Source organism: Streptomyces sp. NPDC020742 (genome assembly GCF_040641675.1).
Taxonomy (GTDB): Bacteria; Actinomycetota; Actinomycetes; order Streptomycetales; family Streptomycetaceae; genus Streptomyces.
In genome coordinates, this window is sequence record NZ_JBFAEA010000038.1 from 1 (window position 1) to 56,150 (window position 56,150).

Annotated in this window: 25 protein-coding genes; 19 read left to right on the forward strand and 6 right to left on the reverse strand. The window is 73.9% G+C overall.

Going from position 1 to position 56,150, the window contains the following annotated elements; all coding sequences use genetic code 11:
* The 7 genes from AB0G84_RS34375 to AB0G84_RS34405 all read left to right on the forward strand — a co-directional run.
* The coding region (locus AB0G84_RS34375; RefSeq protein ID WP_361329971.1) for a type I polyketide synthase at positions 1-12,228 on the forward strand (12,228 nt) is incomplete at its 5' end.
* 100 nt (positions 12,229-12,328) lie between these two features.
* On the forward strand, positions 12,329-23,404 hold the full coding sequence (locus tag AB0G84_RS34380) for a type I polyketide synthase (protein WP_361329974.1): 11,076 nt from the start codon (positions 12,329-12,331) through the stop codon (positions 23,402-23,404).
* A 662-nt stretch (positions 23,405-24,066) separates the two neighbouring features.
* Positions 24,067-25,314, forward strand: a complete 1,248-nt coding sequence (locus AB0G84_RS34385; protein WP_361329977.1) for an activator-dependent family glycosyltransferase — start codon at positions 24,067-24,069, stop codon at positions 25,312-25,314.
* Positions 25,315-25,380: 66 nt separating this feature from the next.
* Entirely contained in the window at positions 25,381-26,448 is a 1,068-nt protein-coding gene (locus tag AB0G84_RS34390; RefSeq protein ID WP_361329980.1) for a glucose-1-phosphate thymidylyltransferase, read from the forward strand.
* A 106-nt stretch (positions 26,449-26,554) separates the two neighbouring features.
* On the forward strand, positions 26,555-27,556 hold the full coding sequence (gene rfbB / locus AB0G84_RS34395; protein ID WP_361329983.1) for a dTDP-glucose 4,6-dehydratase: 1,002 nt from the start codon (positions 26,555-26,557) through the stop codon (positions 27,554-27,556).
* A 56-nt stretch (positions 27,557-27,612) separates the two neighbouring features.
* Complete coding sequence (locus AB0G84_RS34400; protein WP_361329986.1) at positions 27,613-28,671, forward strand: NAD(P)-dependent oxidoreductase; 1,059 nt, start codon at positions 27,613-27,615, stop codon at positions 28,669-28,671.
* Between the two features lie 10 nt (positions 28,672-28,681).
* Entirely contained in the window at positions 28,682-29,908 is a 1,227-nt protein-coding gene (locus tag AB0G84_RS34405) for a macrolide family glycosyltransferase (protein ID WP_361329989.1), read from the forward strand.
* 72 nt (positions 29,909-29,980) lie between these two features.
* On the opposite strand, the gene rfbH is transcribed toward AB0G84_RS34405, so the two are convergent.
* Positions 29,981-31,282: a lipopolysaccharide biosynthesis protein RfbH gene (rfbH, locus tag AB0G84_RS34410; RefSeq protein WP_361329992.1), complete on the reverse strand. Its 1,302-nt coding sequence runs from the start codon at positions 31,280-31,282 to the stop codon at positions 29,981-29,983.
* 519 nt (positions 31,283-31,801) lie between these two features.
* Between rfbH and AB0G84_RS34415 the strand changes: the two genes are divergently transcribed.
* From AB0G84_RS34415 to AB0G84_RS34440, 6 genes are all read left to right on the forward strand, one after another.
* On the forward strand, positions 31,802-38,992 hold the full coding sequence (locus AB0G84_RS34415) for a type I polyketide synthase (RefSeq protein WP_361329995.1): 7,191 nt from the start codon (positions 31,802-31,804) through the stop codon (positions 38,990-38,992).
* A gap of 38 nt (positions 38,993-39,030) precedes the next feature.
* Positions 39,031-40,068 carry a ketoacyl-ACP synthase III family protein gene (locus AB0G84_RS34420; RefSeq protein ID WP_361329998.1) on the forward strand — a complete coding sequence of 346 codons (1,038 nt, stop codon included), beginning with the start codon at positions 39,031-39,033 and terminating at the stop codon, positions 40,066-40,068.
* Positions 40,069-40,184: 116 nt separating this feature from the next.
* Positions 40,185-40,604, forward strand: a complete 420-nt coding sequence (locus AB0G84_RS34425) for a cold shock domain-containing protein (RefSeq protein WP_361330001.1) — start codon at positions 40,185-40,187, stop codon at positions 40,602-40,604.
* A gap of 312 nt (positions 40,605-40,916) precedes the next feature.
* On the forward strand, positions 40,917-42,125 hold the full coding sequence (locus AB0G84_RS34430; RefSeq protein ID WP_361330004.1) for a macrolide family glycosyltransferase: 1,209 nt from the start codon (positions 40,917-40,919) through the stop codon (positions 42,123-42,125).
* A gap of 333 nt (positions 42,126-42,458) precedes the next feature.
* Positions 42,459-43,496 carry a methyltransferase gene (locus AB0G84_RS34435; protein WP_361330007.1) on the forward strand — a complete coding sequence of 346 codons (1,038 nt, stop codon included), beginning with the start codon at positions 42,459-42,461 and terminating at the stop codon, positions 43,494-43,496.
* 236 nt (positions 43,497-43,732) lie between these two features.
* Positions 43,733-44,989 carry an MFS transporter gene (locus AB0G84_RS34440; RefSeq protein WP_361330010.1) on the forward strand — a complete coding sequence of 419 codons (1,257 nt, stop codon included), beginning with the start codon at positions 43,733-43,735 and terminating at the stop codon, positions 44,987-44,989.
* Between the two features lie 92 nt (positions 44,990-45,081).
* Here the strand turns inward: AB0G84_RS34440 and AB0G84_RS34445 are convergent, their stop codons facing one another.
* The 3 genes from AB0G84_RS34445 to AB0G84_RS34455 form a co-directional block, all read right to left on the reverse strand.
* Positions 45,082-46,041, reverse strand: a complete 960-nt coding sequence (locus tag AB0G84_RS34445; RefSeq protein WP_361330013.1) for an NAD(P)-dependent oxidoreductase — start codon at positions 46,039-46,041, stop codon at positions 45,082-45,084.
* 3 nt (positions 46,042-46,044) lie between these two features.
* Positions 46,045-46,689 carry a dTDP-4-dehydrorhamnose 3,5-epimerase gene (gene rfbC / locus AB0G84_RS34450; RefSeq protein ID WP_361330016.1) on the reverse strand — a complete coding sequence of 215 codons (645 nt, stop codon included), beginning with the start codon at positions 46,687-46,689 and terminating at the stop codon, positions 46,045-46,047.
* 241 nt (positions 46,690-46,930) lie between these two features.
* Entirely contained in the window at positions 46,931-48,163 is a 1,233-nt protein-coding gene (locus tag AB0G84_RS34455; protein ID WP_361330019.1) for a class I SAM-dependent methyltransferase, read from the reverse strand.
* A 347-nt stretch (positions 48,164-48,510) separates the two neighbouring features.
* Here AB0G84_RS34455 and AB0G84_RS34460 point away from each other — a divergent pair, with 347 nt between their 5' ends.
* The 3 genes from AB0G84_RS34460 (at position 48,511) to AB0G84_RS34470 (ending at position 51,201) form a co-directional block, all read left to right on the forward strand.
* Entirely contained in the window at positions 48,511-49,224 is a 714-nt protein-coding gene (locus AB0G84_RS34460; protein ID WP_361330022.1) for a VC0807 family protein, read from the forward strand.
* Between the two features lie 82 nt (positions 49,225-49,306).
* Positions 49,307-50,599, forward strand: a complete 1,293-nt coding sequence (locus tag AB0G84_RS34465; RefSeq protein WP_361330025.1) for a sulfotransferase — start codon at positions 49,307-49,309, stop codon at positions 50,597-50,599.
* Positions 50,596-51,201 (forward strand): adenylyl-sulfate kinase, encoded by a 606-nt coding sequence (locus AB0G84_RS34470; RefSeq protein ID WP_361330028.1) that lies wholly within the window; start codon positions 50,596-50,598, stop codon positions 51,199-51,201. Before AB0G84_RS34465 ends, AB0G84_RS34470 begins: the two co-directional genes overlap by 4 nt.
* 69 nt (positions 51,202-51,270) lie before the next feature.
* Here the strand turns inward: AB0G84_RS34470 and AB0G84_RS34475 are convergent, their stop codons facing one another.
* On the reverse strand, positions 51,271-52,275 hold the full coding sequence (locus AB0G84_RS34475; protein WP_361330031.1) for an ACP S-malonyltransferase: 1,005 nt from the start codon (positions 52,273-52,275) through the stop codon (positions 51,271-51,273).
* 308 nt (positions 52,276-52,583) lie between these two features.
* Between AB0G84_RS34475 and AB0G84_RS34480 the strand changes: the two genes are divergently transcribed.
* From AB0G84_RS34480 to mqnC, 3 genes are read left to right on the forward strand one after another with little or no spacing between them, the layout of a single operon-like run.
* The gene (locus tag AB0G84_RS34480; RefSeq protein ID WP_361330034.1) at positions 52,584-53,354 is read left to right on the forward strand and encodes an alpha/beta fold hydrolase; all 771 of its coding nucleotides are present in this window, start codon (positions 52,584-52,586) and stop codon (positions 53,352-53,354) included.
* 47 nt (positions 53,355-53,401) lie between these two features.
* Entirely contained in the window at positions 53,402-54,304 is a 903-nt protein-coding gene (locus AB0G84_RS34485) for a menaquinone biosynthesis protein (RefSeq protein WP_361330037.1), read from the forward strand.
* 45 nt (positions 54,305-54,349) lie between these two features.
* Positions 54,350-55,582, forward strand: coding sequence for a cyclic dehypoxanthinyl futalosine synthase (gene mqnC / locus AB0G84_RS34490; protein WP_361330040.1), 1,233 nt, complete (start codon positions 54,350-54,352; stop codon positions 55,580-55,582).
* Positions 55,583-55,671: 89 nt separating this feature from the next.
* Here mqnC and AB0G84_RS34495 read toward each other — a convergent pair whose 3' ends face one another.
* Positions 55,672-55,980, reverse strand: a complete 309-nt coding sequence (locus AB0G84_RS34495; protein ID WP_361330042.1) for a ferredoxin — start codon at positions 55,978-55,980, stop codon at positions 55,672-55,674.
* Positions 55,981-56,150: the final 170 nt, after the last annotated feature.

The window sequence follows — 56,150 nt, forward strand, 5'->3', positions numbered from 1 at the left end:
GCGGCGTTGGAGGGGGTGGTGGCGAATCGTCGGGCGCGGGGGTTGGTGGGGAGTGTGGTGGCGTGGGGTCCGTGGGCTGGTGGGGGGATGGTGGAGGCTGACGGTTCTGAGGAGCATCTGCGGCGTCGTGGTCTGAGGCCGATGGATCCGGCCTTGGCGGTTCAGGCGCTGGGCGCGGCCGTGGGTGGTGGTGAGGCCGGGGTTGTGGTGGCGGATATGGACTGGGGGCGGTTCGTTCCGGCGTTCACTAGTGGCCGGCCCAGCCCACTGCTGGAGGACCTCCCGGAGGTGCGGGAGGTTTTGCGGGCGGGGCGTGGTGAGGTTGCTGGTTTGGGTGTGGTGCGGGAGCGGCTGGCCGGGCTGTCGGTTGCTGAGCGGGATCGGGCGTTGTTGGACCTGGTGCGTCGGCATGCCGCAACCGTCCTCGGCTATGACAAGCCCGAATCGGTGGAGGCGCGTTCCGCATTCCGGGACGTGGGCTTCGACTCGCTGACCGCCGTGGAACTGCGCGGCCGTTTGAACACGGAGACGGGCCTGCGGCTTCCCGCCACAGTCGTCTTCGACTACCCGAGCCCGGTGGAGCTGGCTCGCTTCCTTGGCGATGAGCTGTTCGGCGCCGACGCTGGGGCTGATGCTGTCGCGGCGTTGGGGTCGGGTCTGTCGGCGGCGGTGTCTTCGTCGGACGATCCGGTGGTGATCGTCGGGATGAGCTGCCGTCTGCCGGGTGGAGTGGCAGGCCCCGAGGACCTGTGGCGCTTGGTCGCCGGGGCCGAGGACGCCATCTCCGAACTCCCCACGGACCGGGGCTGGGACCTCGATGCGCTCTATGACCCGACCCCCGGGCAGCCGGGCAAGAGCTACTCGCGGCACGGCGGATTCCTCAGCGGTGTCGACCAGTTCGACCCGGAGTTCTTCGGCATCAGTCCGCGTGAGGCCGTGGCGATCGACCCGCAGCAGCGGCTGTTGCTGGAAACGTCGTGGGAAGCCCTGGAACGTTCCGGCATCGATCCCCAGACATTGCGGGGTACCCGCACCGGGGTCTTCGTCGGATCCAACGGCCAGGACTACCCCGCCCTGCTCCTGAGCACCCCGGAGGGCCAGGACGGCTACCTCGGCACCGGAAATGCGGCGGCCGTGGTGTCCGGTCGGGTGGCGTATGCGCTGGGCCTTGAGGGGCCCGCGGTGACGGTGGACACGGCGTGCTCGTCGTCGCTGGTCGCCCTGCACCTGGCCGTGCAGTCCTTGCGCTCGGGCGAGTGCGACCTCGCCCTCGCCGGCGGCGTAACGGTGATGTCGACGCCCGGTGCGTTCATTGAGTTCAGCCGCCAACGCGGGTTGGCCGCCGACGGCCGGTGCAAGGCGTTTTCGGATGCTGCTGATGGCACCGGCTGGGCCGAGGGCGTCGGCGTGCTGGCGGTGGAGCGGCTCTCGGATGCCCGGCGGAATGGCCACCGGGTGCTGGCGGTGGTGCGTGGCAGCGCCGTGAACCAGGACGGTGCGTCGAATGGTTTGACGGCGCCGAATGGTCCGTCGCAGCAGCGGGTGATCCGTCAGGCGTTGGCGAGTGCGGGCCTGTCGGCGTCGGACGTCGACGTGGTGGAGGCTCATGGCACCGGTACGTCCCTCGGTGACCCGATCGAGGCGCAGGCGCTGCTCGCCACGTACGGTCAGGACCGGGCGGTGGACCGTCCGTTGTGGCTGGGTTCGGTGAAGTCCAACATTGGACACACCCAGGCCGCGGCCGGCGTGGCGGGCGTCATCAAGATGGTGCTGGCGCTGGAGCATGGTGTGCTGCCGCAGACCCTGCACGTGGACCAGCCGTCGACGCACGTGGACTGGTCGGCGGGGCACGTCCAGCTGCTGACCCAGGCGGTGCAGTGGCCGGAGACGGAGCGGCTGCGCAGGGCGGCTGTCTCGGCGTTCGGCGTGAGCGGCACCAATGCGCATGTGGTGATTGAGCAGGCCCCGGCTGAGGACCAGCAGGCTCCGGTCGAGGAGTGGCAGGGCCCGGCAGAGGAAGGGCTGGCCGGGGCGGTTGAGGGTGGGGCTGAGGTGGCTCCGCCTGGGCCCGTGGGGCTGGTGCCGTGGGTGGTGTCGGCGCGGAGCCGGGCCGGGTTGCGCGACCAGGCGCAGCGGCTGCTCACCTTCATGGCGGAGCGCCCTCAACTTCCCGTACAGAGCGTGGGGTTGGCGCTGGCGACCACGCGGTCGCAGTTCGAGCATCGGGCTGTCGTACTGGCCGCCGACCGCAGCGGGCTGATGGACGGGCTCGCGGCCCTGGCCGAGGAGCGCGACGCTGCCTCGGTCGTGACCGGGGTGGCTGACCCCGAGGCGCGACTGGCGGTTCTGCTGACGGGGCAGGGGGCGCAGCGGCTGGGGATGGGCCGGGAGCTGTACGAGGCGTTCCCGGTGTTCGCGGAGGCGTTCGACGCGGTGTGTGGCCGCTTCGATGAGGAGGGCGTGGGGGGAGGCGACTGCGCCCTGCGGGATGTGGTGTTCGGTGACGACGCCGAGTTGCTGAACCGGACGGGCTACACCCAGCCGGCGCTGTTTGCGCTGGAGGTGGCGCTGTTCCGGTTGGTGGAGTCGTTCGGTGTTCGACCGGACTTCCTGATCGGGCACTCGATCGGTGAGTTGGTGGCCGCGCACGTGGCGGGGGTGCTGTCGCTGGAGGACGCCTGCCGGCTGGTGGCGGCGCGGGGCCGGCTGATGCAGGCCCTGCCGCCCGGTGGGGCGATGGTCTCGCTCCAGGCGTCGGAGGACGAGGTGTTGCCGCTGCTGGTGGGGCTGGAGCAGCGGGTGAGCATCGCTGCGGTGAACGGTCCGTCGGCGACCGTCATCGCGGGCGAGGAGTCGGCCGTCACCGACATCGCCGAACGGATGGCGTCCGAGGGTCGGAAGGTCAAGCGGCTCCCGGTCAGCCATGCCTTCCACTCGCCGCTGATGGAGCCGATGCTGGCCGAGTTCCGTGCCGTCGCCGAGGGCGTGGCGTATGCGGAGCCGCGTATCCCGGTGGTCTCCAACCTCAGCGGTGCACTCGCCTCGGCCGAGGAGTTGATGTCTGCGGAGTACTGGGTGCGGCATGTGCGTGAGGCGGTCCGGTTCGCCGACGGCGTCCGGTGGCTGGCGGAGCGCGAGGTCTCTCGGTTCGTCGAGATCGGCCCGGACGGAACACTCACCGCATTGGCGCAGGGCTGCCTGGACGGCGACGCCGGCCACCTGCTCGCCCCCACTCTGCGCAAGGGACGTCCGGAGGCCGCGGCCCTGCTGACCGCACTGGCTCAGGCCCATGCGCACGGCGTCCCGGTCGACTGGGCCGTGCTCTTCTCCGGTAGCGAGGGCGATGCGGGTATGCGTACCGACGGTGCCGGTACCGGTGACGGTGCCCGTCGCGTCGATCTCCCCACCTACGCCTTCCAACACCAGCGCTACTGGCCGAGGTTCACGGGGCTGCCGGCCGGTGATCTCGGGTCCGCCGGACTGATGTCGGCGCACCATCCCCTGCTAGGCGCGGCCGTTGCCCTGGCCGACGGCCCCGAACGAGCCGCCGGTGACGGCACGCCCGGTGGGGCCGGCGACGGCGCCCTGGTGCTCACCGGGCGGGTTTCCGCGGCAACCCACCCCTGGCTCGCCGAACACGTCGTATCGGGTGCGGTCCTGTTCCCCGGTACGGCCTTCCTGGAGCTGGCCGTTCGCGCCGGGGACCAGGTCGGGTGTGGGCAGGTCGAGGAGCTGACGCTGCAGGCACCGCTGGTGCTGCCGGAACGGGGCGCCGTCCAGCTTCAGGTCGCGGTCGGAGCGGCGGACGGGACCGGACACCGCACCCTGAGCGTCCATGCCCGGCCCCAGGACGCACCGCCCGAGCAGCCGTGGACGTGCCACGCCGTCGGCGTCCTCGGCGTGGACGCCGCGCCGCCCGTCGCCGATCTGTCGCAGTGGCCGCCCGCCGGGGCGCAGCCCGTCGCGACCGAGGGGTTGTACGACGGTCTCGCGGCGGCGGGGTTCGCCTACGGTCCCGTCTTCCGCGGCCTGCGCGACGTCTGGACCCGCGGTGACGAACTCTTCGCCGCGGTCCGGCTCCCGGAGAGCGCCGTCCCTGATGCGGGCGGCTTCGGGCTGCATCCGGCGCTGCTCGATGCGGCCCTGCACGCGCTCGGGCTCGCTCCGGCGGATCGGGCGACGGCGGACGGCCCGGACGGTCCGGGCAGGTTGCCCTTCTCCTGGTCAGGGGTGACCCTGCATGCGGCCGGGGCCTCGGTGCTGCGGGTCCGCCTGTCGAGGAACGGCAAGAACGACGCCGCGGGCGACAACCCCGACAGCGGAGACCACTCCGCCCACGGCGAGGGCACGGCGTACGGCGCCGACGTCGCGCAGGGAAGTGACACGGTCACCCTGGAGCTGGCCGACGCCTCTGGCGGGCCGGTCGCCACGATCGACTCCCTGGTACTCCGCCCCGTGTCGGCCGACGGCATCGCCGGTGCCTCCGCCGGCCACCAGGACAGCGCGCTGCACACGATCGACTGGATACCGCTGCCGGATCCGACTGGCCTCGCCAATCTCACTGGCCCGGTCAGCCCCGCCAGCCCGGCTGGCCTCACCGGTCCAGCCAACCTCCCTGGCGTATCCACCCCGGCGCCCCTTGACGCGCTTCATGACACGCCGCTTGACACGCCCCTTGACGCGCTCATAGACCTCTCCACCGGCCCCGACCGGCTCGACCCCGGCACGCTCGGCGCCGTCGGCTACCCGGACCTGGCCTCCCTGCCGCACGACCTGGTGCCCTCCCATGTCCTGCTGCGGCCGGACATTCCCGAGGGTGACCCGGCCGCCGCCGCGCACACCGCTACCCACCAGGTACTGGCGTTCCTGCACGCCTGGCTGGACGACGAACGCTTCGCTGCCGCCCGTCTGGTGGTGCTCACCCACGGTGCGGTCGCCGTGGACGATGACCGGCGACCGGACCCGGCGGCGGCCGCGGTGTGGGGACTCGTCCGGTCGGCGCGCTCGGAGCACCCGGACCGGTTCACCCTGGCCGACGTCGACGGCACGGCCGAGTCGCTCGCCGCGCTCCCGGGCGCGCTTGCCTCCGCCCTTGCCTCCGCGGAGCCCGAACTGGCCCTGCGCGCAGGCCGGGCCCGCGTACCGCGACTGACCAGGTACCTGTCCGGTGGCGCACTGCCGCTGCCCGAGCGCGCCGAGGCGTCCGCCTGGTCCCTGGACATCGTGGAGAAGGGCACCCTGGAGAACCTGCGGCTGGCGGAACGCCCCGAAGCGCACGCCGAGTTGGGCGCGGGCGAGGTGCGGATCGCGGTACGCGCGGCGGGTGTCAACTTCCGTGATGTCCTCAACGCCCTCGGCATGTACCCGGGGGAGGCCGGAGCGCTGGGCATCGAGGGCGCCGGCATCGTCACCGAAGTGGGCCCCGGGGTGGTGGACCTCGCGCCGGGCGACCGGGTGATGGGCCTGTTCACCCGGTCCTTCGGGCCGGTAGCGGTGGCCGATGCGCGCACGCTCGTCCGTGTCCCGGAGGGGTGGTCGTTCGCGGAGGCGGCGTCGGTGCCGGTGGTGTTCTTGACGGCGTACTACGCGCTGGTGGAACTGGGGAGCCTGCGGGCCGGGGAGTCGGTCTTGATCCATGCCGCTGCGGGCGGTGTGGGGATGGCGGCGGTGCAACTGGCGCAGCACCTGGGAGCGGAGGTCTACGGCACCGCCAGCCCCGGCAAGTGGGACACCCTGCTGCACAACGGTCTGCCCCGGACCCGTATCGCCTCGTCCCGCGAGCTGGACTTCGAAGCCACCTTCCGCGAGGAGACCGGCGGCCGGGGGGTCGACCTGGTGCTGGATTCCCTGGCGGGGGAGTTCGTGGACGCGTCGCTGCGGTTGTTGCCGCGGGGTGGGCGGTTCCTGGAGATGGGCAAGACCGACGTCCGGGATCCGGACCAGGTCGCCGCCGCCCATGACGGCGTGCGGTACCGGGCCTTCGACCTCTTCGACGCCGGTCCGGAGCGGATCGGGGAGATGCTGCGGGCGCTGGTCGAGCTCTTCGGACGGGGCGTGCTGCGGCCGTTGCCGCTCACCGCCTGGGACGTGCGCAAGGCCCCGGAGGCCTTCCGGCACCTCAGCCAGGCCCGGCACATCGGCAAGGTCGTGCTGACCATGCCGGTCCCGCTCGACCCGGACGGGACGGTGCTGATCACGGGCGGTACGGGTGGTCTCGGTGCGGTGATGGCCCGTCACCTGGTGGCGGAGCACGGCGTACGGCATCTGCTGCTGGCCAGCCGTCGCGGTCCGGAGGCGCCCGGTGCCGACGCGCTCCGGGACGAGCTGGCCGCCCTGGGCGCCACCACCGTCACCCTCGCCGCCAGCGATGTCAGCGACCGCGAGGAGGTCCGCGACCTCCTCGACACGGTGCCCGCTCCGCACCCGCTGACCGCCGTCGTCCACACCGCCGGAGTCCTGGACGACTCCGTCCTCACCTCCCTCACGCCCCAGCGGCTGGATTCCGTGCTCCGGCCGAAGGCCGACGCCGTGACGCACCTGCACGAGCTGACCCGGGGCGCGGACCTGGCCGCGTTCGTGGTCTTCTCGTCCGTCGCCGGTGCCCTCGGGGGATCGGGGCAGGGCAACTACGCGGCGGCCAACGCCTACCTGGACGCGTTCGCCCAGAGCAGGAGGGGCGCCGGGCTGCCGGCCACCTCGCTCGTATGGGGCCCCTGGGCCCCCGGTGCGGGGATGACCGGTGAACTGGCGGAGGCCGATCTGCGGCGGATGGCGCGCGGCGGGATGCTGCCGTTCACGGCCGCCCAGGGCACTACCGCGTTCGATGCCGCGGTCCGCGCGGCCGAGCCGGTGCTGGTGCCCGTACGGCTGGAGCGTGCGGCGTTGCGTGCCCAGCAGGCCGGGCTGCCCGCGCTGCTCCGGGGCCTGGTGACCGGGGCGGGGCGCCGCTCGGCCGCTGCCGCGGGCACCGGCGACGCCGTACAGGGCCTGCTCGGCCGGCTGCGCGCGCTGCCGCCCGCCGAGCGGGAGTCCGCCGTGGGCGACCTCGTCCGCGCCCAGGCCGCGATCGTGCTGGGGCACTCCGGCCCCGAAGCCATCGCGCCCGAAAGGGAGTTCCGAGGACTGGGCATCGATTCGCTCACCGCCGTGGAACTGCGCAACCGGATCGGGGCCGCGACCGGACTGCGGCTGCCGGCGACCCTCGTCTTCGACTACCCGTCGCCGCAGGCCCTGGCCCGCCATGTGCACGGTGAGCTGTTCGGCGCGGACGTGGCGCCGCTGGCCCCGACCACCCCGTCGGGAGCGGCTGCGGACGGTACGGAGCAGCTCGCCGTCGTCGCCATGAGCTGCCGGTTCCCCGGTGGGGCGAGCACCCCGGAGGAGTTCTGGGCGCTGCTGTCCGGGGGTGTGGACGCGCTGTCGGCGGTGCCGGACGACCGGGGCTGGCCGACGGACGGCGCCATGGGCCGGATCGAGGGTGGATTCCTCTACGACAGCGGTGACTTCGACGCCGACTTCTTCGGCATCTCGCCGCGCGAAGCGGTCACCATGGACCCGCAGCAGCGGCTGCTGCTGGAAATATCGTGGGAGGCGCTGGAGCGGGCTGGCATCGACCCGGCGACCCTGCGCGGCAGCCGGACCGGGGTGTTCGCGGGCACGAACTACCAGGGCTACGGCTCGGCCGCGCACACCCTGCCCGACGGGTCGGAAGGGCAGTTGCTCACCGGCCACGCCACCAGCGTGACCTCCGGCCGGATCGCGTACGCCCTCGGGCTCGAAGGGCCCGCGGTGACGGTCGACACGGCCTGCTCGTCGTCGCTGGTGGCGCTGCACCTCGCCGCCCAGTCCCTCCGCTCTGGCGAGTGCGACCTGGCCTTCGCGGGCGGGGTGACGGTGATGGCGACGCCGGGCGCCTTCGTGGAGTTCGCCCGGCAGGGAGGCCTGGCGGGCGACGGGCGGTGCAAGGCGTTCGCCGAGGGCGCGGACGGCACCGGCTGGGGCGAGGGGGCGGGCATCGTCCTGGTCGAACGGCTCTCCGACGCGCGGCGCCTGGGACATCCGGTGCTCGCCGTGCTCCGTGGCTCCGCGGTGAACCAGGACGGCGCGTCGAACGGCCTGACGGCGCCGAACGGCCCGTCGCAGCAGCGGGTGATCCGGCAGGCGCTGGCGAGTGCGGGGCTGTCGGCCGCGGAGGTGGACGCGGTGGAGGCGCACGGTACGGGTACGGCGCTCGGTGACCCGATCGAGGCGCAGGCGCTGATCGCCACCTACGGTCAGGACCGGCCGGCGGACCGGCCGCTGTGGCTGGGGTCGGTGAAGTCCAACATCGGGCACACCCAGGCCGCGGCGGGCATCGCCGGCGTGATCAAGATGGTGCTGGCGCTGCAGAACGGTGTGCTGCCCCGCACCCTGCACCTGACCGAGCCCACCTCGCACGTGGACTGGTCGGCGGGCGAGGTGCGGCTGCTGACCGAGGCCGTGGAGTGGCCGCGGCACGCACGACCGCGCCGGGCCGCGGTGTCGTCGTTCGGGATCAGCGGCACCAACGCGCATGTGGTGCTCGAACAGCCCGCGCCACCGGAGGACGGGGCGGCGAACGGCGCGACCACCGGCGGCAGTTCGGGCGCAGCAGCGGCGGCAACGCGGCGGCCGGACGAGCCGCTCGGGGCAGTCGGGCCGGACGGGGCGGAGGGGGCGAACGGCCCGGTCGTATGGCCGCTGTCCGCCCGGTCCGCGCCGGCCCTGCGCGAGCAGGCCGCACGGCTGCGCGCCCACCTCGCCGACCGTCCGGAGCTGTCCGTGGCCGACGTCGGCCACTCGCTCGCCACCACCCGGGCCGCCTTCGAGCACCGGGCGGCACTGGTCGCCGAGGACCGCGGGACGTTCCTGGCGGGCCTGGCGGCGCTGGCCCGGGACGAGACGCCGGCCGAGCTGGTGCGCGGGCGGTCCGGCACCGGCGGGAAACTCGCCCTCCTCTTCAGCGGGCAGGGCGCCCAGCGCGCCGGCATGGGACGCGAGCTCCACACGCGCTTCCCGGTGTACGCGGCGGCGTTCGACGAGGCCTGCGCGGAGTTCGACCGGCACCTGGAACGGCCGCTGCGCGAGGTGGTCTTCGCAGCCGAGGGCTCGCCCGACGCCGCGCTGCTCGACCGCACCGCCTACACCCAGCCCGCCCTGTTCGCCGTGGAGACCGCCCTGTACGCCCTGGTCGCCTCCTGGGGAGTGCGGCCCGACGTACTGATCGGACACTCCATCGGCGAGCTGACCGCGGCACATGTGGCCGGCGTGCTGACGCTCCCCGACGCCTGCGCCCTCGTCGCCGCCCGCGGCCGGCTGATGGAGGCGCTGCCGGAGGGCGGCGCCATGATCGCCGTGCAGGCCACCGAGGAGGAGGTGCGGCCCCTGCTGGACGGGCTCGCCGACCGGGCGGGGATCGCCGCGGTGAACGGGCCCACCTCCGTCGTCGTCTCCGGCGAGGCGGACACCGTCACCCGGATCGCGGGACAACTGGCCGAGCGCGGGCGAAAGACTAGGCGTTTGCGGGTCAGCCATGCGTTTCACTCACCCTTGATGGACGCGATGCTGACGGAGTTCGACGAGGTCGCCCGGGGTGTGCGCTATGCACCGCCGCGGATCCCCGTGGTCTCCAACCTCACTGGTAAGCCGGCCGCCGACGCCGACCTGACCTCCCCCGAGTACTGGGTACGGCAGGTGCGCGAGCCGGTCCGGTTCTGCGACGGCGTGCGCGCACTGGAGGCCGACGGCGTCCGGACCTGGCTGGAGCTGGGCCCCGACGGCGCCCTTGCCGCGCTGGCCTGGGAGAGCCTGGCGGAACCCGGTGCGGACACCGCCGCCCTGCCGGTGCTCCGGCGCGCGCAGCCCGAGGTGCGCAGCGCACTGCTGGCCGCGGCCGGCCTCCACGTGCGCGGCCTGGCGACGACGTCCGCCGCGCTGTCCGGGGAGCGGGCCCACCGTGTCGAGCTGCCCACCTATGCCTTCCAGCGCCGCCGGTACTGGCTGGAACCGGCCGACGGGCCGGCCGGCGCCGTTCCGTCATCCACCGAGGACCAGCAGTTCTGGGACGCCGTGGAACGCGCCGACCTGGGCGACCTCACCGAGCGGCTCCAACTGCCCGCCGATGCACCGCTGGCCGACGTACTGCCCGCGCTGACCTCCTGGCGCCGGGAGCACCGCGCCCGCACCGCCGCCGAGGGCTGGGAGTACCAGGTCGACTGGCGGCCCCAGGCCGACACCGCCGCACCCGTGCTGTCCGGCACCTGGCTGCTGCCGCTGCCCGCGGGGCGCGCCGACGGGGCCTGGGAGACGGCGGTCGCGGACGGGCTGGTCGCCCATGGAGCGGACCGGGTCGTGCCCGTCGAGGTGGACTGCGGCCGGGTGGAGCGCGCCTCGCTCAGGAGTCAACTCGACGCACTTGAGGTCGAGTGGGGGGATCTCGAGGGAGTGCTGTCGCTGCTGGGCACCGATGAGGCGCCGCACCGGGAGCAGCCCGCCACCCCCGGCGGACTCGCCGCGACCATGGCGCTCGTCCAGGCCCTCGACGACCTGGGCACCGGCGCGCCGCTGTGGTGCGCGACCACCGGCGCCGTTGCGGTGCGCGACGGCGAGGCCCTGCCGGCGCCCGTACAGGCCGCCGTCTGGGGCTTCGGGCGGGTGGCCGCGCTGGAGCATCCGCAGGGCTGGGGCGGCCTGGTCGACCTGCCCGCCGTACCCGACGACCGGGCCGTGCGGCGGCTGTGCGCGGTGCTGGCGGCCGGGACCGGTGAGGACCAAGTCGCCGTGCGCGGCGCGGGAGTGTCCGTACGGCGGCTGGTCCGGGCCCGGCTCCAGGACGCCGCGCCCGGCGCCGGTGCGCCCTGGGAGTGCGGCGGCACCGTCCTCATCACCGGAGGCACCGGCGCCCTCGGCGCCCAGGTGGCCCGCCGCCTCGCCGAACGCGGCGCAGCACACCTGGTGCTGGTGAGCCGGCGCGGAGCCCGGGCCGACGGCGCGGCCGAGCTGACCGCCGAACTGACCGGCCGCGGCACCCGGGTGACGGTCGTCGCCTGCGACACCGCCGACCGGGACGCGCTGGCGCGGCTGCTGACCGAGCACCCCGTCGACGCGGTGTTCCACGCCGCGGGGGTGCTCGACGATGGGCTGATCGCCGGGCTGGACGGGCCGCGCCTGGACGCCGTACTGCGGCCCAAGATGGCCGCCGCGGCCCACCTGCACGAGCTGACCGACGAGCACACCACACTGGTGCTGTTCTCCTCCTTCGCCGGCACGGCCGGAGCGACCGGTCAGGCCAACTATGCCGCCGCCAACGCCTATCTGGACGCCCTCGCCCAGCACCGGCACGCCCTCGGCCGCCCCGCCACCTCGATCGCGTGGGGCCCGTGGGCCGGCGACGGGATGGCGGCCGGCAGCGCGGGCGACGCGCCACTCGCGGAGCGGCTGGCCCGGAGCGGGATGCACCCGCTCGACCCGCGGCGCGCCGCGGACGCGCTGGAGCGGGCGGTGGCCCGCGGCGCCACCGCGCTGACCGTGGCCGATGTCGATTGGGCCCGGTTCGTGCCCGGCTTCACCTCGGTGCGGCCCAGCGCGCTGCTGCGCGCCCTGCCCGAGGCCCGTGCGGCGGCCCCGGTGGACGGAGCGGAGGGCGAGCCGGCGAGCAGCGGCCCGCACGGCGGTCCCGACGCGCTGCGCGCGGAGCTGGCCGGGCGGAGCACGGCGGATCAGGAACGCGCCCTCGCCACCCTGGTCCGCACCCAGGTCGCCGCCGTCCTCGGACACTCCTCCGTCGACGCCATCGACCCCCAACGGGCCTTCAACGAGCTGGGCTTCGACTCCCTCATGGCCGTCGAACTCCGCAACCGGCTGGGCCTCGCCACCGGGACGCAGCTCCCCGCCACCCTGCTGTTCGACCACCCGACGGCCGTGGCCCTCGCCCGCCACCTGCGGGGCGAGGTGGTCGCCGGCGACCCGGCCGGGGGGCTGCCCGCGCTCGCCGAACTGGACCGCCTCGAGGGCGTGCTGGGCGACGTACCGGCGGACGATCCGCAGCGGGCCAGGATCGCCTCCCGCCTGCAGACCCTGCTGGCGAAGTGGCACGAACGGCCGGACGGGGCGGCACAGGCCGACGACGGCGCCGGGGTGGGCGACCGGATCGACGCCGCCACCGCCGACGAGATCTTCGACTTCATCGACAACGACCTCGGCATGTCATGACGGCAGCACGACCCCGGCACGACCCGGCGCGGCGCCGGCGCCGACATGCCGTGCCGCACCGACCGCAACTGACCCAGCACCGCCACGTGGATGAGGGCGCATGAACGAAGAGAAGCTCCTCCAGTACCTCAAGAAGGTCACCCACGACCTGCACCAGACCCGGCAGCGCCTACAGGAGGCCGAGGCCGGGGCCGGGCGGCCGGAACCGGTGGCGATCGTGGCGATGAGCTGCCGCTTCCCCGGCGGGGTGGGCTCGCCGGAGGACTTCTGGCGGTTGCTCTCGGACGGGGTGGACGCGATCGGCGAGTGGCCGTCCGACCGGGGCTGGGACGTGGCGGGGCTGTACGACCCCGAGCCGGGCGTGCCGGGCCGGAGCTACACCCGCTCCGGCGGGTTCCTGCAGGACGTGGCGGGCTTCGACGCCGGCTTCTTCGGGATCGCGCCGCGGGAGGCGCTGGCGATGGATCCGCAGCAGCGGCTGCTGCTGGAGACGGCGTGGGAGGCGCTGGAGCGGGCCGGTATCGACCCGGTGGCGCTGCGCGGCAGCCGCACCGGGGTGTTCGCCGGCACCAACGGCCAGGACTACACCGGGCTGCTGCTCGGTGCCGCGGACGGCCTCGAAGGGCACATCGGCACCGGCAACGCCGCCAGCGTGGTCTCCGGCCGGGTCTCCTATGCGCTGGGGCTCGAGGGGCCGGCGGTCACGGTCGACACCGCGTGTTCGTCGTCGCTGGTGGCGCTGCATTTGGCGGCGCAGGCGCTGCGTGCGGGGGAGTGTGATCTGGCGCTGGCCGGCGGGGTCACCGTGATGTCCACCCCGGGGCTGTTCCTGGAGTTCAGCCGGCAGCGGGGGCTGGCCGCCGACGGCCGCTGCAAGGCCTTCGCCGACGCCGCCGACGGCACCGCCTGGGGGGAGGGCGCGGGCCTGCTGCTGGTCGAGCGGCTGGCCGACGCCCGCCGCCACGGCCACCCCGTGCTCGCCGTCCTGCGGGGCTCCGCGGTCAACCAGGACGGCGCCTCCAACGGGCTGACCGCCCCCAACGGCCCCTCCCAGCAGCGCGTCATCTGGCAGGCCCTGGCCGGCGCCGGCCTGGCCACGGCGGACGTCGACATGGTGGAGGCGCACGGCACCGGCACCCGCCTCGGCGACCCCATCGAGGCCCAGGCCCTGCTGGCGACCTACGGCCAGGACCGGCCCGAGGACCGGCCGCTGTGGCTCGGCTCGGTCAAGTCCAACATCGGGCACACCCAGGCCGCCGCCGGGATCGCCGGCGTCATCAAGGCCGTACTCGCCCTCCGACACGGGCTGATGCCCCGCACGCTGCACATCGACCGGGCCTCGGGGCACGTCGACTGGTCGGCGGGCCGCGTCTCGCTGCTCACCTCGGCCGTACCCTGGCCCGACCGCGGGCGGCCGCGCCGGGCCGGTGTCTCCTCGTTCGGCGTCAGCGGCACCAACGCCCACGTCATCGTCGAACAGGCCCCGGCACCGGACCCCGCCCGCACCGCGGACGCCACGGCCCCCGACCCCGCCCCCGCCGTGGACGCCGCCGCCCCCGAGCCCGACCCCGCCCGCCCCCTCGCCTTCCCGGTCTCCGCCAGGACCCCGGAAGCGCTGCGCGCCCTCGGCGCCCGGCTGCGGGAGCGGCTGACCCGGCAGCCCGCGCCGCCGCTGCGCGACCTGGCCTGGTCGCTGGCCACCACCCGCCCGGCGTTCGAGCACCGGGCCGCCGTCCTCGCCCACGACCACGACGCGCTCCGCGACGGCCTGGACCGGCTCGCCCGCGACACCCCGGCCCCCGCCGTGCTGCGCGGTACGGCCGGCGCCGACGGCCGGACCGTCTTCGTCTTCCCCGGCCAGGGCTCCCAGTGGGCCCAGATGGCCACCGAACTGCTCGACGCCGAGCCCGAGTTCCGCGCCCGCTTCACCGCGTGCGCGCAGGCCGTGGAGCGCTTCTCCGGCTGGTCCCTCGAGGCGGTGCTGCGCGGCGCCGACGGGGCGCCGGCACTGGACCGGGTGGACGTCGTCCAGCCCGCCCTGTTCGCCGTGATGGTCGCCCTGGCGGAGCTCTGGCGCGCCCGGGGCGTGCAGCCCGACGCCGTGGTGGGACACAGCCAGGGCGAGATCGCCGCCGCCTGCGTCGCCGGGGCCCTGACTCTGGAGGACGCCGCCCGGATCGTGGTCCTGCGCAGCCGCGCCCTGACCGCGCTCGCCGGCCGCGGCGGCATGCTGTCCGTCCTCGCGCCCCCGCACGACGTGGCCGAGCGCCTGACGCCGTGGCAGGGGCGGCTGTCGATCGCCGCCGTCAACGGCCCCCGGTCCGTGGTCGTCTCCGGTGACGCGGACGCCCTGGACGAGCTGTTCGCCGCGCTCACCACCGAGGGCGCCCAGGTCCGCCGGATACCGGTCGACTACGCCTCCCACTCGTCACACGTCGAGGAGGTCCGCGCGCAACTGCGCACCGAGCTGGCACCGGTGCGGCCCCGCAGCGCATCGATCCCGTTCTTCTCCACGGTGACCGGCGACCGGATCGACACCGCGTCGCTGGACGCCGCCTACTGGTACCGGAACCTGCGCCGGACCGTGCGCTTCGAGGACGCCGTGCGCGCCCTCGCCGCACAGGACCACCGCAGCTACGTCGAGATCTCACCGCACCCCGTGCTGGCCACGGCGGTGCGCGAGACGCTGGACGCGCTGGACCTCACCGACGCGGCCGTCGTCGGCACCCTCCGCAAGGGCGAGGGCGGCCCCCGCCGCTTCCTGGCCTCGCTCGCCGAACTCTCCGTCGCCGGCGGGCCCGTCGACTGGCGCACCGTCCTGGGCACCCCCGAGGGCGAAGCGGCCCCCCGGCCGACCGACCTGCCCACCTACCCCTTCCAGCGGCACCGCTACTGGCCGGAGCCCACCGCAGCGCGCAGCGGCCCCGCCGACGCCGTCGACGCCCCCTTCTGGGACGCCGTGGAGAACGGCGACGCCGACACCCTCGGCGCCGCGCTGCACCTGGACGCCGAGGCGCTCGACGGGATGCTGCCCGCACTGGCCGACTACCGCCGGCGCCACCGCGCCGGCGCCACCGCCGACGCCTGGCGCTACCGCATCACGTGGAAGCCCGTCCCCGCCGGCGCGGCTCCCCCCGCCCTGGACGGGACCTGGCTGGTGCTCGCCGCCGACGGCGAACCGCCGATCGACGAGCTGGTGACGGCGCTGGCCGCCGCCGGAGCCCACCCGGTGACCGTCCCGGCGGACCTCGAACAGGACCGCGCGGCCCTCGCCGCCACCGTCGAGGCGGCCCTGCGCGGCACGGCACCCGGCGACGGGCCGCTGCCCCCGGTCGCCGGCGTCCTGTCGCTGCTGGCCCTGGACGAGGCCGACCACCACGCACACCCCGGCCTGCCCCGCGGCTTCGCCGCCACCGTCGCGCTCGTCCAGGCGCTGGACGACCTCGGGGTCCGGGCGCCCCTGTGGTGCGCCACCCGCGGTGCGGTGGCCACCGAGCCGGCGCAGGGCGTGGCCGCGCCTCGGCAGGCCCTGGTGTGGGGCTTCGGCCGGGTGCTCGCCCTGGAGGAACCCGAGCGCTGGGGCGGCCTGCTGGACCTGCCCGCCACCCTGGACCCGGCCGCGGCCACCGCCGTCGTCCACACGCTCGCCGGGATCGGCGACGAGGACCAGATCGCGGTCCGGCCGCACGGCGTCCTCGCCCGCCGCCTGGTCCGGGCCGCGACCGGCGCCCTCGGCACCGCACGCCCCTGGGCGCCCTCCGGCACCGTACTGGTCACCGGCGGCACCGGCGCCCTCGGACGCCAGGTCGCCCGCTGGCTCGCCCGCAACGGCGCACCGCACCTGCTGCTGGTCGGCCGTCGCGGCGCCGACGCGCCCGGAGCCGGTGAACTCGCCGCCGAGCTGGCCGGGTTCGGCACCCGCACCGAGTTCGCGGCCTGCGACGTCGGCGACCGCGACGCGCTCGCCGCACTGCTCGACGCCGTCCCCGCCGACCGGCCGCTCACCGCGGTGCTGCACACCGCCGCGGTCCTCGACGACGGCACCATCGGCTCCCTCACCCCCGGCCAACTCGCCGGCGTGCTCCGGGTGAAGGCCGACGGCGCCCGCCACCTCGACGAGCTGACCCGCGGCCACGACCTGTCGGCGTTCGTGCTGTTCTCCTCCACCGCCGGCACCATCGGCGCCCCGGGACACGCCAACTACGCCCCCGGCAACGCCTACCTCGACGCCCTGGCTCAGCAGCGCCGGGCCGCCGGACACCGCGCCACCTCCCTCGCCTGGGGCCCCTGGGCGGACGGCGGTATGGCCGAGGGGGCCGTCGGCGCACGCCTGCACCGGCACGGCGTACGCGTCATGGACCCGCAGACGGCCGTCGCCGCACTCCAACAGGCCCTCGACCACGACGACACCGCGCTGGCCGTCACCGACATCGACTGGGACACCTTCGCGCCCGCCTACACCACGGCCCGCACCCGCCCCCTGATCGCCGACCTGCCCGACGCCCAGCGCGCCCTCGCCGCCACCGAACCCACCCCCGACGACCCGGCCGCCGGCCCCGCCCTGGCCCGGCAGCTCGCGGCCCTCGACGCCCCCCGGCAGCTCCAGGCCCTGTCCGACCTGGTCCGGGCCCATGCCGCCGCCGTCCTCAACCACCCCGACCCGGACGAGATCGCCCCCCGGCGGGCCTTCCGCGAGCTGGGCTTCGACTCCCTGATGGCCGTCGAACTCCGCAACGCCCTCGGCACCGCCACCGGCACCCGGCTCCCGGCCACCCTCCTCTTCGACCACCCGACCCCGGCCGCCCTGGCCGCCGCGCTGCGCACCGAACTCCGCCTCGACGAGGCACCGGACCGGCCCGCCCCGGCGTCGCCCGCCCCGGTGCCGCACGACGACGACCCCCTCGCCATCGTGGCGATGAGCTGCCGCTTCCCCGGCGGCGTGGACTCGCCGGAGGACTTCTGGCGGCTGCTGTCGGACGGGGTGGACGCGATCGGTGAGTGGCCGTCCGACCGGGGCTGGGACGCGGCGGGCCTGTCCGACCCCGAGCCGGGAGAGCCGGGACACGGCTTCGCCCGTACCGGCGGCTTCCTCACCGACGTGGCGGGCTTCGACGCCGGCTTCTTCGGGATCGCGCCGCGGGAGGCGCTGGCGATGGATCCGCAGCAGCGGTTGCTGCTGGAGACGGCGTGGGAGGCCGTGGAGCGGGCCGGTATCGATCCGGTGGCGCTGCGCGGCAGCCGCACCGGGGTGTTCGCCGGCACCAACGGCCAGGACTACGCGTCCCGTTCCCTCGCCCCGGCACCCGACGCGGAGGCCCACCTCGGCACCGGCACCACCGCAAGCGTTCTCTCCGGCCGCCTGTCGTACGTCTTCGGCCTGGAGGGGCCGGCGGTCACGGTCGACACCGCGTGTTCGTCGTCGCTGGTGGCGCTGCATTTGGCGGCGCAGGCGCTGCGTGCGGGGGAGTGCGATCTGGCGCTGGCCGGCGGGGTCACGGTGATGTCCACTCCGGGGCTGTTCGTGGAGTTCAGCCGGCAGCGGGGGCTTGCCGCCGACGGTCGCTGCAAGGCCTTCGCCGACGCCGCCGACGGCACCGGTTTCGCCGAGGGCGCCGGCGTCCTGGTCGTCGAGCGGCTGGCCGACGCCCGCCGCCACGGCCACCCCGTCCTGGCACTGCTCCGCGGCTCCGCGGTCAACCAAGACGGCGCCTCCAACGGGCTGACCGCCCCCAACGGCCCCTCCCAACAACGGGTGATCCGCCAGGCCCTGACCGGCGCCCGGCTGTCGGCCACCGACATCGACGCCGTCGAGGCGCACGGCACCGGCACCCGCCTCGGCGACCCCATCGAGGCCCAGGCCCTGCTGGCGACCTACGGCCAGGACCGGCCCGAGGAACGGCCGCTGTGGCTCGGCTCGGTGAAGTCCAACATCGGGCACACCCAGGCCGCCGCCGGTGTGGCGGGCCTGATCAAGATGGTGCTGGCGCTCCAGCACGGCGTCCTGCCGGCCACCCTGCACATCGACCGGCCCTCCACCCATGTCGACTGGTCGGTGGGGAACATCCGGCTGCTCACCGACCCCCTCCCGTGGCCCCGGACGGACCGGCCGCGACGGGCCGGCGTCTCCTCGTTCGGCATCAGCGGCACCAACGTCCACGCCATCCTCGAACAGGCCCCCGCCACCGACGCCCCGCCGCAGGCCCCCGCCACCGACGCCCCGCCGTCAGACACCGCCGCCGGAGCGCCGGCCGCACCGGCGCCCTGGGTGCTCAGCGGCACCACCCACGACGCCGTGCGCGCCCAGGCCGCCCGCCTGCTCACCCACCTGCGGACCAGGCCCGAACTCGGCCTGCGGGACGTGGGATGGTCGCTGGCCACCACCCGCTCGGTGTTCGCCCACCGCGCCGCCGTCCTGGGCGCCACCCGCGACGAACGGCTCACCGCCCTCGACGCCCTGGCCACCGGCGGGAGCACGCCCCACGCCCTCGCCGGGCAGGTGCGCGGTGACGGCGCGACCGCGCTGCTGTTCACCGGGCAGGGGGCGCAGCGGCCGGGGATGGGCCGGGAGCTGTACGAGGCGTTCCCGGTATTCGCGGAGGCCTTCGACGCGGTGTGTGCGCACTTCGACGGCGAGCTGGAGCTGGAACTGCCGCTGCGGGACGTGGTCTTCGGGGACGACGCCGAGCCGCTGAACCGGACGGCCGTCGCCCAGCCGGCGCTGTTCGCGGTGGAGGTGGCGCTGTTCCGCCTCGTGGAGTCGTTCGGCGTCCGGCCGGACCACCTGATCGGCCACTCCCTCGGTGAGCTGGTGGCGGCCCATGTGGCGGGGGTGTGGTCGCTGGCCGACGCCTGCCGTCTGGTAGCGGCGCGGGGCCGGCTGATGCAGGCACTGCCGGCGGGCGGCGCCATGATCTCGGTGCAGGCAGGAGAGGACGAGGTGGCGCCGCTGCTGGCGGGCCTGGCGCAGCGGGTGGGCCTGGCCGCGGTGAACGGGCCCCGGGCCGTGGTGGTGTCGGGCGAGGAGTCCGCCGTCGCCGAGATCGCCGACCGGTGCGCGTCCGAGGGCCGGAAGGCCAAGCGGCTGACGGTGCGCCACGCCTTCCACTCGCCGCTGATGGAGCCGATGCTCGCCGCGTTCCGTACCGTCGCCGAGAGCGTGGCCTACGGCGAACCCCGCATCCCGGTGGTCTCCAACGTCACCGGCGAGCCCGCGGCGACGGGTGACCTGACCTCCCCGGAGTACTGGGTGCGGCAGGTCCGCGCGGCCGTCCGCTTCGCCGACGGCATCCGGTGGCTGGAGCGGCACGGCGTGACCCGCTTCCTGGAAGCCGGCCCGGACGGGACGCTGACCGCCCTGGCCCAGGGCTGCCTCGATGGCGCCGACCGCACCCTGGTCCCCCTGCTGCGCAAGGACCGGTCCGAGGCGGCCGGTGTGATGGCCGCGGTCGGCGCCCTGCACACCGCGGGCGCCGGACTCGACTGGGCCGCGCTGTTCCCCGGCGCACACCGCGTCGACCTGCCCACCTACCCCTTCCAACGACGGCCCTACTGGTGGGAAGCCGTGGCCGGGGCGGGCGACCTCGATGCGGTGGGACTGCGCGGCTCTGACCATCCGCTGCTCGGGGCCGCGGTCACCGTCGCCGCAGCCGGGTCCACGGTCCTCACCGGCCGGCTCTCGCTGGCCAGCCACCCGTGGCTCGCCGATCATGCGGTACTGGGGGAGGTGATCCTCCCGGCGACCGCCTATCTGGACCTGGCCGTGGCCGCGGGCGACCGGACCGGGTGCGGCCATCTCGCCGAACTGACCCTGGAGACCCCGCTCGTCCTGCCGGCGCGGGGTGCGGTCCACCTCCAGGTGGCGGTGGGCGCGCCGGACGACGCCGGGTGGCGGCCGTTCACCGTGCACTCCCGGCCGGTGGAGGCGGACGACGCCGACCCGTGGACCCGGCACGCCCACGGCACCCTGTCCACCACCGCTCCCGACGAGCCCGCCGCGCTGGGCAGTTGGCCGCCCGAGGGGGCCGAGCCCGTCGGCTCGGGGGAGTGGTACGACGCCTTCGCCGAGGCCGGCTTCTCCTACGGTCCGGCCTTCCGGGGGCTCGGTTCCGTATGGCGGCGCGGCGCCGAGCTGTTCGCCGAGGCCGAACTGCCCGAGCCGTACCGGGCCGACGGCGCGCGCTTCACGCTGCACCCCGCACTGCTCGACGCGGCCGTCCAGACGCTCCTCGTCGCCGGCGGGGACACCGGCGGCCCGGGGGCGGAGGGGGCGATGCTGCCGTTCTCCTGGAGCGGGGTGACGTTCCATGCCCAGGGAGCCACCGCGCTGCGGGTCCGGCTGACGCCGGTCGAGGACCGGACCGACGCCTTCTCGGTGCTGGTCACCGACGCCTCCGGCCGACCCGTCGCCAGCGCCGACGCGCTGACCCTGCGGGCGGTGACACCCGGCCAGGTGTCCGCCGCCGCACCGGCCGCGGCCGAGGAGCCGCTCCGGCTCGCATGGCGCGCCGCCACCGCCGCGCCGCGTCCGGAGCCCGTGCGGTGGGCCGTGCTCGGCCAGCCGGCCGGCCAGGGGGCGCCGGGCGGCGGACCGGCGGACGGCGGGATCGCGGCGGCGCTCGACAGCGCGGGCGTGCACGTGGAGGCGTACGCCGACCTCGAGGCGCTGGCGGCCGCCGCGGCCACCGGCATGACCATGCCCGACACCGTACTGCTGGTGTGCGGAGCGGGCCCCCGTGTCACGGCGCCCGCCGCCGCCGGCGAGCCGCCCGAGGACCGGGCGCCGAACGGGCACGGCCCGGTGCAGGTAAGGGAGTTGCTCGCCACCACCCTGGCCGCCTGCCGGCAGTGGCTCGCCGAGGAGCGGTTCGCCGGGTCCCGGCTGGTGTGCGTCACCCGTGGCGCCGTGGCTGCCGGACCCGACGAGGGCGTTGCGGACCTCGCGGGTGCGGCCGTGTGGGGGCTGGTCCGCTCCGCACAGCGTGAACACCCCGGCCGCTTCCACCTCCTGGACCTGGACGGCGCCGAGTCGTACGCCGGCATCGAGTCGTATGCCAGTACCGAGACGTCCGCCCGGGCCCAGGCGTCCGGCAGCGCCCTCGCCGACGCGGTGGCCGCCGCCCACCCGCAGGCGCTGCTCCGCGCCGGCGCCCTGCACCTGCCGCACCTCACCCCCGTCACCCCGCCCACCGCGCCGGCCGTCGGCTTCGACCCGGACGGCACGGTGCTGGTCACCGGGGCCACCGGCGCGCTGGGACGGCGTACGGCTCGGCATCTGGTCACCCGGCACGGAGTGCGCCGGCTGCTGCTGGCCAGCCGCAGCGGACCGGCCGCCGACGGGGCCCGGGAGCTGCTGGCCGAACTGGCCGAGGCGGGCGCCGACGCCACCCTGGTCGCCTGCGACCTCGCCGAGCGGGCCGCCGTGGCGGCGCTGCTCGACTCGGTCCCGGCCAGCCATCCGCTGACCGGCGTCGTCCACGCCGCCGGGGTCGTCGACGACGGTGTGCTCACCGCGCTCGACGACCCGCGCCTGGACCGGGCGCTCCGCCCGAAGGCCGACGCCGCCTGGTGGCTGCACGAGCTGACTCAGGACCGCGCGCTGACGGCGTTCGTCCTGTTCTCCTCCGCGGCCGGCACCTTCGGCGCGGCCGGGCAGGCCAACTACGCAGCCGCCAACGCCTTCCTGGACGGTCTGGCCCACCACCGGGCGGCCCAGGGGCTGCCGGCCACCTCGTTGGCGTGGGGGCTGTGGGCCGGCGGTGGAATGACCGCGGGGCTCGCCGACACCGACCGGCAGCGGATGGCCCGCGGCGGGATGCGGGCGCTCTCCGCCGACGACGGGCTCGCACTGTTCGACGCCGCCCTGGCGACCGGCGAACCCGCCCTGGTCACCGTCGGACTCGGCAGGGGAGGGCGGGCGGCCCTGCTGGGCGGTGCGGCCACCAGCCCCGTACGACGTACCGTCGCCGCCGCCGGCACGGACCGGGACGCCCTGCTGGCACAGCTGTCGGCCGCCGCCCCCGAGGAGCGGGCCGCGCTGCTGCTGGGGCTGGTACGGGGCCAGGTGGCGGCGGTGCTCGGCCATGGGTCGCCCGAGGAGATCGAACCAGACCGGGACTTCACGGAGTTGGGCTTCGACTCGCTGACCGCCGTCGAACTGCGCAACCAGCTCGGCACCGTCACCGGTCTGCGCCTACCCGCGACCCTCGTCTTCGACTTCGCCACCCCGCAGGACCTCGCGACGCGCCTCGGCGAGGAGCTGACCGGGGCGGCCCTCCCGGCGCCGGGAGTCCGGGGCGCCGATGCCCCGCCCGCCGGACCGGAGGGGGCGGTGGACACCCTCGGTGCCCTCTTCCGGCAGGCCTGTGCGTCGGACCGGGTGCCGGAGGGCTTCGCCCTCTTGCAGGCCGCCGCCGAGCTGCGGCCGACGTTCGACCTGCCGGAGGACTTCGGCGCCGCTCTGGCCCCGGTGCGGCTGGCGCGCGGCGGCGACGCCCCCGGCCCCGCCGCGCCCCGGCTGATCTGCTTCAGCTCGTATGTGGCGCTCGCCGGGGTGCACCAGTACGCCAGGTTCGCCGCCGCCCACCGGGGCGAGCGCGACGTCTGGGCGCTGTCCACACCGGGGTTCGGCCGCGGCGAGCCGCTGCCCGCCTCGTTCGACGCGGTGGTACGGCTCCAGGCCGCGAAGGTGCGGGAGTGCGCGGGGGAGGAGCCCTACGTGCTGCTCGGCTCGTCGTCCGGCGGCATCCTCGCGCTGGCCGTGGCACACCATCTGGAGGAGGCCGGGACGCCGCCCGCCGGTGTGGCGCTGCTGGACACCTATCTGCCCCGCGAGGACTCGCCGTTCACCCGGTTCGCCGGCGAGATGATCGGCGGGATGTTCGACCGCGAGTCGCTGTTCGCGCACATGGACGCGGACCGGCTCACCGCGATGAGCTGGTACATCCGGATCGTCGGCGCCTGGGCACCGGACCGCCTGTCCTGCCCGGTGCTGCTGGTGCGCTCCAGCGAGCCGCCGGTGGCCGCCGCCCAAGGCGACGGGCTCGCACCACAGGAGTGGCAGGCGTCGTGGGACGGTGCGGACACCGTCACCGAGGTGCCGGGCAACCACTTCACGATGATGGAGGACCACGCGGCCGACACCGCGAAGGCCGTGGTGTCCTGGCTGGACACGCTCTGACGGCGGCGCTCGCCGGCCGGGCCAGCAGTGTGGCCGGCCGTCCGACTCCACCGTGGGCGGCCGGTCGGCGTCCGGGCTGGCCGGAGTCCGAGCCGGTCGGCCTCCGCGCCGGTCGGCCGCGGCGGCGCCGGATCCGGGAGGGCTGGATCCGGGAGGGCTGGCGACCCGGCCTCCTGTGCCGCCGTTGATTCCGCGTTGATTCCCCGTTGATGCCCCTTCCACCGTCCCGTACGAGACGGGACATTGGGCAGGTCCGTCGAGGGCTTCCCAGCGGGGCAGGGCAGTGCGGCACGGGCTCCCCAAGAGGCAAGGGGAAAGCCGCATTTCTCGGCACTTCCTCGGGCGGGCGGTCAGCCCCCGGTGCCCGCCCACGGTGCCCGCCCGCGCAGCCCACAGCCTCTGCCCGCGCAGCCCGTAGAGCGTGCCCGCGCAGCCCGGAGCCGGTGCCGGAGGGGGCGGGCGAGGGGACGGACGAGGGCCCGGGCGGACGGACCGGGTGCACCCGGCGTCATTGTCTGGAGGAATCCCCAGACCCGGCCGGCACCGTGCCGCGGTGCACTGCCGGAGGCCACAGTATGGGCATCGACGCACCGAGCTCTGGCCGAACGCGTGCAGCCGGTCACATCGAGCCACCCAACTGTGCGCGACCGAGAGGGAATTCCATGCGTGTGCTCTTCGCCGGCCTGTCCGAGAAGTCACACCTGTATTGCCAGGTACCGCTCGCCTGGGCGCTGACCGCGGCCGGGCACGAGGTGCGGATCGCGCACTCCCCCGGCCTCACGGACGTCGTCACCGGCACCGGCCTGGTCTCGGCCCCCGTGGGCCGCGACCACGCACTGCACGAGGCCATGTCGCTCGCCCCCGAGTCACAGGACGCGGAGATCGCCAACTGGAGCCGGCTGGGGCCGGGCGAAGCGGACTGGCCCGCCCTGCGCGAACGCTACGAACTCAGCGTCCCCCACGGCTTCGCGCTGTACAACGACCCGGTGCTGGACGACACCGTCGCCCTGGCCCGCAGCTGGCGGCCGCACCTGGTCATCGGCGACCCGATCGCCTACGCCGGAGCCCTCGCCGCCCGGGCCGCCGAAGCCCTCCACGTCCGGCTGCTGTGGTGCGCCGACGTCTACGGCCGGGCCCGGCGCACCTTCGTCGACCTGCTCAGCCAGGCCCCGGTGGACGAACGGGTGGACCCGCTCGCCGACTGGCTCGACGAGCGGGGCGCGCCGTACGGCGTCGTCTGCGACGAGGAACTGATCAACGGTCAGTACACCCTCGACACCCTGCCCCCGAGCCTGCGGCCGCCCAGCGCCCTGCAGACGCTGTCCATGCGCTACGTGCCCTACAACGGCACCGCGGTGTGGTGGGACTGGCTGCGTGAGGAACCCAAGCGGCCCCGGATCTGCGTGACCCTCGGCACCAGCAACACCGAGGCCTACGGCGGCGACTACGTCTCCCTGTCCGAGACCCTGGGCGCGCTCGCCACCCTCGACATCGAGGTGGTCGCCGCGCTGCACCCGCGGCAGCGGGCCGCGCTCACCGACGTCCCGGCCGGTGTGCGCCTCGTCGACGACGTGGCGCTGCACACCCTGCTGCCCAGCTGCTCGGCCGTCATCCACCATGGCGGCTGGGGAACCTACTCCACCGCCCTGATCAACGCAGTGCCCCAGCTCGCGCTGTCCACCACCGTCGCCGACCTGGAGTGGCGGGGCCGGTCCCTGGAGCGCGCCGGCGCGGGCCTCTTCGTGCACCACAGCGAGGCCGACGCCGAGCTGGTGCTCCGCCACACCCTGCAACTCCTCGACGACCCCGGCTTCGCCTCGGCCGCACGCCGGCTGCGTGACGAGTCGGCGGCGATGCCCAGCCCGTACGATCTGGTCACCGTCCTCACGGACCTGGTCGCGGGGCGCTGACCGGGCCGCGTCGGCCCGCGACCGACAGGCCCTCCTCATGACACCACTCGCCCCTGGAGGGAACCCTTGAAGGCTCTCGTGCTCTCGGGAGGCGCGGGCACGCGCCTGCGGCCCATCACCCATACCTCGGCCAAACAACTCGTCCCGGTCGCCAACAAACCCATCCTCTTCCACGTGCTGGAGACCATCGCCGAGACCGGCATCACCGACGTCGGCATGATCGTCGGCGAGACCGGGCCGGAGATCCAGGAAGCGGTGGGAGACGGGGCGCAGTTCGGCCTCCGGGTGACCTACCTCCGCCAGAGCGCCCCGCTCGGCCTGGCACACGCCGTCCTCATCGCCCGCGACTACCTCGGCGACGACGACTTCCTGATGTACCTGGGGGACAACTTCATCTCCGGCGGCATCACCGACGCCGTCGAGCTGTTCCACAAGGAGCGGCCGGACGCCCAGCTGGTGCTCAGCCGGGTCCCCGACCCCACCGCCTTCGGCGTGGCCGAACTGGACGCCGAGGGCCGGGTGGTGGGGCTGGAGGAGAAACCGAAGCGCCCCAAGAGTGACCTGGCGCTGGTCGGCGTCTACCTGTTCACCCCCGCGGTGCACCAGGCGGTGCGCACCATCCGGCCGTCCGCGCGCGGCGAGCTGGAGATCACCGACGCCGTCCAGTGGATGCTCGAAGCGGGCCTGGAGATCCGCTCCGGTGAACTCTGCGGCTACTGGCGGGACACCGGCAGCGTCGCCGACATGCTGGAGGTCAACCGCATGCTGCTGGAGACCCAGGAACGCCGGATCGACGGCTCGGTGGACGAGGCCAGCGAGGTCATCGGCCGGGTGTCGATCGACCGCGGAGCCACCATACGCGGCTCGCGGATCGTCGGCCCGGCCGTGATCGGCGCCGGCACCGTCGTCACCGACTCCTACATCGGGCCCTCCACCTCGATCGCGGAGGACTGCCGCATCCACGACAGCGAACTGGCCTCCTCCATCGTGCTGCGCGGGGCGTCGTTCGAGAGCGTGCGCCGCGTGGAGGCCTCGCTCATCGGACGCAACGCGCACGTCACGCTCGCACCCCGCCGTCCCGTGGCGCACCGGCTCGTGCTCGGTGACCACGCGAAGGTGCACATCCAGTCCTGAGGCCGCCCCGCGGCCCGGCCCACCCACCTCATCCGCACCGAACAACCGGAAGGGGGGATGGCGCTGCTCCCCGGCCTGGTCCCCAGGCCACCGCGCCACATCCTCGATGAGCCCCACGAGAATCCTGGTGACCGGCGGCGCCGGCTTCATCGGTTCGCACTACGTCCGTACGCTGCTGGGTTCCCCAGGGGCGGACGACCTCCGCATCACCGTGCTCGACAGCCTCACCTACGCGGCCAGCCGGGACAACCTCGACGAGGTCCGCCACCTGGACGGCTTCCGGTTCGTCGCCGGCGACATCTGCGACGAGGAGCTGGTGGACGACCTGGTCGCGCGCCACGACCAGGTGGTCCACTTCGCCGCCGAGTCGCACGTCGACCGCTCCATCCACCGCTCCGCGGAGTTCATCCGCACCAACGTCCTGGGCACCCAGGTCCTGCTCGACGCCGCGCTCCGGCACGGCTCGCAGACCTTCGTGCACGTCTCGACCGACGAGGTCTACGGCTCGATCACCACCGGATCGAGCTCCGAGACCCACCCGCTCAGCCCCAACTCGCCCTACGCCTCCTCCAAGGCCGCCAGCGACCTGGTCGCCCTGTCCTACCACCGCACCCACGGCCTCGACGTCCGGGTCACCCGCTGCTCCAACAACTACGGCCCGCGCCAGTTCCCCGAGAAGCTCATCCCGCTGTTCGTCACCCACCTCCTGGACGACCGGAAGGTCCCGCTCTACGGGGACGGGCTGCACATCCGCGACTGGCTGCACCTCGACGACCACGTCCAGGGCATCGAGCTGGTACGCACCGGGGGCCGCCCGGGCGAGGTCTACAACATCGGCGGCGGCACCGAACTGAGCAACCGGGAGCTGACCGAGCTGCTGCTGGACGCCTGCGGCGCACCGTCCACCATGATCGAGTACGTCACCGACCGCAAGGGGCACGACCGCCGCTACTCGGTGGACTGGACCAAGATCCACAACGAGTTGGGCTACACCCCGCGCAAGGACTTCACCGACGGCCTGGCCGAGACGGTCGCCTGGTACCGGGACAACCGGGGCTGGTGGGAGCCGCTCAAGGCACGCGCCCAGCGGCTCGCCGCGACATGCTGAGGGCACCGGACGGCCGGCCGAGCACGCCGCAGGACCCGGAAGGCGGGTGCCGCCGGGTGATCGTCCTGGGCGCGACCGGGGCCGTCGGCCGGCACATCACCGCGGCGGTCAGCGCCGCCGGCCAGGAAGCGCTGAGCGTGGCGCGGCGCCCGGTCACCGGGACCGGGCGGTTCTTCCCGATGGACCTGATCGGCGGGGGACCGGACGAACTGGCCCGCCTCATCGACGCCGAGCGGCCCTACGCCGTGGTGAACGCCGCCGGCGCCGCCTGGCTGTGCGCCCCGGAGGTCATGCGGCTGGCCAACCACGTCCTGGTCGACACCGTGCTGGCCGCCATGGCCGCCGCGTCCTGGCGTCCCCGGCTGGTCCATGTGGGCTCGGTGCACGAGTACGCCCCGCAGCCGCCGGAGACCTCACTGGACGAGCGGGCGCCGACCCAGCCGGTCACGCTGTACGGGCGCACCAAGCTGCAGGGCACCGAGGCGGTCCGCACGGCCGCCGCGGCCGGGCACGTCGACGCGGTCGTCCTACGGGTGTCGAACGTGATCGGTGCCGGCACCTCACCGGGCAGCCTGCTGGGGCAGGTCGCCGCGCAACTGCGCGCCGCGGAGGCGGACCGGGAGGCGGTGGTGCGGGTCAGCCCGCTGCGGGCACGCCGGGACTTCGTCGACGCCCGGGACACCGCGGACGCGGTGCTGGCCGCAGCGGCCCTGCCGGTCGGCGGGGAGCTGATCAACATCGGGCGGGGCGAGGCGGTCCCGGTGCGCACCCTGGTGGAGCGGCTGATCGCCGCCAGCGGACGACCGGCGCGGATCGTCGAGCAGGCCGAGCCCGGTGCCCGCGCCTCCGCCGGCCTGGACTGGATGCGGGTGGACATCGGCCGGGCCCGGCGGCTGCTCCACTGGACCCCGCGCCACAGCATCGACAGTTCGGCCCATGACCTGTGGCACGCCACCACCCCCGGGACCGACCCCTCGCCCCCGGACCACCCGGCGGCCCACCGCGTCGGCCCCGCCCCGGCCACCGACCCCCCACGTCCCTCCCCGCGGCGGCACACACAGGACCCGGCCACCGCCGGCCCGCCCGTCGCCCACCCCCACCAGCGTCCCGAGTGAAGGTGCCCACGTGACCGCATTCACCGCCGAACCCCCGCGGCACATCGCCGTGTTCGTGTTCGCCGACTTCGGGCACCTCAGCCCGACGCTCGGCCTGTCCCGTGAACTCGTCCGCCGCGGCCACCGGGTGACGTACGTCGTCGACCACCGGTACACCGAGGCGGTCGAGCGGACCGGCGCCCGGGCCGTGGGCTACCGCTCCCGGCGCGGTGCGTTCGGCCAGGTGGTCGACCCCAGCGCGTCCCGTCTGGCCGCCGAGGGCTATGAGCTGCTGGTCGAGTCGATGGAGACGGTCCACCCGCTGGCCGTCTCCGCCCTGGCGGCCGACCCGCCGGACCTCGTGCTCTACGACTTCGAGTCGTTCGCCGCCGCGCGGATGACCGCGCACACCCTGGGCTGCGCCACCACCGTGCAGCTGAGCATCAGCCACGCCGCGAACGAGGCGTTCTCGATGCGGGCCCTGCTGTTCGACCCCGAGGACCCGTCGATGCGCGAGGGCGGCGCGGCGCTGATGCGCTTCACCCGGGACAACGGCCTGCCCGCGGACGGGCTGGGCCGCTTCCTGCGGGAGTGGGACGAACACAACCTGGCGTTCCTGCCACGGGAGTTCCAGATCGAGGGCAGCACCTTCGACGAGCGCTTCGCCTTCGTGGGGCCCACGGTCACCGCGCCGGAGGGAGACGTGGCCTGGTCGCCGCCGGCCGACGGCCGGCGGGTGGCGCTGGTGTCGCTGGGCACCGAGTCCAACCGGCAGCAGCACTTCTTCCGCACCTGCGTGGACGCCTTCGACAGCGCCGAATGGCATGTGGTGATGACACTGGGCCGCGACGGGGACCTCGACGGCCTCGGCCCCCTCCCGCCGCATGTGGAGGCCCACCGGTGGCTTCCGCACCCGGTGGTGCTGCCGCACGCCGACGTCCTGGTCTGCCACGGGGGCATGAGCAGCCTGATGGAGGCGCTGCACTTCGGCACACCGGTGATCGCGGTGCCCCAGAGCTTCGAACTCACCCTGACCGCACGGCGCCTGGAGGAGCTGGGCCTGGGGCGGATGCTCGACCGCGCCCTGCTGAGCGCCGACAGTCTCGCCGCGACCGTGCGGGACATCGTGGCCGACCCGGAGCGGCCGGAGCGGATGGCGTGGATGCGCGGCTGCGTCCGCGGGGCCGGCGGAGCGGTACGGGCAGCCGGCCTGCTGGAGCAGTGGGCCGCCGCGGCCGCCCCGGCCGCGGCGGACTGACGCCGTATCCGCCGCACCGGTGCCCGCCGCTCCCGGGGAGGAGCGGCGGGCACCACCTTCCGCCCGGCCGGCTCAGCTGCGGCCGGTCACGAACTCGGTGATGCTGCGGACACTGTGGTCGATCATCTCGTCCGTCAGCCCCGGGAAGACCCCGATCCAGAAGGTGCGCTCGGCGATGATGTCGCTGTTGGTCAGCGGGCCGCTCACCCGGAACTCCCGTTCCAGATAGGCCGGGTGCCGGGTCAGGTTGCCGGCGAAGAAGCGGCGGGTGGCCACCCGGCGGGACTCCAGGTGGTCGATCAGCTCGGTGGTGGTGAAGGGCGCGCTGTCCTGGACCGTGATCACAAAGCCGAACCAGCTCGGGTCGCTGTCCGGAGTGGGCTCGGGGAGCAGCAGGTGCGGCACCCCGTCCAGCCCGGCCCGCAGCCGGGCCCAGTTGTGCCGCCGCGCGTCCCCGAACGCCTCGATCTTCCCGAACTGGGTGAGCCCCAGCGACGCCTGGAGGTCGGTCGACTTCAGGTTGTAACCGACGTGCGAGAAGATGTACTTGTGGTCGTAGCCGTGCGGCAGGGTGCCCATCTGCTGCTCGAACCGCTTGAAGCAGCGGTTGTCCTCACCGGGCTCGCACCAGCAGTCGCGCCCCCAGTCCCGCAGCGACTCCACGATCCGGGCCAACACCATGTTGTCGGTCACCACGCAGCCGCCCTCGCCCATGGTGATGTGGTGCGCCGGATAGAAGCTCTCCGTGGCCAGATCCCCGAAGGTGCCGGTCAGCCGGCCGCGGTAGGTACTGCCCATGGCATCGCAGTTGTCCTCGATGAGGAACATCCCCCGGTCGGCGGCGATCTTCGCGACCTCTTCGACGGCGAACGGGTTGCCGAGCGCATGGGCGATCATGATGGCCCGGGTGCGCGGGCCGATGGCCTCCTCGATGCGTTCCGGAGCGGCGTTGTACGTGCCCATCTCGACATCGATGAAGACCGGCACCAGGCCGTTCTGGATGATCGGGTTCACCGTGGTGGGGAAGCCGGCGGCCACCGTGACGACCTCGTCGCCGGGCACCAGCCGCAGGTCCTCCAGCTGGTGCGAGGTGAGCGCGCTGAGCGCCAGGAGGTTGGCGGAGGAGCCGGAGTTGGTCAGATGCGCCTTGCGCAGCCCGAAGTACTTCGCCAGCGCGCGCTCGAACTTGCGGGAACTGGTGCCGGCCGCGATCCGCAGGTCCAGCGCCGCCTCGACGAGGGCGACCCGGTCGTCCTCGTCGAGGACCGCGCCCGAGGCGGCCACCGGCGTCACCCCGGGCACGAATCCGGACGCGACATTGTCCTGGTGGTACGCGCGTACCTGCTCCAGAATGTCGCTCTTGCTGTACCCCATCGGCTGCCGCCTCCTGTGAGTGTCCTGCGGGATGGTCCGACGCGCTGCCGCGGGGTGCGCTCCGCGGGGTGCGCCCCGCGGAGCGCGGAGCACGCGTGGCCGACGAGGTGCGGCCACGCGGCACACCGGTTTCCTCATCCGGCCGGCTCGGGGAATTCACTTCAGCACGCCGCTCCGACCGGAACCAGGGCGGCCTGCGAAGTCTAGGAATTGCCATAGAGCCGGGGCGGCGGCGGAGGCCGGCCCGTACGGAGTGGCCCGGCACACTAGGGAATCTCCCACTTCGCACTGCCCATACTGGTGCCCGACAAGGGCAGCGCTTTCTCACGGTCGGTGTGTCGGGGGCGGATGTCTCCCCGCCCCGCAGGCGCGGTCACGTTCCGCAGGGCCGCGCGCCGTGCCGGCCCCGGAACGACGGGCGGGATGTGCCAGGGCGCCTGCGCCCATGACGAGTTGCCCGGGCGGCCCGTGCCCCCCGATGCCAGAACCCGATTCCGAACGTGGTTGGAGCGCCAGAGAGTGAGTGCCACGATGCGCACCGAACTGATCCGACCGGTGCACGAGTTGCTCATCCAGCACGCCGAACGATCCGCCGACAAGACCGCTTTCTCCGACGCCCGCGGCAGCGTGAGCTACGCCGCACTGGAGCGGCGCACCGCCCGGCTGGCCGGCCACCTCGCCGACCTGGGCCTGGTGCGTGGCGGCAGCGCCGCCCTCTACCTGGGCAACTGCGTGGAGATGGTGGAGGGCTACCTGGCGATCGCCCGGTCCGCGGCCGTCGCTGTGCCGCTCAACCCGCATGCGACGGACGCGGAACTGTCCTACCTGCTCGATGACAGCGGCGCCACCGTGGTGATCACCTCGCCGGCCCACGTCGAGCAGGTGCTCCGGATGCTGCCGCGACACCCGGAGCTCACCGTTGTCGTCACCGGCGAGGGGAACCCGACTGACGGCACCCGGCGGTACGAGACGCTCGCCGCCACCGACCCCGCCGCACCGGCGCGGGACGACCTCGGTCTGGACGAGCCGGCGTGGATGCTCTACACCTCGGGCACCACCGGCCGGCCCAAGGGCGTGCTGTCGACCACCCGCAGGTCCCTGTGGGCCACGGCGGCCTGCAACGTCCCGCTGCTGGGCCTGTCCCCGCTCGACCGGGTGCTCTGGCCGCTGCCGCTGTTCCACTCCGTCTCGCACAGCGTCTGCGTGTTGGGCGTACTGGCCGTGGGCGCCACCGCCCACCTCATGGAGGGCCTGGCCGCCGACGACGTACTGGAGGCGCTGCGGACCGAGCGCGCCACCTTCCTGGCCGGCGTACCGACGTTGTACCACCACCTGCTCGATGCGGCCCGCGAGGACGGCGCCCGCGCCGCCGACCTGCGGACCTGCCTGGTCGTCGGGGCGCCCTGCCCGGTCTGGCTGAACCGGGAGTTCCAGGAGGAGTTCACCATCCCGCTGGTGGACAGCTACGGAAGCACCGAGACCGGCGGCGGGATCGCCACCAACCTGCCCACCGGGCCGCGGGTCGAGGGCTCCTGCGGACGGCCGGTCCCCGGACTCCGCCTGCGGCTGACCGACCCGCGCACCGGGGCGGAGGTCGCCGCCGGCGAAGAGGGCGAGGTGTGGGTGGACAGCCCAGGCACGATGCTCGGCTACCACAACCGGCCCGAGGCCACCGCCGCCGTGCTGGCGGACGGCTGGTACCGCACGGGTGACCTCGGCCGCCTCGACGCGTCCGGTCACCTCCACCTCACCGGCCGGATCAAGGAACTGATCATCCGCGGTGGCGAGAACGTCCACCCCGGTGAGGTGGAGGCGGTCCTTGCGCGGCTTCCCGGCGTCGCGGACGCCGCGGTGGCCGGCCGGCCGCACGACATCCTCGGCGAAGTGCCGGTGGCCTACGTGGTGCCCGGACCCGACGGCTTCGACCCCGAAGGGCTCTTCGCCGCCTGCCGTGAGCAGCTGTCGTACTACAAGGTGCCCGAGGAGATCCACGAGGTCTCCGGCATCCCCCGCACACCGGCCGGAAAGATCGCCCGCCCCGAACTGGTCTCCCTGCCTACCCGGTTGGTGGCGGTCAACGCCCTGGCGGACCAGCAGACCCGCACCCCCGGCCCGTCGCGGCCTGCGGCGGACCCGTCCGCCGAGGGCCTGCCGCACCGGCTCCACGCCATGGCCGGACCCGAACGCCGACGGGCGCTGCTGACCCTCGTGCGGTCGGCCGTCGCCGACGTCCTCGGCCTCACGACGGCCGACGCGGTGGCCCCCGACCGGGCGTTCAAGGAGCTGGGCTTCACCTCCCAGGGCGCGGTCCGGCTGCGCGACCGGCTGTCCTCCGCCCTCGGCCGACGGCTGCCCGCGCCCCTCGCCTTCGACCACCCCACCCCGGACGCGCTCGCCGCCTACCTGGAGACGGAGCTGCTGGGCGGGCCCGCAGAGACACCTGCCGCGGACCCCATGGACGGGCAGCCGGATGAACCGGTGGCCATCGTCGCGATGGGGTGCCGCTTCCCCGGCGGCATCGACTCCCCCGAAGCGCTGTGGCGGCTGGTCGCCGAGGGCGGCGACGCGGTGGGCCCGCTGCCGGCGGACCGGGGGTGGGACCTGGACCGGCTGCTCGCCCCCGGAGCGTCCCGGAGCGGCAGGTCGGACGCCCGCGAGGGCGCGTTCCTGCCCGACGCGGACCGCTTCGACGCCGCCTTCTTCGGCATCTCACCGCGCGAGGCGCTCGCGATGGACCCGCAGCAGCGGCTGCTGCTGGAGACGGCCTGGGAGACCTTCGAACGCGCCGGCCTCGACGCGGAGGCGCTGCGCGGCAGCCGCACCGGAGTGTTCGCCGGAGTGATGCACAGCGGCTACGGGCCGGGCCCCTCCGACGTCACCGTGGAGAGCCTGGAGGGCCACCTCGGCAACGGCAGCGCCCTCAGCATCGCCTCGGGCCGGATCGCCTACAGCTTCGGCCTGGAGGGCCCCGCCCTCACCGTGGACACCGCCTGCTCGTCGTCGCTGGTGGCGATCCACCTCGCCGTCCGGTCGCTGCGGCAAGGGGAGTGCTCCCTGGCACTGGCCGGCGGCGTCACGGTGATGGCCACCCCGACCGCACTGGTGGAGTTCAGCCGCCAGGGCGCACTCTCCGCCGACGGCCGCTGCAAGGCGTACGCGGCGGCGGCCGACGGCACCGGCTTCTCCGAGGGCGCCGGCCTGGTGCTGCTGGAGCGGCTCTCGGACGCCCGTCGGCTGGGCCACCCGGTACTGGCCGTCGTACGCGGCAGTGCGGTGAACCAGGACGGTGCGAGCAACGGCCTGACGGCGCCCAGCGGACCGGCCCAACAGCGCGTGATCCGGCAGGCGCTGGCACAGGCCCGCCTGGCGCCCGGCGAGGTGGACGCGGTCGAGGGCCACGGCACGGGCACCACACTGGGCGACCCGATCGAGGCACAGGCGCTGCTGGCCACCTACGGCCGGGGACGCACCCCGGACCGGCCGCTGCTGCTGGGCTCGCTGAAGTCCAACATCGGCCACACCCAGGCGGCGGCCGGCGTCGCCGGGGTCATCAAGACGGTGCAGGCGATCCGGCACGGAGCGCTGCCGCCGACCCTGCACATCGACGCACCGTCACCGCACGTCGACTGGTCCGCCGGAGCGGTGCAACTGCTCACCGAGCAGGCCGCCTGGCCACAGACCGGCCGGCCCCGGCGCGCGGGGGTCTCCTCCTTCGGCGCCAGCGGCACCAACGCACACCTCATCCTGGAACAGGCCCCGGACGGGCCCGCACCGCAGGAGCCGGCGGACGAGCCGGTGACCGGGGCGGACGGCGTCCTGCCGTGGGTCCTCTCCGGCCGGGGCCCGCAGGGACTGGCCGGACAGGCCGCCCGGCTGCGGGAGTTCGCCGCCCGGGCACCGGAGATGGCCGACGGGACCGGGGTCGGGCTGGGGCTGGCGGGGCGGACGGCGCTGGAGCACCGGGGCGTGGTGGTCGGCAGCGGTACGGACCTACTGGCGGGCCTGGACGCCCTTGCGCGGGGCGAGTCGGGCCCCGGCGTGGTCCAGGGCGTCGCACGCACCGGCGGCACGGTCTTCGTCTTCCCCGGGCAGGGGGCCCAATGGGAGGGCATGGCACGGGAGTTGTCCGCGGCATCAGAGGTGTTCCGCAACCGGCTGCGGGAGTGCGAAGAGGCGCTGGCGCCCTATGTGGACTGGTCGCTGACCGAGGTGCTGGCAGGCACCGACGGCACCGTGGACCTGGACCGGGCGGACGTGGTGCAGCCGGTGCTCTTCTCGGTGATGGTGTCCCTGGCCGCACTGTGGCGGTCCTTCGGGGTGGAGCCGGACGCGGTGGTGGGGCACTCGCAGGGCGAGATCGCGGCGGCCTGTGTGGCGGGCGTACTGCCCCTACCGGACGCCGCCCGGATCGTGGCGCTGCGCAGCCGGCTGATCGCCGCCGTGGCGGGCTCCGGCGCGATGGCGTCGGTGGGACTGCCCGCGGACGAGGTACGGCACCATCTTGCGCCCTGGGGCGACGCGGTGGGGGTGGCCGCGGTGAACGGCCCCGCCTCCACCGTGATCTCCGGGGACACCGACGCCGTGGACGGGGCGGGCGCCCTGCTGGAGCGCGAAGGGGCCCGGGTGCGGCGCATTCCGGTGGACTTCGCCGGCCACTCGGTGCAGTGCGAGCAACTGGAGGACGCGCTGCTGGAGGTGCTGGGGACCGTGGCGGCGCAGGACGGCGACATCCCCTTCTACTCGTCGGTGACCGGCGGGCGGCTCGCCGGGAAGGAGCTCGACGCGGTCTACTGGTACCGCAACCTCCGCGAGACGGTGGAGTTCGAGGCGGCGACCCGTGCCCTGCTGGCAGCCGGGCATCACACGTTCGTCGAGGCCAGCGCCCACCCGGTGCTGGCGGTGGGGCTGCGGGAGACGTTCGAGTCCGCGGGGTCCACGGCGGCGGCGGTGCCCTCGCTGCGCTCCGGCGACGGGGGCTGGGACCGCTTCCTGCGGTCGCTGGGCGAGGCCTGGGTGCACGGTGCGGCCGTGAACTGGCGCACGGCGTTCCCCGCCGCCGTTCCCCGTACCGACCTGCCGACCTACGCCTTCCAGCGCGACAGGTTCTGGCTGACGGCACCGGACGGCGCACCGGGCAGCGCCCCCGTCCTGGGCCTCGCGGCCACCGGGCACCCGCTGCTGGGCGCGGCCGTGGAGCTTCCCGACGCCGGTTCCGTGGTGCTCACCGGACGCCTGGCGGCCCGCACCCACGAGTGGCTCGCCGATCACACGCTGGCGGGGAGCACCGTACTGCCCGGCTCGGCGCTGGTCGAGCTGGCGGTCCGCGCCGGTGACGAGGTGGGCTGCGGACAGCTGGTGGAACTCACCCCGCGGGCACCGCTGGTGCTTCCCGAGCACGGATCCGTCCAGCTCAGGGTCACTGCCGGCGCACCGGACGGGAACGGCCGGCGGCCGGTGACCGTCCAGGCCCGGCGAGCCGACGAGGGCACCGGACGGCCCTGGACCTGCCATGCCACCGGAACCCTGATGCCGAGCGGCCCCGCACCGTCGTGGAGCCTGGACGTCTGGCCGCCGACCGGGGCCACCGCGGTCCCCCCGGACGAGCTGTACCGGGCACTGGAAGCCGCCGGGCACCGCTACGGCCCCTCTCTCCAGGGGGTACGGGCCGCCTGGCGGCGCGGCGACGACCTCTTCGCTGAGGTCGCCCTGCCCGAGGAACGGCGCCCGGAGGCCCCGGCGTTCGGGCTGCACCCCGCCCTGCTGGACGCGGCCCTGCACCCGCTGTGGGCCGAGGGGGTCGACGGCGACACCCCGGCACCGCCGACGCGGCAACCGGGACGGTGGCGCGGGGTGAACCTCCACGCCGCGGGCGCCTCGGTCCTGCGCGTACGGATCACCCGGATGGCGCCCGGGGCAGGCGCCCTCGCCGCCGCCGACGCGACCGGCCGACCGGTGCTGACCGTCGAGCACCTGGAGAGCGAGCCGGTGCCCGCCACCGCGCTCGGCGCCGCCGGCGCGGCCCAGCAGGACAGCCTGTTCACGGTGGAGTGGACTGACCGGGCGGCCGACGACCTGGCGGCGGACCCGCCCGCTCCCTGGGCCGTGGTGGGCGAGGACCCGCTCGGTGCCCGGTCCGGTCTGATGCGGGCCGGACAGTACGCCGAGAGGCACCCCACGCTGGAGGCCCTGACCAAGGCGATCGAGGGCGGCGCGTCCGTACCGGATGTCGTCGTGGTCACCGCAGCCTCGGCCGGCGCCGGCCACGACAGCGCCGGCACCGCGGACACCGTCCACCAGGTGGCCCGCCAGGCGCTGTCCTGGGCCCAGGCCTGGCTGACGACCCCGGCGTTCACCGCCTCCCGGCTCGTCGTCCTCACCCGTGGCGCGATGGCTGCATGGGACGACGGCACCGAACGGGACCTGGCGGCAGCCGCCGTCTGGGGCCTGATCGGCTCGGCACAGACCGAGGCGCCCGGCCGCTTCACCCTCGTCGACACCGACGCGAGCAAGGCCTCCTGGCGGACGCTGCGCACGGTCGTCGCCTCCGCGGAGCCCCAACTGGCGCTCCGTAAGCGCGCGGTGCGGATACCGCTGCTGGCCCGGCGCGCCGCCCCGGCGGAGCAGGCACCGCCGCTGGGCGATCCGCACGGCACTGTTCTGCTCACGGGCGGCACCGGCCTGCTGGGCGCCGCGCTCGCCCGCCACCTCGTCACCGAGCACGGCGTACGCCACCTGCTGCTGACCGGCCGCAGGGGTCCCGACGCTCCCGGGGCCGCGGAGCTGACCGCCGAACTGACCGCCCTGGGCGCACAGGTGACCCTCGCGGCCTGCGATGTCGCCGACCGCGCCGCGGTCGCCGCGCTGCTGGCGAAGGTGCCCGCCGACCGCCCGCTCACCGCCGTGGTGCACACCGCCGGCGTCACCGACGACGGGATCGTGCTGTCCCTGACGCCCGACCGGCTGGATGCCGTGCTCCGGCCGAAGGTGGACGCCGCGCTCGTCCTGGACGAGGCGACCAGGGACCTGGACCTCAGGGCGTTCATCGTGTTCTCGTCGGTCGCGGGCATCCTGGGCGGCGCGGGACAGGGCAACTACGCCGCCGCCAACGTCTTCCTGGACGCCCTCGCCCGGCACCGCCGCGCCCAGGGCGCCCCGGCGCTGTCCATCGCCTGGGGCCTGTGGGCCGGCCGGGACGTCCTGGCGCCCGGCGCCGCCCGGCTGCCGGTACGGCCGCTGCCCCTGGCCGAGGGCCTGCAGCTGTTCGACGCGGTGTGCGGCCTGGACGCGGATCACGTGGTGGCGGCCAGGCTGGACTGCGCCGAACTCCGCGACCAGGCCGCTTCCGCAGGCCTTCCGCCGCTGCTGCGCGGACTGGTGCGCAGGCCGGTCCGGCCGCTGGCACAGGACGCCCCGGCGGAGGCCTCCGCGCTCAAGCACCGCCTCGCCGCGATGACCGACGCCGAGCGGGACGCGACCCTGCTGGACCTGGTACGCCGGCACGTCGCCGCCGGCCTGGGCCATGCCTCCGCCGAGGCCATCGGTCCGGAGCAGGCGTTCACCGACCTCGGCTTCGACTCGCTGACCGCCCTGACCGTCCGCAACGCGCTCAACGCGGCCACCCAGCTCACCCTGCCCCCCGCGGTGGTGTTCGACTTTCCCAGCCCCCAGGCGCTGGTGGAGCACCTCAAGAGAGAACTGCTCGCCTGCTGACCGGCCTGAGGGCCGCCCCATGGAATGAGGAGAATTTCGTGAAGGTGGAAGACGTCTACATCGACTCCCTGGGGGTGTTCCTCCCGGAATGGCTGAGTGCGGAGCAGGCGGTCGCCGACGGCATCCTGGACCCGGAGATCCCCGAGACCAACGGATTGACCGGTACCTACGACGGCGGGGACATCCCCGCGATGGACATGGCGGTCAGCGCCGCCCGGGAGGCCCTGGAGCGTTCGAAGCTGGACGCCGACGACATCGAGGGAGTCATCCACAGCGCGGTCAACTACCAGGGCCCCGTGGGGGCCTTCCCGCCGGGCTACATCATGCGCGAGCTCGGCATCGGGAAGGTACCGGCGCAGTACCTCCGGCAGGGGTGCGACGGCATGCTGGGGTCGCTGGAGGTGGCCATCGGGCGGATGACCGGTGCCGCGGAGGCCGAGGCCGTACTGCTGACCTCGGGCGAGAACTTCACCGCACCGGGAGCCGACCGCTGGAACGACGGGTTCGGCCATTCCTACTTCTTCTCCGACGGCGGGATGGCGGTCCTGCTCAGCGCCGACGAGGGATTCGCCCAGGTCCGCTCCCTGAATTCCGGTGTCCTGAGCACACTCGAAAAGTGGCACCGCGGCAATGGGCCGCTGCTGGAACGCGGAAACCCCGAGGATACGCCGACCATGCCCGAACGGGCCCAGCAGTTCAATGAAACCGAGATGCCGCTGTCCGAGGCCCTGGAGAAGCTCACGCTCTTCAACATCGACATCATTCACCGGTCCCTGGTCGATGCGGATCTCAACGCCTCCGACCTCGCCAAGGTCGTCCCGATCCATATGGACGGGAGGATGCTGGAGTTCGGGACCATGATGCCGCTCGGGCTCACCATGGAGCGGTCGAGCTTCGATTTCGGCAGGTCAGTCGGGCATGTCGGAGGGGCCGATGTCTTTATTTCGCTGGAACATCTGGTCCGTACGGGCCAGGTGGGTGCGGGTGATAATGTCCTGCTGATTTCTCAGGGCCCCGGATGGCTCTGCACGGCGTGCGTGGTGACCATCCTGAATCCGCCGCCGTGGGCCGCGTGAGCCCGATGACCGGCCGGCGTCCGGTGCCGGCCCCGGAGCCCGGCTCCGGGTGCGTGAAGGTGACAGTGTGCAGTGGTTGAGGTGAGGGGAAAGCCGTGGTGGCTACAGGTACAGTGGTGCGATTTGACGAGGTGCGCGGATACGGCTTCATCGCCCCCGACGCCGGCGGCGAGGACGTCTTCGTCCACGCCAACGACCTGAGGGACGACAAGCATCTGTTCCGCAGCGGGCTCCGGGTCGAGTACACCACCGAGGTCGGGGACCGCGGGCTCAAGGCCGGTGACGTGCAGCTGCTGGAGCCCGCGCGTACGGGCGTGGTGCGGCGGCAGGCGCCGGCCGCCGGCGGGCCCGAGCGGCCGGCCGGTGCGGAGTCCGACGAGGACCTGCTGTGCGATGTGCTGTCCCACACCGAATTCCGCAACGAGCTGACCGAGGCCCTGCTCGAAGCGGTTCCCTCGCTCACCGCGGCTCAGCTCGTCCAGGTGCGCAAGCGCTTGATGGAACTGGTCCAGGCACACAACTGGATCGAGGTCTGACCGACCGCCCCGGCGACGGGGCGGAAAGCGACAGGGCGGAGCGGGCGGGAGACACCACCGGTGCCACGGCATCGGACCGGAACTCCCGCCCCTCCGCCCTTCGGCGTTCCCGGGCACATCACCGCTCCGCGCCGCCGCCGTTCACCGCAATTCCCGGGAATCGACTAGACCTCCGGCCTCCTCGTTGACGCGGTGCCGCGGCACCGCCCACCCTTCGCTCTGAACCTTGCATTCGGGTAGGCGCTCCTGCCGGGAACTGCACCCACCCGAGAATTCCGTGCGGTCCCGAACTCACCGAGGAGAACCGTTGCCGTGTCCCGCCATATCGCCGTCTTCTGCATTCCCGCTCATGGCCATATGCGTCCCGCCCTGGCAGTCACCGAGGAACTGGTGCGCCGTGGTCACCGCGTGAGCTTTCTGACGCCGGAAGGATTCACCCTGGCCGTCCGGGAGACCGGTGCCAGCGTGGTGCCCTACACCTCGCCGCTGGCCGAGGCGTTCGCTGCCGGTCAGGACGTGGACCTGCCCCCTGAGCACCTGCCCTGGTCGCTGCTGATGCTCCAGTACGAGAGCGAGGCGGTGATGCGGGCGGCCGAGGAGCACTTCGTCGACGACCTGCCCGACCTGCTGTTCCATGACATGTCCCTGGCCTTCGCGGGCCGGGCCCTCGGAACGCTCTGGGACCGGCCCGCCGTGCAGTCCACCCCGTCGCTGGCGTCCAACGCCCACTACTCGGACGTCGGGACCATGTTCGCCATGGTCGGCGTCCCCGACGAGCACCCGGCGGTGCCCGAACTCTTCCGCCGCGCCAAAGAGGTCGCCGAGGAGCGCGGACTGTCCGTACCCGCCGAGGAGTTGCTGGGCTGGGGGACGGCCGTGGAGAGCGTGGTCTACGCCCCCCGCGTCTTCCAGACTGCCCAGGAGACCTTCGGTGCCGAGACGGCCTTCGTCGGCCCCTGCTTCCCGGCCGAGGACCTCACCGCCACCTGGGACGCCCCGCAGGACGCTTCCCCCCTGGTCGTGATCTCCATGGGCACCATGTCCCAGGCGCAGTCGGAGTTCTTCCGCACCTGTGTACGCGCCCTGACCGGCCGGCCCTGGCACGCCGTCATCACAGTGGGCAACGGCTTCGACATCGGCACCCTGGGGACCCTCCCGCCCAACGTCGAGGTGTACCCGTGGATCCCCCAGCTCGCCGTCCTGGAACAGGCCGAGCTGTTCGTCACCTCCGGCGGCCTGGGCAGTCTCCTGGGCGCGGTGCACACCGGCACCCCGATGGTGATGGTCCCCCACCTGCCCGAACACCGGGTCACCTGTGAGCGCGCGGCCGAGCTGGGGCTCGGCGCGCTGCTCGACGCCGGGCAGGTCACCGAGGAGGAGATCCTCACCACCCTGCAGCAGCTGAGCGCCGACCAGGGGGTCCGGGAACGGCTACGCCGCGTAGGGGAGTTGACCGCAGCGGCCGGCGGGGTGACCCGGGCCGCGGACGTCCTCGAGTCGCGGATCCGGCCGGAGGGTTGAGAACACCGGCGACGGCTGGGAGATTCCCTATAAAGGATCTCCACGGCCTCGGCGCCGGGTAGGGCCGCTATAGGCTCCTCTCAGGGCGTCGACCGGTGAAGCGCAGTGGCGTGTGCATGGCTTCGGAGTCATCCGCACGCCACGGGCTTCCCCCGGCTCAACCTCGGATGATGCCGCCGCCCCCCTGTCGCACCCCTGTGTTCCCGCCCGCCTGGTCCCTACCGGCGCATGCCTGCCCATCGCCAGGCGGACGTCCCGCACCCTGCCTTCGGCCACCGCCCCGCTGCCGGTGCCCGCCGCATGCCGCTCGTCGCCTACCCCAGGAGGATCGGAATGGAAGAGACCAGGAAGCCGGACGAGGTGGCGCTCCGGCCGTACTACAAGGCGCACTACCACTTCCAGTTCTTGAGTGCCGCCTTCCGGTTCGGGCTGTTCGACATCCTGGAGAAGGATCCGGGGCTCACCCTCACCGACATCGCCGAGCGGCTGGGCCTGGAACAGCAGCCGGCCCGCATCCTGCTGCTGGGCTGCACCGCCACCGGCCTGGTGCGCAAGGAGGGCGACGGCTACCACAACACCGAGCTCACCCAGCCGCTCGGAGCCCGCCCCGACCAGGTGCCGGCCACCTTCATACCCTGGGAGACGCACGGCATCTACCGCGCCGTCAGCTGGCTCTACGAGTCGCTCAAGGAGAACGACAACATCGGCCTCCAGCGCGAGATCCCCGGAACGGCACCCACGCTCTACGGACGGCTGGCGGAGAACCCGGAGCTGGAGGGCGTCTTCCACACCATGATGAGCGCCGTGAGCCGGCTCGTCGCCGAGGACGTCGCCGCCGAGGTCGACATGTCGGAGTACCGGCACCTGCTCGACGTCGGCGGCGGCGCCGCGATGAACGCCGTGCATCTGGCCCGGTTCTGGACGGATCTGGAGATCACGATCGGCGACCTGCCGTCGATCGCCCCCCTGGCGAACGAGAAGATCGCGGAACTGGGGCTGGCCGACCGGGTGCGCGCCGTCGGCCTCGACGCCTTCCACGACGAATTCCCGGTCGGCCATGACGCGGTGCTCTTCGCGCACTTCCTGGAGATCTGGTCCTCCGAGCGCGTCCGCGGCCTGCTGACCAAGGCGTCCCGGGCGCTCCCGTCCGGAGGCGGGGTGTTCGTGGTGACGCCCTATCAGAACGACGACGAGACCGGACCGGAGCGCTCGGCCTACCTCTCCGCGTACTTCCACACCGTCGCCTCCGGCGAGGGCATGGTGTACACGCCCAAGGAGTACGAGCAGTGGTTCGACGAGGCGGGCATCGACCCCGTCAAGCGGGTCCTGCTCGGTCCGGACACCGTGGTGATCTGCGGCCGGAAGCGGTAGGCCCGCCGCCCCCGGACGCCGGTGACGGATGAGGGGCACCGCCGTGGGCGCACCTCCGCCGCGGCGGTGCGCCTGCGAGGGCGCCCACGGGCGCCCGACCCCTCGCGTCACCGGACGCCTTGCGTCACCCCACACAGCAGAAGAATTCGGTTGCGACGGGACCGGCGAGCCCGGTGAGGTGCCTGTGGAAGGTGCCATGGAGCAGGCACAACGGGCGAGGTGAGGGAAGACGCCGTATGGTCACGACGCAACCGGCCCCCTGGCACAGGGCGGCGGTGCTCGTAGCCCTGATGCTGGCCGCCTTCACCTTCAACACCGCGGAGAACCTTCCGATCGGCCTCCTGGAGCTGATCTCCGAAGACTTACGCGTGGCAGTGCCAGCAGTCGGTCTCTTGGTCACCGGATACGGCATGACGGTGGCCGTCGCATCCCTGCCGCTCGCCCACGTCATGCGGGCAGTGCCCCGACGCCATGCCCTCACGGGACTACTGACCGCCCTGGTCGTGTCCAGTCTGGCCGCGGCGCTGGCCACCTCCTACTGGCTGCTCCTCGTGGCGCGGCTGCTGACCGCGCTCGCCCAGGCGCTGTTCTGGGCCGTGATGGGGCCGGTCGCGGTCGGCCAGTTCGCGCCCGAAGTCCGTGGGCGGGTGGTCGGGGCGCTGTCCGTCGCCGGTTCGCTCGCCCTCGTGCTCGGTGTTCCCGCCGGGACCTGGCTGGGCCAGCAGAGCGGCTGGCCGGTTCCCGTCGCTCTGGTGGCGGCTCTGGGGCTCGTCTCCCTGGTGACCATCGCCGTTCTGCTGCCGACGTCACGTCCGGAAGAAGAGCCCGCCGCCTACGGAACCAGTCCCGACGTCCGCCGGTTTGGGACCGTATTGGCGACCGGCGTCCTGTCCGCTACCGGGGCGTTCGCGGGATACACCTACATCGTGAAGTTCCTGGGCGAGGTGAGCGGATTCCCTCCGAGGACGGTCAGCGCCCTGTTCGTGGCCTTCGGCGTGGCGTGTCTGGCCGGGGTGAGCCTCACCGGGGCGTTGCTGGACCGCTTTCCGCAGGCCACGCTGACCGCTGCCGTCGCCACACAGGCGGTGGGCATGCTCGGCCTGTACGCGGCCGGCACCGATCCGATGGCGGCGGTGGTGTTCCTGGTGCTGATGGGCGGTGCCCTCGGACCGGTGTTCATGACCACCCAGAACGCGATGCTGCATTGCGCACCGGGCCGCACGGATCTCGCACTCGCGGCGAACTCCGGTGCCTACAACGCCGGTATCGCGGCGGGCGCCGCGCTCGGGGGAGCGGTCCTGCCGCTCGCCCACGTGCGGGGCGCCTTCCTCACCGGCGGGCTGCTGACCGTCGGAGCCTGCGCGGTGCTGCTCGTCGGGCGGCTGCTCTCTCGGCGACCGCTCTGCGTTCCTGCTGACAGCTCTCGGCCGACCGCCTGCGTTGACCAGACCGACCGCACGCCCCCCCCCAGCCGGTCACGCCCGTCTGAATGAAATCCCTGGACGAAGCCCCCTTACGGACCCCCGCGAACCCCCGCGGACCCCCGCGGACCCCCGCGGACCCCCACGGACCCCCGCGGAGCCCCTCATGGGGGTCCCGGCCGGACGGCGGTCCGCTCCGTGCAGACCGTGTCCCACATGGCCCGCATGGACTCGCGCATCGTGAACCGGGGGACCCAGCCCAGGAGCCGGCGGGCGCGGGAGATGTCGACCTGAATCCAGTCGCCGCCCTGGCTGGGCACCTCGCCGGGCCGCTCCCGCAGGGTCCCCGGCGGCAGTCCGGCGGCCCTGATCAGCGTGTCCACCAGCGTCCGTACGCCCTGGGCCCGGCCGGAGCCGATGTTGACCAGCGGGTCGGCGTGCCGGAGCCGGGCCGCGGTGACCACGGCGGACACCGCGTCCCGGACATCGACGTAGTCGCGCCGGGCGTCGGCGATGGTCAGCTCCACACCCGCGGCCGGATCGGTCTCGCGGAGCCGGGCCGCCAGGGACCCGAAGAAGCTGTCCGGGGCGGGGTAGGGCCCCAGGGTGTTCGACACCCGCAGGACCACCCCGTCGACCGCGCCGGCCCGGACCGCCTCCAGCACCATCCTCGAAGCGGCGAGCTTCGCCTCGGCGTACGGGTTGACCGGAGCGGGCTCGGTGTGTTCGTCGATCGAGGTGCCCAGGGGCACCGGCCCGTACTCGTGGACGGTGCCGAGGTGCACCAGCCGGGGTGGAGCGGGCAGTGCCACCAGCGCACCGAGCAGCCGCTGCACCAACTGCACATTGGTGTAGTGCAGTTCGTCGCCCCAGCCGAGGGTGGCGTTGACCACGACATCGACGTCCTCACGGTCCAGGACCCGGGCGATCTCGTCGCTGGTGCTGCCCGCGACGTCCAGCGGTAGGAACCGGTGCCCGGCGATGTGCGGCGCGTGCCGCCGCGCGACGGCCAGCACACGGCTCCCCTCGCCGGCGAAGGCGGCACACAGGTGCCGGCCCATACAGCCGGTCGCGCCCAGTACCGCGACCCGGGAGGCACCGGGCACGGGCATCGGCGTGGCCACGGCTCACCCCTTCCCGGTCGTCGCGCCGGCCGGGGGAGCGGGGCACACCGCCGGGTCCGCGGCCGGCCCGGCGGCCAGGCAGTCGGCGTACCGCGGGAGCATCCCGGCGGCCTCGGCCTCGGCCAGGCTCGGCGCGGTGGTGTCCCGCTCGGAGAGACAGAACTCCAGGCCGTCCGGCCAGGGCAGGCCGATCGCCGGATCCAGCGGATCGATCGCGTGCTCCAGCTCCGCCCGGTAGGGCGTGCTCACGAGGTACGACATCACCGTGTCGTCGTCGAGCGCCAGGAAGGCGTGTGCGAGACCGGCCGGGATGTACACCGCGCGGAAGGACTCGGTGTCCATCTGGACCAGGTCCCACTTGCCAAAGGTGGGCGACCCCACCCGGATGTCCAGCACGGCATCCAGCACCCGGCCCCTGGCGCAGTAGACGTACTTGGCCTGGCCCGGGGGAGTGGCGGTGAAGTGGAGTCCGCGCAGCACCCCCCTGGCTGACCTGCTGTGGTTGGTCTGCGCCACCGGGAACCGGTGACCGACCGCGGCGACGAAGGCCTCCTCCTGCAGCGGGGAGACGAACTGCCCCCGCCGGTCCTCGTGGACCTCGGGGGTGAACTCCAGACCGCCGGCGACCGCGAGCTTCCGGGTACGCATCGGGCTCACCCACCACCCGTCGCACGGACCGCGGGCGTCGCCGCCCCACGGGCGTAGCCGCCGCACCGCACGCGCCGCGCGTCTGCCAACTCTGCGAATCTCACGTTGTCGCGCTCCCACCACATTGGATTGCCTTTTCTGGTGCGGCGCCTGGGCCGCGTCCGGGTGCAACGTCCCTCTTCCCGCGGCCGGTGCCGCCCGTGAAGTCCTCGACGGGAGGCACCGGCCGCGGGCGGCACGGTCACACGACGGAGAGCTCGGGAAGCGGGAACACCAGCCGTCCGCCGCCGGCCAGGAAGTCGCGTTCCCGCTCGATGAAGCCGTCCCGGTAGATCCACGGCAGCACCAGCAGCTGGTCGGGGCGCCGGGACTTGGCCTCGGCCTCGGACACGATCGGGATGCCCGTACCGGGGGTGAAACAGCCGGACTTGGCGGGGCTGGGCTCGCCGATGCACGGCAGGTCGTCCTCGCCGATGCCGCAGTACTGCAGGATGACGTTGCCCTTGGTCGACGCGCCGTACCCCAGAGTCAGCTTCCCGGCCTTGCGCGAGGCGTCGAGGAACTCCCGCAGACCGTCGCGGAAGGCGTGCACCCGCCCGGCGAACGCCTCGAACGGCGCCATGGTGTCCAGGCCGAGCGCCGTCTCCTTGGCGCGGATGACCGCCAGCCCCGCCTCGTCCACCGGGTAGCGGTCGGGGCGCTTGGCCAGGGTCACACAGAGGCTGCCGCCGTAGACCTCGGTCAGCTCGGCCTTGAGGACGGTGAAGCCCACCCGCTCGGCCATCCACTCGATCTGCCGCAGCGCGTAGTACTCCAGGTGCTCGTGGCACACCACGTCGTACGCGGTGGCCTCCAGCATCGCCGGCAGGTAGCTCTGCTCCATCACCCAGATGCCGTCGTCCGCCAGCACGTCGTGGACGTCCTGCATGAACGCCAGGGGGCGCGGCAGGTCGTAGAACATCGCGATGGAGGTGACGACCTTGGCCTTGCGCCCGCCGAACCGCTCCCGGAAGACCTCGCCGGAGAAGAAGTCCGGCAGCAGCTCGATGTGTTCGGGGTAGTGCTCCACGAACTGCCCGCCGGTCGGGTCGATGCCGACCAGATCCGGTCCGGGGGCGGGGTAGCCGCGCAGCAGCGTCGAGTCGTTGCTGCCGATGTCCAGCACCAGATCACCGGGGCCGAGGTCGACCAGGTCGGTGATCGCCGCGACCTTGCCGTGCAGGTGCTGCACCATGAACGGCCGGATCCCGGAGCGATAGCCGTAGTTGTCGCCGTACATCAGCCCGAAGTCGGCGGTGTGGCGGAGCTGCACCAGGCCGCAGCCGTCCGGCGAGCACTTGAGCAGTTCGAGCGGGACCGTGGGCACGGCCTCCTCGCGCGTACGGGGAAAGACGCCGGTGAGCGCCTGCGGGCCCAGGTCAAGAACCGGCAGCAGTGTGCGGTTGCCGCAGATGCGGCAGTCTTCGATGATCATGGAATCTCCAGGTCGCGTTCCACCACCGGCTGGACCGGAGCGGAACCGGCGTCGTGTTCCTGACGACAGGCGCGGCGAGCCCGTTACGGAATTGCCGGTGACCCTAGTACCGGAGCGCCGCGCCCTCGCGATGTCGGACCGGACTCTGGGAAATGATCCAGAACCCGGTCCCCGGGGGCGGCCTTTCGCGGCCCCGGCACGCATCGTGGGAAGGTGCGCCCTCCGCCCGCCACACCTCGGTGGTGAGGGAGGGCGCCCGGTGAGGGACCGGGATTCCCACGAGGGCTGTCCCTCGGGGTCCCCGGCCCGACGCGGACGGGCAGTGAGCGGCGAACCAGGGAGCAATGATGACCGCGCCAGGCGAGGAGACCCAATCGGCACCAGCCGGTCCCGATCAGGAACAGACCGCCGCCCGCCGGCACTTCGCGCTCACCATGCTCTGCGATGTCGTGCTGCCGGTCGGGCTCTACTACGTGTTGCGCGCGGCCGGCCTCAGTGAGGTGCCCTCGCTGCTCCTGGGCGCCGCCGCGCCCGCGCTGAACACCGCGTACACCATCGTCCGACGGCGCCGGGTGGACAGCATCGGCCTGTTCGTCATCGGCATCCTCGTGCTGGCCGGGCTCGGGTCGCTGATCTCCGGCAGTCCCCGGCTCGCCCTCGCCCGGGGCGGCTGGTTCACCGGGCTGATCGCCCTGTGGATCCTCGGGACGCTGGCCACCTCCCGCCCGTTCACCTACCGGGCGCTCAAGGCCCTGCTGCCGGGCCGGGCCCGGGCCCTGGAGCACTTCTGGGAGACCGACCCCCGCTTCCGCCGCATCTGGCGCGGTCTGACCGTGCTGTGGGGCTGCGGGCTCCTGGTCGACGCGGCGCTGCGGGTGCTGATGGCCTACACCCTGCCCGTCGACTCGGTACCGGCGCTCGACGGGGTGCTGTACGTCGTGACGTACCTCGCGTTGCAGGTCACCACGCATCTCGTGCTGCACCGGACCGGGGTTTTCCGCATGATCTTCCCCCGCGGAGGCAAGCGGAATCCTCCGTCCCGCATCCAGCAGAACCTCTAGTCATTCCTGCGCAGTCTTGCCCGTGCGGCGCGGTCCCCGGTCACAATCCCCACAACCGGTATCCCCCCACGTAAGAGGTTCGATGCTCACTCACGTGCCGGGCCCGCCGCGTGAAGTGCTCACGCCGCGGGGCCGCTCCCTGGCGTACCCGCGTCTGCCGTGGCCGATGCGGGCGGCGAACGGGCTGCTCGGCCCGGTGGCGCCGCGCCTGTGGCCGCTCACCCCCGAAGCCCTCAAGGAGAAGGCCGCCGCCAGGGCCGGAGGGCCGGACCCCGCGGCGGACGACGCCTTCGACAAACCGCTCGCCATCCTCTGCCGGTCGCTCAGCGACGAGGTCCAACTCACCTGTCTCGGGCGGTACTTGCTGCACCACCAGCTGGTCTGCGGCCTGGAGATCCGGTACCGGCTGGCGCAGCTGGCGCAGCGGCGGCCGGAGGTCTTCACCGCGAAGGTAGCCGCACCGCTCTTCATCACCGGTGCCCCGCGGACCGGTACCACCTTCCTGCAGCGACTGATCGCCCGGGACCCGCGCTCCCGGTCCCTACCGCTGTGGGAGGCGGCGCACCCGCTGCCCGGCGGCGACCTGGCCGAGGCCCGGCAGGCCGACCCCGGCCCCCGCATCGAGGCCGGCCGGCGCGAGGCCGGCATGCTGCACCGCATCCTCCCCGAGCAGGCCCATATGCACGAGCTGGCGCACGACGAGGCGGAAGAGGACAACCTGCTGCTGGCGGTGGGACACAGCTCGGCCCTCTACGAAGGCACCTGCCTGGTCCCCGAGTACACCGCCTGGTACACCTCCGCCGACCACACCGAGGGGTACCGCACCTTCCGGCGGATCCTGCAGTTCCTCCAGTGGAGCAGGCCCGCCGGCGACCTGTGGGTGCTGAAGTCACCCGGGCACGCGGAGATGCTCGTCCCGCTCTTCGACACGTTCCCCGACGCCACCCTCGTACAGACCCACCGCGACCCGGTGACCTCGGTGATCTCCTTCAGCAATATGCTCGCCTACGGCGCCCGGGCCTACGTCGAGCGCCCGAACCCGCACCTGATCGGGGCGCACGCCGCCGACCTCGTCGAACGCGCCCTCCGGGCCTCGCTGCGGGACCGCGCCGGACACGAGCACCGCATCGTGGACATCCGCTTCCAGCAGCTCGTCGAGGACCCGATCGGCGAGGCGCGGCGGGTGTACGCGGCGGCCGGCCGGCCCTGGCACGACCGCACCGAGCGGGAGATGCGCGCCTACGCCGCCGCCGAGAGCCGCCGCAGCGGCCGGCACCACTACGCCGCGGCGGACTTCGCCCTGGACGTACCGGAGTTGCGGGAACGCTTCGCCTTCTACTACGACCGCTTCGACGTGCCGTGGGAGAACCGGTGAGCACCGGCGGCGACGGGCTCCGGTGCGGGTGCGCGGGCGCCACGGTCTGGTTCACCGGCCCGCCCGGCTCCGGCGCGGCCACCCTGGCCACCGCCCTCGCCGACCGGCTCCGGGCGCTGCACCACCGGGTGGTGGTCCTGGACGACGACACGCCGTACGCCACACCCCCCATCGCGCCCTCCGCCACCGGCGAGGACCGGTCCCGCCACGGCCTGCGCACCGGCCTGGCGGCCGAGGCCCTGGCCCGTAACGGCCTGATCACCCTGGTGGCCGCCGCGGCCCCCTCGGCGCGGGACCGGGCGGCCGTGCGGCGCCGGCACACCGCCGGCGGCACCCCGTACCTGGAGGTCCACCTCACCACGCCGCAGCCCGGGCGCGCCCGGCGCACCGACGAAGGCCTCTACGCCCGGCACTGGGCCGGCTGGATAGCCGGTCCCACGGCCCGGCACGACCCCGACCAGGCCCCGGCCGAAGTCGACCTGTGCCTGGAGGCCCGGAACCAGCCGCTCGGCCCGTCCGTCGCCGCCGTGCACGCGCTGCTGACGGAGCGGGGCGTGGTGCGCTCCCGCCGCATCGACCGCCCCTCGGCAGCACCCATCTGATCCCCCCGCCCACGGCACCACCCGAACGGCACGCGCCCGACCCGTGCGGCGCCCGCACCGGCGCCCCGCTCAGCCCGGATGTCCGCGGCCGGACGCCGCCCCCGCCGGGCCCGGCGCCCGGTGCGCCGCCGGGGACGCCTCCACCCCCAGTTCGAGCAGCGCTCCGATCGCGTGCGGGAGGTCCTCGGGGGATTCCACCGGGACCACGGGGAACGGGAACCGCAGCAGGTTCCTGGGCAGCGACGGCCCGAGGACCAGCCCCAGCCGGACGCCGTGCGCCTGCATGGCCGCGACACCGGAATCCAGGTCGGCCGGCTCCACCACCGTGCGCGCGAACAGCTCCCGGACCTCGTCCGCGGTGCACAGGGTCCGCGCCTCCAGCGCCGAACACAGCGGCAGCCGGGGCGCGGTGAACGGAAGGCCGGCCGCCAGGCGCCGCATCCGGGCCTGGGCCTCCCGGGCGAGCGGGTCGTGCACCACACAGCGGTCGCTGCCGCCGGGACGCACCGCGCCCGGCGGCGCCGCCGCGGCGAGCCGCAGAAGCGCGGAGCGCTCCCCGGTGAGCAGCACCACCCGGTACCGGCCGCTGGTGTCCCGGCCCAGCGCCCCGCCGAAACGGACCTCCTCGCACCCGGCACCGCGGTACCAGTCGGGGACACTCCGGGCGGGCCAGAACGCCAGCGCGGACGCCGCCCGGTCGCCCGTACCGGCGCCGCCGGCCATCAGCGCCCGTACCAGCTCGGCTCGCGGGAGGGCCCCCGCCAAGGACGCGGCCACCAGCGCGCCGGTGCCGACGCCGCCCAGCACGCCGGGCCGGATCCGGTGCGCCGCGAGGACGTCGTGGATGCCGAGCATCGCCGTCGCCAGCGCCAGCCGGCCGGCGACCGGATGCCGCGGCGCGTCCCCGTCACCGGCCGGGCGCAGCAGCGCGTCGGCCTCCACCCCGGCCCAGCCGGCCATTTTCCGGTACTGGTAGCGCAGCACCGGAGAGCCGGCGTGGAATGCGGCCAGGCCGCCCGCGTCCCAGGGACCGAGGTCGGTGCCGCAGAGAAAGGCCAGAGCGGCGCCCGTCATCGTCAACCAACCTCCTGGGGCGGACGGCGGAGGACCAGGCACGGTCCGAGCGGAAGCGGAAGGCTGTCCGGTGCCCGCCGTGCCCCCGAGGCTAGGCCGCCCGCGCGCCGGGCCGCCACACCCCGGTTCCGGCCCCGCCAAGAACCGGGGAAACGCCCAGACTTCCCGCCCAACAGGCCGCCAGCCCTTGTGCGGTGCCTTTGGCACCGCTGGATAGTGGCGGCAGTACGTACTTCCCGATCCGCTCGGGACGGCGGCCCGGCAGCGGTCCGGCCGGGCCGGCCCACTGGAAAGGACGGATCAGCACGATGAGTTCACCCCTTGCGGACAGCGGCCTGTGGTGCCGGCGCTTCCACCCGGCCCCCGAGGCCGACCGGCGCCTGGTGTGCTTCCCGCACGCCGGCGGTTCCGCGAGCTTCTACCACCCCGTCTCGGCCGCGCTCAGCCCCGGCGTCGACGTCCTCGCCGTGCAGTACCCGGGCCGGCAGGACCGGCGCCATGAGCCGGCCCTCGACGACATCGGCCGCCTCGCGGACCGGTTGGCCGAGGCGCTGGAGGACTGGACCGACCGGCCGTTGACCTTCTTCGGCCACAGCATGGGCTCCCTGGTGGCCTTCGAGGTGGCACGGCGGCTGGAGCGCGGCCCGCACGGGCCGGAGCGGCTGTTCGCCTCCGGCCGCCGGGCGCCGTCCGTCCACCGCGACGAGCAGGTCCACCGACGGGACGACGACGGCATCATCGCCGAACTGCGGGCGCTGAGCGGCACCGACGCCCGGGTCCTGCAGGACGAGGAGCTGCTGCGCATGGTGCTGCCCGCGCTGCGCAGCGACTACAAGGCGGTCGAGACCTACCGGGGCGAGCCGGGCGCCGCCGTCCGCTGCCCGGTCACCGTGCTCGTCGGCGACGACGACCCCAAGACCACCCTGGCGGAGGCCCGTGCCTGGGACGGGCACACCACCGGCGGCTTCGACCTCCGGACCTTCTCCGGCGGACACTTCTACCTCGCCGACCGCCCGGCCGAGGTACTCGACGTCCTGCGAGCCCACTTCACCTCCGCCGCCCCGCAGCGCCAGGCGTAGGTGCCGATCAGCCGAGCTGACGAGCCACCCCGGGAGCCCTGACAGACATGCCCGAACCACACCTCACCGCGCCGGCCACCCCCGCCGCCCACACCGGACGGCCCAGGGTCGGCCACATCGACTTCCTCAACTGCCTGCCGCTGTTCTGGGGCCTGGCCCGCAGCGGCAGCCTCCTCGACATGGACCTGCGGAGGGACAGCCCCGACGGCCTCAACGACGCACTCGTCGCCGGGAAGCTCGACATCGGTCCCATCAGCCTCCTCGAATTCCTCAAGCACGCCGACGAGTTGGTGGCGCTGCCCGGCATCGCCATCGGCAGCGACGGCCCCGTCCAGTCCTGCGTGATCGTCAGCCAGGTCCCGCTGGACCGGCTGGACGGGGAACCGGTGGCTCTCGGATCCACCAGCCGGACCTCGGTCCGGCTCGCCGAGCTGCTGTTCGCGGAGTCGGTCGGGGTCCGGCCCCGGTACGTCGTACGGCCCCCGCACCTGGCGGACATGATGAAGGAGGCGAAGGCGGCCGTGGTGATCGGCGACGCCGCGCTGCGCGCCTCCCTGCACGAGGCCCCCCGGCTCGGCCTGGAGGTGCACGACCTGGGCCGGATGTGGCGGGACTGGACCGGCCTGCCGTTCGTCTTCGCCGTCTTCGCCGCCCGCAAGGACTTCCTCGCCCGGGAGCCGGAGACCGTCCGGGGCGTCCACCACGCCCTGCTGGCCTCCCGCGACCTGTCCCTCGCCGAGGTCACCGAGGTCTGCCGGCAGGCCGCCCGATGGGAGCCGTTCGACGCGCAGACCCTGGAGCACTACTACACCACCGCCCTCGACTTCCGCCTGGGCGAGCGGCAGCTCGCCGGTATCGCGGAGTTCGCCCGCAGGGTCGGCGGAGGTCCGGCCGGCTTCCCGCCGGACGTCCGGGTCCGGCTGCTGGGCACCGAAGCACTCACCACGTGACTTGACCCGCAACGAGCCAGAGAACGCACCCGAAAGGCCCTCGACATGCCCCGACCGTCCGCAGTCGCCGACCCCGCCCTGCAGTCCGTCCTGGACCGTGCCGCCGACGGCGGCAGGGTGACCCCCCAAGAGGCCCTGGACCTCTACCGGTTCGCGCCGCTGCACGCCCTCGGCACGGCGGCCGACACCATCCGCCGGCGCCGCTACGCCGGCACCGAGCACATCGCGACGTACATCATCGAGCGCAACATCAACTACACCAACGTCTGTGTGACCGCCTGCCGCTTCTGTGCCTTCTACGCACCGCCGAAGGACACCGCCAAGGGCTGGACCCGCAGCCTGGACGACATCCTGCGCCGCTGCGCGGAGACCGTCGAACTGGGCGGCACCCAGATCATGTTCCAGGGCGGTCACCACCCCGACTACGGCGTGGAGTACTACGAGGAACACTTCGCGGCCATCAAGAAGGAATTCCCGCAGCTGGTCATCCACTCCCTCGGCGCGTCCGAGGTCGAGCACATGGCCCGGATCTCCCAGGTGTCGGTCGAGGAAGCGATCCAGCGGATCCACGCCGCCGGCCTCGACTCCTTCGCGGGCGCCGGCGCCGAACTCCTCCCGGCCCGGCCGCGCAAGGCCATCGCGCCGCTGAAGGAGTCCGGCGAGCGCTGGCTGGAGATCATGGAGATCGCCCACCGGCTGGGCGTGGAGTCGACCTCCACCATGCTGATGGGCACCGGCGAGACCAACACCGAGCGGATCGAGCACCTCCGCATGATCCGCGACGCCCAGGACCGCAGCGGCGGCTTCCGCGCCTTCATCCCGTACACCTACCAGCCGGAGAACAACCACCTGAAGGGACAGACCCAGGCGTCGGTCTTCGAGTACCTCCGGATGATCGCCATCGCCCGGATCTTCCTCGACAACGTGCCCCACATCCAGGGCTCCTGGCTGACCGTCGGCAAGGAGGCCGGCCAGCTGTCGCTGCACTACGGCGCGGACGACCTCGGCTCGGTGATGCTGGAGGAGAACGTGGTCTCCTCGGCCGGCGCCAAGCACCGCTCCAACCGGATGGAACTGCTCGCACTGATCCGGGCCGCCGACCGCGTCCCGGCGCAGCGCTCCACCACCTACCAGCACCTGCTGGTCCACGACGACCCGGCCGCCGACCCCGTCAACGACCATGTGGTCTCCCACCTGTCGTCCACCGCCCTGGACGGCGCGGACGCACAGCACGGCGGGCGGGAGCACCCCGAACTGAAGGTCCTCGGACAGGGCTGACCGGCCCCGGAGAACGACGGCGGGCCGGTCCCGGGGAGATCCCCCGGGGCCGGCCCGCCGCCTTGTGTCCGTCGGCCCTGCCGGGCCGGTCAGTCCTGGTCCTCGGCCTCTGGACCGTAGACCTCCACCGCGTCCTTGACCCGCCGCACATGGATGCACTCGCCCGGGCACTCCCGGGCCGAGTCCGCGACGTCCCGGATCAGCTCCAGCGGCAGCGGCGCGGTGGCGCCCTGCTCCTGGAGCAGCTCGTCGTCCGCGCCCTTCACATAGGCGAGGCCGTCGACGTCCAGCTCGAAGACCTCCGGGGCGTAATCGACGCAGATGCCGTCCCCGGTGCACAGGTCCTGGTCGATCCAGACCTCGAGTTCCTCGTCGTTCGTTCGGGTGTGGGTGGCCATATCGCCTGCCTGCCGATCGTGGTCATGGTTGCTTGCTTCGGGCGCTGCGGTCATGGCGGTTCACACGCGCATCGGCTGGGGGGACTCGCGGCGCTCGGGGTCGGGGCCGGGGTACTCGCGGATCGCCTCGTAGCGGGTGTTGCGCTCCACCGGGCGGAAGCCGGCGTCGC

Bases quoted from the DNA above. Each gene is read 5' to 3' on its own strand.
- rfbB (WP_361329983.1), top strand. From the start codon at position 26,555: ATGAGCCCCACGAGAATCCTGGTGACCGGCGGCGCCGGCTTCATCGGT.
- AB0G84_RS34440 (WP_361330010.1), top strand. From the start codon at position 43,733: ATGGTCACGACGCAACCGGCCCCCTGGCACAGGGCGGCGGTGCTCGTA.
- AB0G84_RS34435 (WP_361330007.1), top strand. From the start codon at position 42,459: ATGGAAGAGACCAGGAAGCCGGACGAGGTGGCGCTCCGGCCGTACTAC.
- AB0G84_RS34475 (WP_361330031.1), bottom strand. From the start codon at position 52,275: ATGACGGGCGCCGCTCTGGCCTTTCTCTGCGGCACCGACCTCGGTCCC.
- AB0G84_RS34460 (WP_361330022.1), top strand. From the start codon at position 48,511: ATGACCGCGCCAGGCGAGGAGACCCAATCGGCACCAGCCGGTCCCGAT.
- AB0G84_RS34485 (WP_361330037.1), top strand. From the start codon at position 53,402: ATGCCCGAACCACACCTCACCGCGCCGGCCACCCCCGCCGCCCACACC.
- AB0G84_RS34385 (WP_361329977.1), top strand. From the start codon at position 24,067: ATGCGTGTGCTCTTCGCCGGCCTGTCCGAGAAGTCACACCTGTATTGC.
- rfbH (WP_361329992.1), bottom strand. From the start codon at position 31,282: ATGGGGTACAGCAAGAGCGACATTCTGGAGCAGGTACGCGCGTACCAC.
- rfbC (WP_361330016.1), bottom strand. From the start codon at position 46,689: ATGCGTACCCGGAAGCTCGCGGTCGCCGGCGGTCTGGAGTTCACCCCC.
- mqnC (WP_361330040.1), top strand. From the start codon at position 54,350: ATGCCCCGACCGTCCGCAGTCGCCGACCCCGCCCTGCAGTCCGTCCTG.
- AB0G84_RS34480 (WP_361330034.1), top strand. From the start codon at position 52,584: ATGAGTTCACCCCTTGCGGACAGCGGCCTGTGGTGCCGGCGCTTCCAC.
- AB0G84_RS34455 (WP_361330019.1), bottom strand. From the start codon at position 48,163: ATGATCATCGAAGACTGCCGCATCTGCGGCAACCGCACACTGCTGCCG.
- AB0G84_RS34495 (WP_361330042.1), bottom strand. From the start codon at position 55,980: ATGGCCACCCACACCCGAACGAACGACGAGGAACTCGAGGTCTGGATC.
- AB0G84_RS34380 (WP_361329974.1), top strand. From the start codon at position 12,329: ATGAACGAAGAGAAGCTCCTCCAGTACCTCAAGAAGGTCACCCACGAC.
- AB0G84_RS34465 (WP_361330025.1), top strand. From the start codon at position 49,307: ATGCTCACTCACGTGCCGGGCCCGCCGCGTGAAGTGCTCACGCCGCGG.